The sequence below is a fragment of the Mycobacterium heidelbergense genome (assembly GCF_010730745.1).
GTDB classification, from domain to species: Bacteria; Actinomycetota; Actinomycetes; order Mycobacteriales; family Mycobacteriaceae; genus Mycobacterium; species Mycobacterium heidelbergense.
In genome coordinates, this window is the sequence record NZ_AP022615.1 from 4,974,478 (window position 1) to 5,030,773 (window position 56,296).

Consider the following 56,296-nt stretch of genomic DNA (forward strand, 5'->3'; position numbering starts at 1 on the left):
GCTCGTCGACTTGGATCTCTGGCTGCGCTTGATGCTGCGATCAGCGATCTGTTTTGTGCCCCAAGAACTGTCGGTGCGTACCCACACGGCCGGCACCGCGACCGTACGCAACGTGAGCACCGGACGGAACTGGCTGGACCACCTACGCATTCTCACGTGGCTGATCGTGGATCCGGCGTCGACCACGGCGATTCGGATCGCTGCCACAGCCTGGTGGATGCTGCTGTGGCTGGCGCTGCACATCCGGGTAGCGGTGTTCGGGCCACAGCGGAAATCACGTTTGAGGATCTTGGTCCAAGCACCTGTTCACGAGTTCGCCCGCGCTCGGCGCTTGGCGGCCCGGCTCTCGTGATGCCTTAAGGGACGCGGTCCGGTCCAGGATCTCGTCGACGAGCCGGTCCCTGAGGGTGGCATACCGAGAGGGCCTGACCCAGGCGGGTTCTCCGCAGCCGAGCCTTTCCACGTTCGACTGGATGAGTTCGTAAGGGTAAGGGGTGTGCCGCTCGATGAACCCGCGCAGGTTCGCCATCGAATGATGCCATGGCGTGTTGTAGCGCGGCAGGATCGTCTTGAGGAAAGGGAACCGTAGGTGCTCGATCAGGCCATCCCAGAAGTAGATGGTGTTGTTGAGGGATGGGCCGGAGAACCTGCTGCTCCACTGGTGCTCCGGCGAGCGCCCATAGGTTCCCTTGATGGCGGCCGAGGAGACGAACGGCTTGATGCTCAACCCCGCTTTACGGGCACGCCTGGATAGCCCAATCTCACATCGCCAGATCAGGATCCGTTTGTGCACGATGTACTGGAAGCCATTCCAGAAGTCGTTGAGGAAGGGGCGGGTGCGCGCGTTGAGGTCCCAGGCCAGAAAGAACGACTGAAGATGCGGGCTCAGCAGCTCGGTGCTTTCGATGGCGCCGTACATGTCGGCACCATGGAACGAGCTCCACATCTCCTCGAGGGGAAAGAGCGGACCGTACACACTGTCGTTGGCGAGGACCAGGCGATCGAACTGATCCAGCGACCAGCCACGCTCCCGCAGGAGACACCAGGCCAAGTGCCACGAGCCGAAATCCAGTGACAACGTCTGGCGAGTGAAAACACCGGCGCAGAGATCGCGGATGGGAGCCACCGACTCCGGCGTCAGCGACGGCGAGCCGGAAACGAACACGATCGTCGCCCCCAGCCCATACAGCGCCTTCAGGTAATACACGACGTAAGGGTCGACGATGCCCTGGGGATCGAAGTGCGCGAACAGAACCAGACTGCGCCGCCCCGGCGGGGGCAGTGCGGGAAGCTCCTGATGGGTTTCACATACGAAGCGCAATGCATCACCGCTACGGCGGTAGCGCAGAGCGGCCCTGGTGTGGTCGGACTGAACGTGGAGCGTGTCAAGGAGTTTCACAATGGCCTCGTATGTCATCCCACGCTGTGGAACTCGAGCCACGTTCGTATTCGCAGAGCGGTGGGGCTTGGCTTGATCCACGAAGCCTCGCCAAGGCCGAGCCTGTCCACGTTCGATTGAATGAGGTCATAGGGGTAAGAGGTGTGCTGTTCGATGAACTCGCGCAGATATGCCACGGACTCCTGCCAGGGCGTGTTGTAGCGCGGCAGGCTTGCCTTGAGGAAAGGGAACCGTAGGTGCTCGATAAGGCCATCCCAGAAGTAGATGGTGTTGTTGGCGGTTCGTCTCTTCGCCAACAGCCCGGCCCTCGGATGCTCCGGCGCTTGCCCATAGGTTGCTTTGATGGTGGCGACCGAGGCGAACGGTTTGATGCTAAACCCAGCCTCACGAGCACGAGTTGTCAAGCCAATCTCGTATTTCCGAATAAGAAGCAGCTTGTCCACAACGTACTGGAAGCCATTCCAGAAGTCGTTGAGGAAGGGGCGGGTGCGCGCGTTGAGGTCCCAGGCCAGAAAGAACGACTGAAGATGCGGGCTCAGCAGCTCGGTGCTTTCGATGGCGCCGTACATGTCGGCACCGTGAAACGAGCTCCACATCTCCTCGAGGGGAAAGAGCGGACCGTACACACTGTCGTTGGCGAGGACCAGGCGATCGAACTGATCCAGCGACCAGCCACGCTCCCGCAGGAGACACCAGGCCAAGTGCCACGAGCCGAAATCCAGTGACAACGTCTGGCGAGTGAAAACACCGGCGCAGAGATCGCGGATGGGAGCCACCGACTCCGGCGTCAGCGACGGCGAGCCGGAAACGAACACGATCGTCGCCCCCAGCCCATACAGTGCCCTCAGGTAATACACGACATAGGGATCGACCACGCCATGCGCGTCGAAATGTGCAAACAAAACCAACGTGCGCCGATCGGGCGGAGGCTGTGCCGGCAGCTGCAGATGGGTTTCGCACACGAAACCCATCGCATCACCATCCCGGCGATAACGCGCGGCAACCCGATACGAGTTTCGTTCGGACTCGCTGCGTATCCTGATCAGTAGCGCCCGAGTCAGTTCAGCCGTTCGATACATGATTATTGGGCCGCGGCGCCGTCGCCGACATCACGATTCTTCGTTGCAAGCGCGAAGAAGTCGGTTCTGGTGGTTGTCATATCGATAATCTCAAGCCCCACATATCGCAGGATTTGTTCGATCAGCTGGATGTCAAACACATGGTGATGGAGTGTTCGGTTGTGAAAATTCTTCAGGCTACGCTGTCTAAAATGCTCCAAGTCGCCGGCGGGCGGATCCATCGGCAAGTCGTGGAGCGCCAAGATTTCGTCTAGATGCGTAAGGTCGTCCTCGCCGACGTCTTGCGTGAAATCGTCCAATAAGTGCTCGAACTTCGTGAACGGGCGTCGATGGTCGAAGTTGCTCTGCTTGTTGGGAAGGACGACTATCATAGCTCCGCCCTCCTTGATCACCCGTTTCCATTCCGTGAGCGCCTTGATGGGGTTTGCGACGTGTTCCAAACAGTTCGACGACAGCAGGAAATCGTATCGTGCACCTGCGATTTCGCTTAAATCAGTTGCGTCGGAAATAAATTGGCGGCCAGACCTCTTATAATAATATTTAAAATTCCCCCCCTCCTCAATGTTGCCTTCCCAAACGGTTTCCGTAGAGAAGTTGACACCGTCCAATCCAGCCACGAATCGATAAAGAGGAAGCACTGTTTTAAACAGTGCACTCGGGCCGCCGATTTCGATCCCGTGCTTGTCCTCGACGAATCGGCGGTACTTTTGACGAATAGGCAGCCGAAATGGTGCATACTTGACACTGTAAAACAAGTCAACGGCTGATTTAGATGCCGTTCCCATGGTTACCATCCGCATTTTCTTCCTCGTAAGAGCTGATCAAAGCGCTCATAGGATCTCTTGCTTGCACGACGTTGCGCCCCTCCGGGACGGCCACGATCGTACTCCGCAGCGCCAAAGAGCCTGCAACACCTTGTCTTGCCAGACGGAGCGCGACCTTCCATTTGGCGGCATCGAACGCGAGCGCGTTGGCGGTGATAGCCGCCGACATCGTCGTCAACCCGAGAAGAACTAACAGCGTGAGCCATCGCCTGCCTCGTTCAGAGGGAGAGCGTTCGCCGATCTCACGGCTGCTCACCAGTGGGGCAGCACGGATCATGTTCCGACCGACGCCTCATTGTAGGCACCGCCCCGAACCAAGTAGTTACCGAGAAAGACGTTGCCCTTCCTTGTGTGGGCTGCCGCGGCAGCGGCCACGAGTACACACGCGCAACCAACGCACAGGCAGCAGACGCCAATCAGAGGAAGCCAAAGCCGGGGTGTGACAGATAGCCCCCGCTTAGCATGCCCGGATGATATCGAGACGACGTCGGCAGCCTCCCGAATCGATAGATCTATCTCCAGATGAGATCTCCGGTTACATGTCGTGCCCTTCACTGACGTAGCTCGACCCACCAGCCGCCACTATTGTCGTAAATCGTTTGTCGGCATACTCGCTCGCCGCGGGCCACGCACTGTTGCAGTCCGGCCAAACCGGGACGATAAGGGTATGGCGCAGCAATGAAGTCATACAACATGCCGCCCGCCCCCACGGCTAGCAGCACAATCGCAGCCACTGCCCACCGGCGCGCACCAATCACGGCCACCAGCATCACGATCACAATCGCAGTCGGCACTACGAAATGCCGTTGGCCGTAGCTGGGCGGAGGCATGTAGCCGTAGGCCAACACAGGCGCGGCTAACAGTGCGAAGTGCAGCAGCCACAACGCAACCGCGGTGCGCCTTAGCGCCACGACAGTAACCACTACCACGCCGACACACCAGATCATTGCAGCAACCGACAACACGATCCAGATAGGTGAATTCAGCAGGTCGACATGGCCGAAAAGCCAGCTCACGCCGATGCGCTCAACCCACACCCTCGGGAGGTAGCCCGGGGCTGCGCCCGGCGCCGGCCGATCCGACAACAGGAAGATCGCACCCTGAACCAGCGCCGCAGACACCACCGTGGCCAGCACGACAAGACTGTGGCGCGATCGCGTCCGCCGCCACCGCCAGACGAACCACGGTGCAAACAGTACGATTAACGGGCCACTCAAACCCAGAGCCCCCACGGCCAGGAGTTCACCAACCCTGCCGCGCCCGCTCCGCGGATCATCCGAGAGCATCAGCAAGAGCAGACTTATCCCACCCACGAAAATCAAGTTCGCGACATTGGCCAATGCTTCCGGAAGCGGCGGCATCAGACACAGCAACGTAAACAACACCGCCCGCAACGTCCTGCCGGGAATGATCCAATCGAGCCGCACCGACAGGGCCGGGACCAACATCGCCACATGAACCACAAGCGCAGCCACTGCGTACAAAACCGGGGCCGCAGTAGCTGGGAACGGCTCAAGCAAGGCCGCCAACATTCGGGGAATCAGATGCAGGTATCCGGCATACGGCTTAACGAATGCCCCGAGCCCGTTGTTATGTGCCTCAGCCAGGAAGATCTTGCCGTCTTCCGCGAAGAGTGCTGCATTCCACAGCCGCTGAACGCTGCGCAGAAGCAATAAGCTTGCCGCCAACGCCGCGACGACGTATAGGTAACGGTCTTGCTTATTCCGGGGAACCTCAAGTGAATTCACTGAGCCCTCCGTATACCGCCGTACGCGCCGGCGTAGCTAGGAACGCCGGGATATCTGACCGACACGCAACGCATCGTGCCATCTTGTCGTCCTTGCCGCTGCGTTTCTGCGCTCGACGACAATATCCGGGCCACTACCCAAGACTGACCATGTGGCAGCACACCGGGCTTTGATCGTTTCACAGCCCGCTGGGGTTGCCGCGCACACTCAGCCCGCACGCCTTGGGGAAATCCCGGCCGGTGATGGCGCGCCACGCCACTGACATGATCGCCGCCCTTGCCGGTCGAAACGGGTGCGAGGCGATGGCGGACTTCGCGCGCCTGTACCCCTATGGGGTGTTCATGGACCTCTACGGGCTGCCGCAGGAGGACCGAGACAGAGTGATCGCCTGGAAGGACGCCGCGGTGGACGGCAAGCCCGAAGGCAACGCGCTGCTGGCGTATTTCGCCGACGCTATTCAACGACGCCGGCAGAGCCCGGGCCCTGACATGTTGTCGCAGGTGATGGCCGATCCGGGTGACCTGAGCGACCTCGAGCTGCTCGGCATGAGCCACCTGCTGATCCTGTCCGGTCTGGACACGGTAGCCGCGGCGATCGGTTTCTCGCTCTCCGGCTTGAGCCGTCGGCAGCATGACGCTCCCCCCGGCACACCGGTGCGGTTGTGCACGGTTGAGCCTGCCGCGCTAGGAGAACTCTCAGGAGAAGGTGGTCTGTGCGCAGGTGCTCGGTGAGGTGGTGTTGATCCCGCTGTAGACCACCTGGATGTGGGTGCACACGATGACGTTGACGTCGGTCTTGGGCTGGCCCGTCGACCAATCGGTGGAATCGATGCGCCCGGTCGTCTGATACTTGTCCGGCGGTCCCTCACCGAAGTACACGGTGGTGATCTCATCACTGCCCATGGCCTTGTTCACCCGCTCGAACTGCCCGGCCGCGTGCGCATCAAGATAGGCCATCCGATTCGACGAGCGGACCTCGGTGGTCTGACGCGCCCACAACCCCGCCGGGAATCCGGTCACCCCATCGGGCGTACGCACATCGGCCCCGGCGATGAAGTCACAGTGCCCATCGGCTTTAAAACAATTGAGGAAGGCATGCGTCTCCAACTGATTGGGGCCATCCAACGGAAACAAAGTGGTGGCGGTGTTACTCGCCGCCACACACACCGGGGCCGACTGAAACGCCAACACGCCCCCGACGATCGCAAACCCCGCCACCAGCCTCCTCATCCCGCTCACCCTTCCCGATGCCTACCCGTCGAGCAGACCCCAACGTGAACTGGCTCCGCGACCACTCGTCGGAAGACCTCTACCGAACCAGATTCCGCGCGAGATTGACAGGCCAAAATCAAGTATCTCGTCGAGATCCTGCTGCTCAACCGGGCGCATTGCAACAGCCCCGGGCTCCGGATCGCTTTACAGGCGACGACATTTGGATACCAGGGACGAAAATCCCGATCGTTCGAGTGCCGCGGGCGGCGGGGCTTGCGTGGTGAACCTTACTGTCTCGCACCATGTCCCACCGAAAGGACAACCCGGGCCGCTACTGGCGGGTAGTTTCATCTTCAAATTTACAGGCCGACTCATGCATTTGCCAGTGGCCTAACTACGCTCACTTGACTAGTGATTATCTGGGTTTCGCCGCGTAGCCTGATTCAGGAGGCAAGGGGCGGTTTTGTCGATTTCCTCAAAACGGCATCATCTCTCGACCGGGCCTTCGGTACTGTTCCACACGCGTCAGATCATGGCGATCATCGGAGGACAGTAGATGCGGCTCATGCTTCGTATCTGGATTCGCTGTCCAACAACGTGAAAGGAACCTCGGTTACCGGCGGATGGCCCAATCCCCACCGGTGACTCCAGGGGGCTGCTGCTGGTTGACCAACACTCACCCTAACTGGCGGCAGACGGGCAGCTTTCCTGCAGGCCCCCCCAACCGCCGCAGGAAAGCTGCCCGTACGTCAATCGCGGCAAGGCGTTCGGTTGTCGTCTGCGCGGCCGACAACCGAACTCGGTTGTGCGGCAGGCGCTTGCGGCAGTTGGGTCACTGCCGTTGTATCGCGTTGCGCGATTCGCCTTCGTCGATGGAACTCGTTCTCGGGAAAGGGAATTGAATGAATTCGAGACACGACGATCGTCCATCACATAGCTCGGCGGGGTTTGTTCCGCGAGGTAGTGGCATCACATTTCCGGCTACGCACACCGAATCATTCGACGCGGCGGCCCACATTTTATCGAGCATTTGCTTTTCGATCGTTGCCCACCGCGCGTCGGCCGAGGCGCCGCCGCAAGCCTCTCCGAGTGCGGCACCATCCGAGGCGGCAGACGCGGCTGCCGCTGGCTAGAAAGACACTCGCGGTGAACATGTCGTTCCTTCCGCCGGAGGTCAATTCGGGGCTGATATATGCAGCTCCCGGATCCGGTAAGCTGGGCGCCGCCGCATCAGAGTGGGATTGCCTGGCGATGGGCCTACGTTCGACGGCCGTCTCCTACCAGACGGTGATCGCGGAGCTGATCACAGGGTGGCCCGGGCCGTTAGCAATCGGGATGGCCGGTGCAGCGGCCCACTACGCGTCGCGGATCGCCGAGATGGCCGCGCGGGCGGCCCACGTCGGTTCCAAAGCCAAGGCCGCGGCGAAGACGTTCGAGACGGCGCATGCACTGACCGTGCCGCCCTTGGTGATTGCGGCCAATCGCGCGTGGTTCGCGACGTTGGCGGCCACGAACCTGCTCGGGCAGAACACTCAGGCGATTGCCGCCACCGAGACCCATTACCTCGAGATGTGGGCTCAGGACGCGACGGCGCTGAACGGATACGTCGCGGCTTACCACAACGCGGTCAGGATGTCGGCATCCTCTCGGCCGGCGGCCAGCCCGCGGACCGAGGCACGTTGGGCACTGAGGTCCCTCACCTCGCGGGGTTCACTGCCGAGCACCTTCGGGCAGGTGGCTTCGCCGGACGCCACGCCGGTTGGCACGCACGGCACCGAAGGAACCACCACCGCCAGCGCTCCAGAACGCTTGGCGATGTACCCGATCAGCATGTTGGCGCGGGCGGCCCGCATGTGTCAGACGGGCGCCCGGGACCTGACGGCCAATAGCAGCGGGCTGCTCAACGGATTTGGTCAGCTCGTCGACTGCACCGCACAGTTGGTGGTGGACGGCGTGAGCGATCAGCCTCCCGTATGGGAGGCGAGGGTCTCTGTACAGATGTCGCACGCGATTTTGTTGGGCGGGCTAACGTTACCGCCGGCGTGGCTGGGCGCGGTGCGAGAAGTCGGCCATACCGCTCCGGCATCGCCGGTCGCCGGCGCCCGTAGATGGTCGTCGGCGTCGAGCACGCGCCGCGGGGCGGCGCAACTGACGCTGATCGAGCGCCTGGCCGCCGGGCCTTGGGCCCCGCCACCGGCGGAATGCCCACCGAAATAATTACCCGGGCTGAACGTCGCTGGCGCGTCGGCGCGAATCCCATTCTGCCGCAAGCCTTCCCCGGCTACGACCGGAAGGCAATTTCACCTTGAAACTCGCGAACTTCTTTCCGAGTTTGCCAGGCTTCCGGTGGCGTGCGTAATGGCAAGCAACTACCCGGTTGGTTGCGCTCCGCGTTCCGACCAACCGGTGGGTCATTCGCCGACCAATAGTGTTTCGGTATTGGGTCCGAGAGCATGGTGACCAGCGGTCGTACATCCGCTAAACTGTGTCTTGTGGGCTGCAATCGCTCGTGTGGATGTGTCCGCCGAGAAGTCAGCAAATTTTCGGAGAGTCCTCAATCTCGGGCTCTGGCCATGTCGCCACGGTCCCGCAGCGGCAACCCGTAGCTCTCAGCGAGCTAACGGAAATGTGGATGCCCACTCCCCCATGGCTGCGACCACCGCCGGGCTCCGTCGGTGTCGTACACCGGCCTCGCGCAATGCGGATATCGAATCCCCAACGGCGACTTCGGCTTTGCATCCTGATCATAATTAAAGTGACATTATAAGCAGTGGCACAGTCGATTTCGACTCATCGCGAGACGACCGCCTTTCCAGTCGCTTGGGCTGCGCCGCCCAAATCAGTGGGTCTAGAGGAACTTTCACCTTTCAGCACCGTGCTTAGAAAGCGTCCCGCGCATTGGATCGGCGAGCATCCGGTCATCATCGGCGCCAGACATCAAGTACCGCAATGTGATCCCGCACGTCGACGGCGTGCCACGTTGTGCAGGTGTCCAATAGGCGTTCAGCCGGTAGTGGATGTCCTCAAAGCGATCACCAGATCGAAAGCTCTTTTACCACCGTAAATTTGACGACGAAATGCGCTTTTCCGCTGACCACGTCGGGTCGTTCGCCGCCTCTGCGGATCCCGGCTTCACGTTTAACGCAAACTTTGCGGCCGCGTGGTTTGCGCGAGACTTCGGAAGTTGCGGGGAACGTCCCGCGTAGCTAAATCACACCACCCACATGCGCGGAAACCTGCCACTGCCGCAAAGCCGGAAGGTGACTAGACCTTGTTGCACCATTGACGCACTTAGCTAATTTTAAAATTACCTCTGTACTGCCCGTGAACTGCGCGTTATCCTAGGAGGAGCTGCACGTTGGCTATACGCTCTACGTGTGGAACGCGTTCTAGAATACTACCGATGAGTAATTTTCATCTTGAACCAGATGCTTCAGATTGACAGTTTTCTGGCACAGGGCGGAGGAGCCGTATGACCAGCACAGTATTATTGCCTAAGGGGTTGCCAACGGCCATTCCTCACTGGTGGATCCATGACAATCGCTGAAGTAGCCGTCGTTTCATCTCCTGTTCGGCAATCTTGTTGGATACCGTCCCCCGCCGTGGAGGAAACGGTTCTTGAGCCGCCGAAAAGTTATTTGCCTGGGCTCGGCGATACGGAGCAACGGTGCTGGCAAGCGTTTCTGGAATCGTCGGCACTGCTGCTGGAGACCTTGGACCGGCAGCTCGTCAAGGAGCACAAACTCACGCTGTTCGACTTCTTGGTGCTCTCCATGCTCGCCCGGTCGAACGGCGGCGGCTCGGCTCGGATGGGCGATCTGGCCCAAGCGCTCGCGGTCGGGCCCAGCCGAATGACGCAGCAGATCCGCCGCCTCGAATCAGAGGGCCTCGTTTGTCGTAGCCGCAGCACTAAGGACAAACGCGGGGTAATCGCGACCATTACCCGCGAGGGCCGCACGCGGCTTCAGCCCGCTACCAAAACCTATGCGGGACACATTCGCGAGCACTATCTCGACCAGATGACGCGCCAGCAGATGATCGCCATGGGCGATAGCTGCCGACGCATCAATCATCCGCTGCACAACTCCCAAATCTCGGACAGGTTCAGGCCTCTCTAACCACGGGTGGCGCGTTGGTCGTTTCTCGGGCCTGACCGGCTCGAGAAACGACGACTCGTCGTCGCCGCCGAAAGCCGATTTGCGCGCGGGCACAAGTATTTTCGCATTGAAGCGCCCCAAACATTGGGCGCCGAATGGGCCAACATCACGCGCGCCCAGCCGCTAGTCTCAGCCGCTATGAAAGCAATGCGGCAACCATTGTCGTCGATCTCGTTGGGGATCATCGTCGGCGGGTGCATGGGGCGGCCGGCTCCGCGCACCGGCGGCAGCTCGCTCGCCCCAGCCAGCTCAGGGCCTGCATGACCGACCATTTCGTCTACGTCGTCACCACAGGCCAATCCTCAATAGAATTCGACATCGACTCGGTGTGGACGACACAGTCGGCCGCCGAGGCGCGATTCAAAGAGATCGTGCTCACGAGGTTCCTGTTCTTCGAGCCGGTGACGCTGCAGAAATGGCCGCTCAACGCGCCGGACGGCGGTGCTTTCGTCACCGAGATCTGCAGCCTGTGCTGGTCGACCGTCTCCGACGACTGCGTCATCGAGGAGTTGGTCGACGAGCTGATTGAGCGTAGCCGCGCCAGTAGGTAAGGAATCCCATGGACGGCCCTGTTGCCGGCGTCCGACGCCATCGACCACGCCCTCGTGCGGCGATGGAGCTATTGGGCCAGCGATGGATACTGCGAATTGTCTGGGAGCTTGAGCCCGGCGCCCTGCGATTTTTGGAGCTGCGCCGCCGCATGGGCAACTGCTCATCGAGCATGCTCTCCGAGCGGCTTCGGCAGCTGTCGACCGCAGGCCTGGTGGTCAAGAACCCCGTTGGAACATGGGAGCTGACCGTCGCAGGCGCCCAGCTTGGGTCGGCACTGGCACCGGTGTGGGAATGGGCCGAGGGATGGGGCAGGGTGGCATTCGGCGCCGCGCTGCGGGCGCACTCCGGCACCAACCACGCCTGATCAACCCGAGCATCGACGGCGCCGGCGACTACGCTGTTGTGAAACACGCTGTCACGCCTGGCGTTATTGCTGAGCGCGGCGGTCAGCTCCGGACGGCGGCTACTGCCTTGACGAGCAATTCCACCCCGATCGCGCCGCGCAGCTTGTCTCCGACGAACGCCACCTTCTTGCACCCTTGCCGCGGGCTGTCGAACGGCAGCGGCTGGGATGTCTCTACCGCGATGATGAACAGCTGGCGAGCACGCACACTGACGCGATCGCGAGTACCACCTTCAAGAGGCAGCCATCCCAAGATGGCCTCTGCTGAGCAACCAGCATCCGGCACCACCCCCCGAACAGACCAAACCGGACGTCGCGGGCCCAGCCGAAAACAACTAGCCCCCAAGCTGATTGGCACTGCATGACCCATTACGGGTCAACCCTTAGATGCTGCAGACGGGGCCGGGGGGCCGAGGCCGCCACCTATGTCTGCAGTGCTGCCGCACAAGGTTGTCGGCGGTCTGTGGATGAGGAGCCACTAAGTATCGGCGGATGCCGGTACGCTTCAGGTCATGGATCCGGCGGATCTCGAATCGCGCGTCACCGCTCTCGAACACCAAGTGCGCGACCTGGCCGGGCGAGTACAAACCAGTGAGCAAGACGCCGCGGCGGCTCGTGTGCTCGCCGGAGCCGCCGACCGCGATGTCAGCGAAATCCGCGGCGACCTCCGCGAATTCCGCCAAGCTACGGCGGCAAGTTTCAACGCCCTGCGAGAGGACTTCGTCGATCTGCGGGAGAACTTCGTCGATCTGCGAGAGCACGTCAATCAAGGCTTCACCGAGATGCGCGGCAAATTCGACGCCGCCTCGGCAGGCCAACAACACATCGTCGATCTCCTCCAGGCGATCATCACCGATCAAGGACGTGACGGCCCGACGCGTTGATCGGCAACCCACCCGACGACGGACGCGCGCCGCAGGTTGTGCTCGGGATTATCGACAATGGCCGGCAGGGCATGCACTACACAGTCCTTATGAATTACACAGCCCTTATGAACTACACAGCGGATACCGTTGCCTCCCGAATTGCTTAAGGTTTGTTAAGCGCTGATCTACAGCGCGGAATGTGGCCGGCGCGCCTTCGCGTCTCTGGGTGGGTCTACCACCCCTAGACTGGCGGGATGAGCAATCCTTCGCCGGGGCCGGGTTGGTGGTTAGCTTCAGATGAGAAGTGGTACCCACCGCGGTGGGAGTACACATGTCTCCATGCGAACGGGCGCGATGGACTAAATGAAATCTTGCACAAGGCGGAAGAGCTGGGGCAAGAGGGGTGGGAGATGGTCAACTTCGTCGCCGACTGGCAGCAGGTATTTACAGCTGCGTGTTTCTTCAAACGGCCCTTCGTGCCCCTCGCGAGACAGCCACCTCAGCCGTCGGCGGTGCAATCATTGTGATCAGCGGCGTTCGCCAGGCCCAAGCGCCGGAAATCAACTCCGGATTGCGGCCACGGCCTTTACGAGCAGGTCACGGGCACGTTGAGTATCAATAGGCACGGCCGGCTGGTCGGGGTTCATCGTGGGACTGGCGATCACTACCACCTCGTAGTCGCCAAACTGCGCCGTGTAACGGTAAGCCTCGAGGGAGCGATCGCCCTCGGGTGAGTCGGTCTGCATCACACGCCGCTCCCCGAGCGTCTGCATCCCGTCGATCCTGGGCGCATCGACCGCCTCGATGGATCCCTTCATCTGGGGCCCGGAGAAGACCACCTTACTGCAGTGGTGCCCGGGATCGTTGGACGGCAGCGGCTGGGACGTCTCCATCGCTATAACGGTGAGCCGGTTGCCGTTGCCCTCGGCGGAGAGACCGGCCATGGTGCCACCCAGGCCCATTGGCATCTCGGGTCCGACCGCTACTTTTGCGCATTCGGGGGGAGCGAAGATGAGACCCGGGGGCAGCTTGTGTGCAGAGAAAAACTTGGGATCGATACCGCGTTTGGCGATGTCGTTGACTTTGAACTCGGATCCAAAGCTCGACTTCACCTGGTCGACCTTGCTGATGTCTGCCTTCGTCGAAGAGGCATTCGTACCCGAGCAGCCGGCGAGCGCACACATAGATACGATCGCGAGTACCACCTTCAACATGCCGGCCAATCTACCCAACGCGGATGCTCCGCAAGGCAACGCAAGAAAGTTTTGACGAGCCGATGGTGGCGCAGTGCTGCGACGTCCGTCCGGGAACGACGGCGGCGTCGAAAAACCGATGATGTTCACGACTGCCTATGCGTCAGCGATGAATTGGCGACAGGTCGACCACCAACCACCGGCCGCTTTCCTTCACCAGTCTCACCCGCAACGAGATCACCGAAAACTCCGACGGCACGTCGGGTCTGCTGCGGGTACCGCGCATGACCACCGCCACACTGGCCGCCGACGGCTCAATCGCCTCCACACCGGCCGAAACCGTCGCGGCCTCCGCCGTAACCAGACCCTGCGCCAGCGCGGCTGTGGACTTGTTGAACAGCTCCGTGAACGCGATGACATGATCGGGCACCATCATCGCCGTGGCGCGGGAGAGCGAAGCGGTCGGGTTCTGCGGGGAGAACGTCGACGCGTCCTCGGCCATCGCAGTGGCCACGCGCACCACCTCAACCGAGTCGCGTTTGAGGTCACGCTCTGGCACTGTCCATTGGGTGTAGGCCACCGCAGCCGCTGCCACCACCGCCGCCGTACACACCGTGACCACGAGCAGCCGCAGCCTGGGGCCTTCTTCGTCAGTGCCAATCGTCACCGAATAGCGGCGCACCCGAAACGCAACGTTGCCCACCACGCCGGCGACTACCAGCAGCACCAGCACCGAGCATGCCGACACCCACCACACCGGCCAGCGAAGAGCGACCCCGATCATCAGCAACGCGGCGATCGTGATCGGCGGCGTGGCGATGTCGAACGTGAGCACTTGCCACAGGCTTCTCAGGAACGCACGGTTGCCTAGGCGTCTCAGGAACGCCAGGTTGATCACGTTCGTGAACCTTTTCATCGGAGGGCCCTCAGCCCCGAGATCAGCAAGCTGTCGTCCACATCAGAGACGTCGACCAACAGGTTCCAGTACACCGTTTGCGACTGGGCGCCCGCGTTCCCGGTGACCGACGTGGCCGCCATCTGGATGGTGTCGGTGCGGCTACCGACCTTAGACGGCGGGGATTCGGGCGTTGGGGACGGAAACGCGCCGATCTCGCCCAAATCGTGGTGCACCGATTGGATGACCACCGACTCGATCTGGGTAGCCCGATACGACGGCAACCGCTGTACCGCTTCCCGGAACGGCTGCATGGTGGCGTCGAAACCCGCCTTGAGTTGACCAGCCGTTCCGTCGCGGAGCAGCCGCAGGCTGGCATCGAGGTTGTCGTTGTTCATGTTCATCAGCACCAGCGCCCACTCGGCGGCCGCCTTTTTCGCTCGGGTCTGGTAGTTGCTCTCATCGACGTCCTTGCGATGTGACGACCAGAGGAACACGCACGCGACGATCGCGGCAATCAGTAGCACCCCGAGGACGGCCGACACCATGCCATAGGCCGAGAACATTCGGCCGCCCGCCTCGTCCTCGTCTTCTTCGTCATCGTCGTCTTCTTCGTCATCGTCATCTTCATCATCTTCATCGTCATCGGCGACGTCACCGATGTCATCGTCGATGTCGTCGGATGGCTCGGCCGCTTCGCTGTCGATGTCGTCCGATGGTTCGGGCGGCTCGCTGTCAGACCGTGTATTGGCGGACTCTGTGTCGGGCATGGGCAGTTACGGGCGCGGTGTCCGCGTGGCGGACCCGGTCTCCCAATCCCCTTTCTCTGTCAATCCGTGCGCGCGGTGTCCCGTGGTTGCGCAGCGTGTGGGTAGCGAAACCGGTGCAGGCCTTGCCACTGGAACCATCTTTCGGCATGTTCAGCCACCAAGAGGATAGCGACCGTCGACGAGCGGCAACCATGGATCTCACGTCGATCTGAACCCGGTTGTTGCTCAGCATGTTCTCAGGGATGACACCCCCGATTCAGCCACGGCACATGCGCCGATGGACACCGTCACAAAGCTTTACTTTTTTTAAGCCACGGTGGGCGGCACAACTCGTGTCGGGTCCGCCCCCCAATCGTGTCCTGAAAGCAAACAAGTATCAGCCTTTTTTATCCAAGTAAACACACTATCAAGACTCTTATAGCTAACTATCGACGCGGCCCAACCGCTCGCCAGCTGTAATTTCGTATTGAAATACCAAGGCGAGGCTAAGAGTTTGCTGATACTCTCTATATTCCCTAAATACCAACGCTTTTGAGGGTTTTGGTCGATTGCGAACTACCAACGCTGCGGACCAGATCCACACACGTCTAGGGAAAGCCGTCAGCACTTAAGTTCTTCTCAGGTAGGTTTTGGGGCACATCATCGTCACATTGGTCATCGCAGGAAGGCGTACAGATGAAACGTAAGCAGCCCAGCCTGAGGGGGAATCGCCGGTCGCTCAAGGCCAAGGAGAGCCGTCGCGGCCATGCGGTCGGCCTGGGCACTGCCGCGAGCGCTTTTCTGGCCGCGGCGATGAGCCCGACCGTCACCGCGCCTCCTGCCCATGCCGGCGTGCTCGACACGATCATCGACCCGATTATTGCGCCCGTGATGGGCGCTGTCGGCGCCGCCGCGAACGGGGGCATTAATGCGGGTTCCACGGCGGCCATGGAGGCCATTCGTGCGAGCACCGCTGCCCTCAACGGCATTAGCGCGGGCGCGGGCGCAGCTGCCTTTGAGGGCATTCACTCGGCCGCCCTCCAGGGAATTACAAATAGTATCAATGCGAGCGCCGCCGCCTTCGCGGGCATTGGCAATAACCTTAATGCAAGCGTCGCTGCTTTAAACACCAGCACCCTCGGCATTACTAGCAGCATTAACGCGAGCGCCGCCGCCTTGAACTCCGGCGCCTTGAACACGGCCTTCTTGGAGAGCATCCATGCCAGCGCCGCCGCCATCGATGCGGGCGGTTTCAACGCTGCGGTCTCGGCGGCGAACAATCCCAGTGGCATCCTGAATCAATTTATTTATGGGGTGCTCGGAGGTATGTACAACGGTCTTCACGGGGCCGGCCAGACATGGATAGCCAGCCCGGTCGGCCAGCAGGTGGATGGGGTCATCAACGCGCCATTCGTCACCTTGTTCGGGCGCGACCTGATCGGCAACGGCGTCAACGGCTATAGCGGCACCAACACCTCGCTGATCGGCCAGTTGGGGTTGAACGGCAGCCTCCATGACGGCGGATTCTTGTTCGGCGACGGCGGCACGGGTGCGGCTGGTATCAGCGGTCATACCGCCGGCTTTGCTGGCGGTTCCGCCGGGTTGATCGGCAACGGCGGTGTGGGCGGGGTCGGGTTCACCGCCACAGCTAACGGTGCCGGCGGTCCCGGCGGTGCCGGCGGCTGGCTGATGGGCAACGGCGGCCCCGGCGCTCCCGGTATTAACGGGATTTCCACCGCCGCCTCCGGCGGTTCCGGCGGTTCCGGAGGCAACGCCGGCGGCTGGCTGTACGGTAACGGTGGTACCGGTGGTGCCGGCGGTAACGGCTTTACCCCTGCCAGCGGCAAAGGCGGCGGAGGTGGCGCAGGTGGCGGGGGTGGTGTCGGTGACCTGTTGTTCGGCAATGGAGGCGACGGCGGTGCCGGCGGCAACGCCGGTAACACAACCAGCGCGCTGACGGGAGGCAACGGCGGCAAGGGCGGCGGAGGGGGGTTCGGCGGGATCCTATTCGGCAACGGCGGCAACGGCGCCAACGGCGGCAACGGCGGTACCGGCGGCCCCGGCAAAGCCGGCGGTACTGGCGGTGCTGGCGGTGGGGGCGGTCTCAACGGGTTCCTCGGCCAGGGCGGCGCCGCTGGTATTGCCGGCACCCCAGGTGCGACCGGGTAGCCGAAGCTGGTGGCCGCAGCGCGGCCAGCCACGACCCAACGCTTACTACATGGGAGCGTGGCGACTACACGGGAGCGTGGAGCCTGTGCATGCCTAGACGGTGCACAGGCTCCACGGCTTCCTGGGTTGCGCCGCATAGGCGGCCCAAGTCGGCTTCACCGTCGATACTCCTCGTTGGCGGCTCTTCAACAGATTACTTTCCCGGAAGTCGGCAGTACGGTTTGTGCCACCCCTGTGAATCTATTGGCCGCCGGACCCGGTTGGTGACCCGTCCCTTCTGAATGACGATCGCGAGGGGCCTGGTCGCCACTGGCGACGCCGAGGTTTGGCGTGTGGGACTCGTCGACATCGTCATTGTGCTAACGAACATCGCCTGTGCTGTTGAGGGGCGGGCGGGGTTGTCCACCCGGTCCACCCGTGACCGGCGATGCCGTTAGCAGTCGAGAAGGGTTGTGAACCAAAGAGGAAATTGACCCGTGTCCCGGGGTTCTGCCTGAGCTAGGTGACGCTGGTGAGCGATAACAACCGGCAGCTACCGTGACCGTTGCCCGAAACGGCGGAGCTGGCCGAAGGAGCACCGAAGCTTTGCCGGAACGATGTAACTGCCCCCATTGTGCGGACCGGCTCACCAGTTGGGGATTCGGGGGCCCACGCACCGCCCGCTCATACCGCAACGCCACGGTGAGGGCGACGGCCTCGGCGCCCATGCGTGCACTATGCGGTCCGCTGCGATACCCATATCGTCTTGCCGGCGACGTTTCAGGCGCGCGACGACTCCCGGGGCCCACTTCCCCCGGGAGGATTCCACGGTGGCCGAGCGAAAGGCGCTCGAGTGGCGTGGCGGTCTCCCGGAACCCTGCAGCGAAGGCCAACTATCGGCGCCCACAACTCAGCTGGCCGGACGCCTCATCGTCCGCATGAAAAAAGGGTGGTCGCCGCGATACTCCCGAACCGAGACCTGAGTTAGGACATTTGGCTTAGTGCCCTGGTTTGGGGACGCCGAGGGCGTTCAGGATTTCTTGTTGGGCTGTCGGGATTTCCGGTGGGAAGTTCTGGGTGGCGCCGTTGATGGCGATGGTCGCGCTGCGCAGGGGGCGGAGTTGCTTGATGACTTTGGCGATGGCCAGGCCGCTGCGTTCCTGGATGTTGTGTGCGAGGGCCAGTGCGGTGAACACGATGGTGAGGTGGGCTTCGATGGCGTCGCGGGTGCGGTGGAATATCGGTCGGGCGCGAAGGTCGCTTTTGGACATCCGAAATGAACGCTCGACATGCCAGAGGTCGTGGTACTTCGCGATGATGTCGCCGGCGGGCATGATGGCGGCGTCGATGTTGGTGACATAGCCCTTCAAGCCGACCAGGGATTGGGCGCGGGCCAGGCTGGCCTCGTCGAGAACACGGTCGCCGGCGTGAGTTTTGACGAATCGGGTGGACTTGGCGGCGCGTTCACCGCTGATGACCGCGCGGGCGCGGGTTTCCTGGGCGTAGAGGGTCTTCTGATCGCGGCGTGCGCGTTTGGCCGAGTACGCCCAGACCGCACGCCAGGCCTGCGGATGCGCTTGGGGGTTCCAGGCTGGTTCGGCCCGGTGGGCGGGATCGTTGGCCACGGACTTGGCGTGCCGTGGGGTGACGGTGTCGATGATCTGCCCGTCGGTGAAAACGTCACCGTTCCAATGGAAATGGGAGGCCAGATCGATCGGGGCTTTCACGCTGCGTGAACCGACGATGAACCCTAATCCGGCCTCGTCGAGGGCGGTGAGGTTCGATGCCGCAAGCATGCCGGCATCGGCGGCGATGATCATGGGGGTGTCACCGAGGTCGTGGCGCGACCGAAAGGCGTCGATGATCGGCACGAGCGTGTGCGTTTCAGCGGTGTTGCCCTCGAAGCAGCCGACCTCCAAAGGGAATCCGGTTCGGTCGACCAGCAACCCCACGACGATCTGCGGATCGATGCGGCGTTCCTTGGAGTAGCCGACCTTACGCAGGTCGTCTTCGTTCTCGGCCTCGAAATACAAAGTGGTGACGTCGTAGAGCAGAAAGCTCAGACCGCCCCGGTCCGCGGCATGGGTGAAGCATTTGGCGGCGATCGCACCGCGGTAGTCCGCGGTGTTCACCTTGGCCAGGTGACGTTGAATCGTCTTGTAGGACACTGTGTCTTTGCCGAGGTCGGTCAACACCCGGGCGGCATCGGCCTTGCTGGTCGGTTCGACCAGACGGGCGATGACCAGATCGCGGAACACCGCGTCGTCGACGATATCGAAACCCAGCCAGTCATACACCGCGGCAAGGGTGTCGTAGAGCAGACGCGAACACGTCGAGATGGTCCGTCCCGGCGGAACCGGTTGCCCTTTGGGTACCCCCGCCGACAGCGTCAGCGTGCCGGTACGCCAATCAGCGACTTCATCGACTCGCTGGGGTCGGGCAGCCACCTCGATATCGAGCGCACCTTGATCAGCTACGGCGATCCGCCGGGCCGCTTCGAGCAGGATCCCCAGCTCGGCATCGGTGTGTGCGGAACCGACATGGGCCAGGATCGTGCGTTGACCTCGATGTTTGCGCACTACCTGCACCGCGACGGCTCCTGAGGCGGTGCGCACCTTCCGTACATACGCCACCGCCCGAACCTACCCGTTTAGTGCCCCAAACAGGGCACTAAACCAACCGAACCCGCAGGTCAACGAACCATAGAACGAAAAACGAGCCGACCATGACCTAAGTCAGGTGGCGGTCTCCCGGAACCCTGCAGCGAAGGCCAACTATCGGCGCCCACAACTCAGCTGGCCGGACGCCTCATCGTCCGCATGAAAAAAGGGTGGTCGCCGCGATACTCCCGAACCGAGAGTATCGCGACGACCACCCCGCCTACCAGGTTTCAGAGCGCCGCGAGGATGTGGAGCGCGATTGTGGACAGGTCGACGGACAGCGTTCGCGTTGCCGTTGCCAACGGTCCCGCGACGTTGGCCGCCAACGACGGGCCGAGCGCCGCGGCGATATCGGTCGCGAGCGCTGGCTCGAAGCCCTTGAGCGCGTTGGCGGCCAGGCCGGGCAGCCCAGCCGACAGACCGGCGAGAGCGCTGCCGCCGTTCACGACGTCGGCCGCGGTGGCGGCGCCAGCCCCGCCGAGCGACGGGAAGAGCGACTGAATGAACTGGGTCAACCCGTTGAGCACACCATCAAACGCGACCTGCGGAGCCGGCCAACCAGTGGTCAGCTGGGACAGGAAGGCCGAGGATGCGGCCGCAAGACTGCCGCCATTCACCATGTTCTGAGCACCGGGAGTGACCATGGCCTTCGCGGTCGAGTTCAAAACATTGTCGAGAGCGTAGACGAAGCCGGTACTTCCCGAGGCCGGTGGCGAAAGCAGGCTGATGCTTCCATTAAGGAGGGCGTCCAGCGTAACGGGAGGGGTGTTCAGCAAGTTAGTGATTGCGCCAACCAGATCCCCGCTATTGGCAGAATTAACAGCCGCCTGCAGGCTGTCTCCCATTACGCCCATGAAATATCCCGGTGCCGTGAATACATAAATGCCTAAGTATTGGACATTGGTAGTGCCTATCAGCGTGTTGACGAAATTCGCAAAGTTTGTTGAGATCTCCCTGGGAATGGCGAGAGTATTTTCCATCGGCTGCAAGACTTGAAGAAAGATCTGAGTCCAAAAAGCGCTCGTTAGATTGTTAACAAATCCACTGACATTGCCCGCCTGAAGGTCGGTGAATGCCGTCGTAAGCAGAGGGAAAAAAGCGGTAGGACCTTGTCCGCCGAAGTAGTTAGAAGCGCCGGACGCTCCGCTTTGCATTGTCGTAATGTAGAAATCCCCATAATAGAGCCAGTTCGCCGCTGCCTGCTGCGCGACCGGGAACGGAAGCGCGCCCCACGTCTGCGCAAACGCCTGCAGATTGGCTCCCGTGGTCTGGAAGAGGTCGATCCAGCTTTGGACCGGGTTGACGGCGTCGGCGAGTTCCACCGCGCGGTGCTGGATGTTGACAACGCTGTGCTGGAGGCCGGCAGCGACATCGTTGGAGACCGACGGGGTCAAGGCGATCAGGCTGGCACCTACTGCCGCGGCACCCGCGGTGACGAGGGGTCGGAAGGCTGCGAGCTGTTGCATGCGTTTGTCCTTTGCTGTCTGTAATCCAGGTGTTCGTAGACTAGCTGAGAGCAGCCTAAGAAGAGGCTGTTTCGTAGGCCAGCCCCAACATGCTTCGGTTTGCAGATCTGGTGCAAACTACTTTCAGTGCAATATCACAGCTCACAAGCCACTTCCAATGAACTTGGCAAACCGTTTGGCCTACACCGTTATTTCAACCTGCAAGTGATGTTCGTGGGACTCCGGGACCATTCACGCCGCGCCAAAAGACCCGCCTCGAGCAGGATTGTGCATATCTCTGCAGTTCAGGCCATGTGTTGAGCGGTGTGAACATCGCCATCACCCGAATCGCTTGGCCTTCTCACGTTTCTCAGCTACCACGTTTGCCCCAGTGCGATGTGGCGTCCAGATACGGCGAGTGTCATGCGGTCCGGTCCCTCGCCGGTCGGGAATCATCCCGGGCGTCCCGTGCTTTCCTGTGGGCCCATCAGGTCTGCTGGCCGGCGCAAAGTGCAGCCGCGCCAGCCCTCGCGGTTCTAAGGCGATGATGTCAGTGGACGATCTGCGTCGACGCGAGGACGCTGGGCCCTTCCCCACTCTCCTCGACCTCTTCCCCGTTGTGTGTGGTGCGACGTCGACGTACTGTCACGCGCGGCTGTTCTTCACCGAGCAGCACACGCGCGACCAGTCGACATGGCTCAGTGATTTTTCCAAAGTTATTCTGTCGGTCAGTAATCCGGTCAACGCACCGTCAACGCACCGGTAAGACCGAAAGCGACGTACGGATCCTGATCGGGTGGTTCGTCGGCACCTAAGATGAGTCTGACCACTTGTTCTTGCCAGCCCTGTAGCGCCGCCGCCAAGAGGTCCTTCCTGGTGCTGAAGTACTTATAGACAGTGGCCAGCGCCACTCCCGACCGCTGGGGCACGTCTCACATCTGCACCACGTCGGTGCCGGCCTTGCCGATCAAGGCGCCGACCGTATCGACGGTCTTAGCCCGCCGCTTCAGCTGACCGCTGATCATTTCTGTCAATGGAACCAGCCGAGTTGTCCCGATCCTCCCTCTGTGGGCGTTCACCCGATACATCCTGAAAATAACGTAAGGCTCTTGGGTGGTGATGCGGAAGCACGCCCGGCCCAATGGTAGGGCTACGCTTCAATTTGGCCAGACTGGCGGGCCTTTCTACCGTCGTCACCGACGCGCATGATTCGCCGCCTTTTGACTACGGAAGAATCGCCGAAGCGACGAATCGCATTCACGCACAAAACGAATGCGGGCCTTTCAGTCGCGGTTCGAACCTGACTCGGGGCCACGCCCTCGCCCTGCCCAGAGCGCGTTGACCTGCGACTTTAGTCGTTGAGTGCACTTCGCAGCGACTTGCGGGGCTGCGCCGATTTGTCGCGCGTAGGTGGACATAAAGTGCGCCCTACCTGCGACCGACAACTGCTGTGTCCCCTGTTACCGATGTTGCGCCTAAGCCGCACCCACCCGGTCAGCATGGGCCAATCCTGCGCGATTTTTCGCAGCGGCGTGACGCTCGCGTGAGCACGTCCCCGACGGCGTTCATGGCGCTTTGCCAGGCGCGACCACAGCCATCCCCAGCGCGTCGGCAGCCTCGCCGCCGGCGTCTTGCGATTCCCGACAGCTGCATGTGGCTAACATGCAAGCTATGCTTTAAAGATGCCCCGCATGGTTCAGATCCGAAACGTTCCTGACGAGCTTGTGCATGAGCTAAAGGGCCGGGCGGCGGCGCACCGGATGAGCCTGAGCGATTTCCTGCTTGCCCGGCTGGGCGAGATCGCCGAAGAACCAACGCTCAACGAGGTTGTCGATCGTCTTGCGGCGCTGCCGCGCCGGAACATCGGCGTGAGCGCGGCCGAGCTGGTCGGCGAAGCTCGATCCGAGTGATCGTGGTGGACGCGTCGGCGGCCGTCGAGCTCGTCCTCGCGACGCCGCCGGGGGCGGCGGTGGCCCGGCGCTTGCGCAGCGAGACGGTGCATGTTCCCGCCCACTTCGATGTTGAGGTGATCGGGGCGATACGGCGAGCGGTTGTGCGTCGGCTGATCAGCGATCACGAAGGGCTCGTCGCTGCTGCCGATTTCCGGAGCCTGTCATTGAGACGCTGGCCGATAATGCCTTTCGTCCAGCGCGCCTACCAACTGCGGAACACGCACACGGTGGCCGATGCGGTGTACGTTGCCCTCGCCGAGGGCCTCACGGCACCGCTGATCACCTGCGACGCGCGACTGGCTCAATCCCACGGCCATGATGCACACATCGAGCTTGTTGCCTGACGGCATGGATACGACGTGCGGTTGAGCACGAACTACACGCCGGTTGAGTCAGCCTTATTGCGCGGCGCAACACCGGCAGACTCCCCTACGGCTCGTCGCTAACGTGCTATCGGATGCGCTATCAAATTTCAAAGAGCACCATGGCCCCGCCCGAGTAACCAACGATACGTCTGGTCTAACTGTGGCCCCTGTTGCGTCCAAGGCTGCGCCAGGCCCCGCAAAAATCGCAGTGGCGTTACGCCCGCGGGGGTCGTGACGCTGACGCGGGAGTCGCGGCCTGACGCAATCAGATAAGCGTCAGGTTGCGCGCATCGGCGCGCCGGACAGCGTCGATGGGAATCGTCTGATCCAGAGTCGCGAACCGGCAGCCGTTGGCGGTTGCGAGCGCGAGTAGATATGCGTCGGTCACCTGACGATGTCCGTGCAGCCGCGTGTAGTCGAAAAGCTCGTCGTCGAGCAGACTGACCGAACATGTCCAGTACTCGTGATACTCGGTCGCCGCGGCGCGAGCCAACCTGGCGATTGCCTGTGCAGGTGGCACCGGGCTGGGGTATCGAGGCTGGCTGACGATCCGAGCGAAGCCGTTCTGAGTTATCGCACACGACGCCCAGCCGTGGACGATCTCGGCGTCGATCCACCCACGAACACGCTCGTGATCGACGTGATCGCTGTCAAGCAGCGCAATGAGGACATTGACGTCCAGCAGGGCGCGCGTCACACGGCTTCCTCGTCACGCAGCCGGTCGATGAGAGCGTTGGACACGGCAGCCCCTCGATGCTCGAAGGGTTCGAAACCGTAGAAGCTTTCCCGTGTGGGCGTGCCGGTCTGGCACTGTTGTGTCAGCGCCTGCCGCGCGAGATCGGACAGAACTTCGCCTGCTGTGCGGTTCTCGCGGCGCGCGCGTTCCTTCACCGCGAGCAATACGTCATCATCCAAGGACAGCGTGGTGCGCATGCATCTGATGCTAGCGCATCAAGCCGATCCCCAGACCGGGCCGGGCGGCCGCGTTGCCCGAAGTCACACCCGCCGCACCAGCACCACCAGGACCCCAGTGCGGCTCGTCGCCAATGTGCTATCGGATGCGCTATCACGTTTCAAAGAGCACCATGGCCGCCCGCGAGTAACCAGCGATACCCCTGGTCCTACTGTGGCCAGTGTTGCATTGCGCGCAACGCCGACGCCACCCGCGGGCCGTCGAGCCCCTTACGCCACACCCGCCACGTTACATTCCCCCCGAGCAATGCCCGCCGAAGGCTGGACTGATTGGGCCGATGCGGCGCAGTAGAATTGTGCCGTTCCAACCGTGACATGGACTCAGGATACTCGTGGGACCTCCTGTCGCTGTCCGCGAGCGTGACGTGGCTGCGAAAATCCGGACCGGGCGACACCATGGCGTCACGTTCGGCGACTCACGACCAAGGCCGCATCGTTGCTACCGCGATACTACCTGGGTAGCATCATGGTATGAAACTGAGCGTGAGCCTCTCCGACCAAGACATCGCCGTGTTGGACGCCTACGTCAAGAAAGCCGGCCTGCCCACGCGGTCGGCGGGTTTGCAACGCGCGGTACAAATGCTGCGCCACCCCACGCTCGAGGAGGACTACGCCCAAGCCTGGGCACAGTGGTCCGCTGCCGAGGATGCCGAGGCATGGGAGGCGACCGTCGGGGACGGCGTGAGCGATGCGCCGCGGTGACATCTGGCAGGTCGACCTGGAACCCGCCCGTGGCAGCGAGGCGAACAAGCAGCGCCCCGCCGTCGTCGTCAGCAACGACAGGGCCAATGCCGCAGCGACATCCCTTGGCCGCGGCGTCGTCACCGTGGTGCCGGTAACCAGCAACATCGACAAAATCTATCCATTTCAGGTGCCACTGTCGGCGGCGACAAGTGGACTCGCCGTCGAGTCAAAGGCACAGGCCGAGCAGGTGCGCTCTATTGCGGCACAGCGCTTGCTGCGCCGCATTGGCCAGGTCTCGGCGGCCGAACTTGCCGCGATTGACGATGCGCTGCGGCTCCATCTGACGCTCTAAGCAGCCAGCGCGCATCGGCGCTACCCGAGCGCTTTGGCCGCCGGCAAGCTGGCCGAATGCCGCTGGCCGGTGAGCGCTTTGCCTGCTTTCAGCGACAACTTGACCGCACCGACGTGACCTGAATCCTATTGCACAGCAAGGAAACTCACGTCAAGACGTCGACAGGCTGGCCGGTGACGTCGGCGGTCGGCCGGCCGTCCGCCGCGCTCAGACGACCTGCAGCCCCTCGGGGATGTCCAGCGGGTTGCGCCAAAACGCGTCATTGACAAAACGATTGAACAAATCCGGCGGCAACAACGTCGCCCGCGGCTCAGCCTTGACCGTACCGCGCACCGTGTGCAACCCCGGCGTACCGGCGCGCTCGTCGAACTCGGTGACGTCGTAATCGACGTGGCCAAAATCGTGCTCAAAGGCCGGCTCACCCAAAAACGCGTAGATGGCGTGCATCACCTTGGCCGGATCCGTGCTCAGCGTCTCGTACTGGACCAACAACAGCCGATCCGTCTGCGCGCCATAACACGCCTGCTTCAGCGCATCGTAGGGACCACCGACCATGCCATCCGGCGCCACCACGCCATTGGCGCGGGTGTACACCGTGCCATCGGGCTGATAGTTGAAAATTGACGACGGGCTAAAGATATTGCGCTGGATCAACCGCTCAATGCTGTCGACCACCCACGACAACTCCCGCACACAGGCGATCACCTTCGCCTCCGGGAACAGCCGCTCGATCGCCGGCATCCACGCACACCACGCACGGCTGGTATCAAAGATCACCTCCGCCGGGCAATCGGCATAAAAGTCATCGAACAACCCACGCAGGATCCGCTCCCGCTTAGCGTCATCGATGAACACCGAAAACTCATTGCGCGCACTCATCTGACTCAGCAGCGCACCGAACAGCCCCGCCAACGGACCCGACATCCCAGCCTCAAACCGCGGATTCTGCCGCAACAACGCCGCCAACAACGTCGAACCCGACCGTGGGAGACCCGAGATGAAATGCATAGATGCCATGGGGCTCTCCTTAACCGTCCGTCGGGTGGCCCGCGGACATCGAGTCGTGTAATGCCCACTAGATGGTAATTGATCGCGGCTCGCAACCGCCTCGCCGATGGTGGCCGAATCGTCCGGAGAAGGCGCCTCCGGAAAGCTGCCGGATTGAATCATCTGTTGCAGGATGCAAACAGCATAAAGGAGAGCGGCACTCGCTTTCGGTATAAATCCGAAACTCGCACCTTCATTCCCCAGGCGGTCGATTACGCTCGCAGCGTTACAGCATAGACGTCAGGAGAAGCATCATGACCGACCCCAATGTGGCCGCCGCGCTGCGGAGCATGAAGGTTCCCGAGCAGATGGCCGGCAGTCAGGCCCTGAAGGACTTCCTGATCAGCCAAAGCGAGATCGACCAAAGCTCCACCACCCTCGACGAGCAACTCAATGCCCACCGGCAGCTACTAGCCCTGCTCGTCGGCTCGCACTTGGAGGTCGTTAACATCCTCGGAGCGCTCGAGGAAGGCCTGGTGAAAGCGGCGCAGCGACCCACTTAGCAGGTGGCCAGTCAGCAGTCACTGGACTTCCATGCGACTGCGGGCCAAGTCGAGGCGAAGAGCAATGACCCACAGAGCATTTAATCAGCCGCCAACTGGCGAATGGGGGATGACTTTGCCGGCCGCCGGCATCTTGCTGGCGATGCCGCCGACGCCACGTCCGCTCAGCGCTCCCATCAGCGCCTGGGCGAAGGGGCTGGACGGCATGGCCGAGGCCTGTGATAACGCCGGGGTGGCCACACTGTTTGGCGGCAGCACCGGCGCCGCGCGGACTACCCCCTGAGCCGCCGTCGACCAGCCCGGCGGAATCGACAATCCACCGATTTGCGCCGCATGCGACAACTGGCCCGAGATCGCCGTCCCCCACGACGTGAGCTGATTGGTCACCCCGCCGACCACCAATTGCATTTTGCCGTCCACGAGCTCACCAATGCTCGTGAGCAGGCCATCGCTGCCTGTCAGACCCGTCGCCCCCGTCGCTCCGGCCGTCGAGTTGCTCATGTTCGTGAGCAACGAAATGGGCTGCTGCCCCATGCTCACCATGTAGTACGCAGCCTCCAGGGAATACAGCGACGACTGGCTGAATCCGCCCCCATTCAACAACGAACTCAGACCGGTGGTGCTCAACAGCCAGGCCACCGGGGGCGACGCCGACAGTGAACCTAACGCCGCCTGCGTCTGGACACCCAGAGTCGTCAACGCCGCCAACACACTCGCCCCATCGACGATGCCCTGCGCCGGTGTCGCAGCCGCCGCATTCGTCATCGACGGCGGGGCACTTAGCGCCGGCACCTGCACCGCGCCACTCGCCGAGGTCGCATACCCATTCATCGCCGCCACGTCCTGGGCCCACATTTCCACGTACTGAGCTTCAGTCGCCGCGATCGCCGGAGTGTTTTGACCCAAAATATTGGTGGCCACCAACGCCGCCAACAACGCCCGATTCGTCGCGACCACCGCCGGGGGCACCGTCATCGCAAACGCCGTCTCGTACGCGGAGACCGCCGCGCTCGCCTGGGCACTGGCCTGCGCCGCCGCCGCCGCCGTCGTACCCATCCACGACACATACGGAGCGGCCGCACCGGCCATCGCCATCGCCGACGGACCCGACCACCCACTGCTCAAATTCGCAATCACTGACTGATACGAACTCGCTGTGGCATACAAATCGGTAGCCAACCCATCCCACGCCGCGGCCGCCGCCACCAACGGCCCCGACCCCGGCCCCGCGTACATCAACCCCGAATTAACCTCCGGCGGAAAAAACGCGAAATACACGGCGACCGTCCTTCCTAACCGGCCGCAGCCGCATTTGTCGCCTCGGCCACCGCGTACGACGTCCCACCGGTGGCCATGGCGGCGACAAATGCGTCATGAATCTGGCTAGCCATCGCCGCAACCGTTTGATACGCCAGCCCATGGGCAGCGAACTGCGTGGCCACCAACGCCGACACCTGATCAGCCGCCGGCGCCACCAGCTGCGTCGTCGGACCCTCCACCACCGCATTCTGCGCCGTCATCGACACACCGATGTTAGCCAAATTGCCCGCCGCGGCGGTCAACAATTCCGGTCGCGTGATCACAAAGGACACGCCCCCACCTCCTTCACCACAGCCGCCCAGCTCCCTGCTCGGCGGATATCATTTAATTCCTTGTCGCAGAACATATTCCACACCCGATACATGGCAGCGCGCTTATGATCCACGTAGGACATCCGACTAGGGGTGCCGCCACCGGAATGGTCGACAAGACAACCGAGCTCGACAGCCTCGGGGCCGCTGCCAGCCGCGGCGAACCGACTCATGTGTTGCGTTGGAGCAATGCTGAACCTGCAGGCAAGCCCCCCCTTGCCGCCAATTGACTTCGGCGCCAAGAGAACCGCCGGCTTCCGTCGCATCACCAATAGTGTCGGGACACTCGCCGAAATCCGAATCTTTCCTCATGTTCTTACCCAACCCATTGACCGCAATATCCAGGTCAGCGCAGACGTGTACAGCACACTTTCGGACGCTTGAAGGCCTTTGGCCAACACAACGTCGCCCAGGAGATCGACGCCCGCAACGGCCACGCCGCCGGTGGCTCGGCGACGAAGCGCTAGCCACATTTCCGTCTCCTCCAACGTTTTCCGCCACAATCTGACGTGTGTCCGCACAGTATCGAAGACATCGCCTCTTAATGTGCGGTTCCGAGTTAAAGCCCCAAGCCCGCACCGCTTTCCCGCCTCAGGCAACGCGCTCGTAGACCAGATCTACTGATCATAGCCCTAGCGCAGCCCCGTCGGCAAACATTTACCCGGGTTAGATTGTTTCAAGGTGAAAATAGTTGCCGGTAAGAACCCTGTAAGGAACCAGTGAGTCCTGCGGCGTAGTTTGGTTATGCGGCACTGATATTCGTGAGTTCGGGGGGCGGGCCGGTACGTCTGCTCCAACGGAATTGCCGATTCGCCTTCTCTTGGCATGGTTCGTCGCTTACCATCGGCATCCATGAACGGCCTCATCGGCGGCCGAACCGCCAGCGACATTCCCGGGTTGGATATAGCCGAACAGAAGTCATGGGAGAATTTCCTCGCTGCGGCCATCCACGTGTACGCCGTCCTGAACGGCAGGCTCGACGAGGCCCACCGGTTATCGCTGGGCGACGTCAATTTGCTGCAGATCTTGAGCAACTCCCCCGGCGGCAGCGCCCGCATGGGCGACCTGGCCGCCGCGCTGCCCTCGCCCCCAACGCATGTCACAAGGAAAGTCCGTCGTCTCGAAGGTCAGGATCTGGTGCGACGCTGTGTCAGCCCCACCGATCGGCGCGGGGTGATCGCCACCATCACCGAGAAAGGTCGGGTGGTGGCGGAGCACGCCATGGTCACGTACGCCCGGGAAGTCCGCAAGATCTTCCTCTCCCAGATGTCGCAGGCCCAGGTCGGCGCCATGGAAGACAGGTGCTACCGCATCGCGGAGGCGCTGAAGGACTCCGAAGCGACGGCGAACCTTGTTCATTTGTCGACTCGACGCGCCCGGCACCCCGGTCCGCTGCGAGGGCCAGAAACCTGACGCAAGCGGCGCGGGACCTCACGTCTATCAGCCGACCTGTACTGACTTGATAGTGACGCCGGTGACCGGCGCACCGTCCTGACCGCCGCCAGCGACGCCCGCTCTGGCGACCTTGTCCAGCGTAGCCAGCCCGTCGGCCCGGATGGTGCCGAAGACGGTGTATCCCGGTGGTAGCTGGGAGTCCTTGTACACCAGAAAGAACTGGCTGCCGTTGGTGTCGGCGCCGGTATTGGCCATGGCAAGCGTCCCGCGCGGATAGAGTACGGGCTTACGCAGCGCAGGGTCGTCGGACTTGTACTGATCGGTTGGGTACTCGTTGGCGAACTGGTAACCCGGGCCGCCGGTGCCGTCGCCCTTGGGATCGCCGCACTGCAGTACGCCCAGTTTGGGCGATGTGGTCAACCGGTGGCAGTGGGTGTCGTCGAAGAACTTTTGCTTGGCCAGGCTGGTGAAACTGTTGACCGTGCACGGTGATTCGTTGTTGGCCAGGAGCAGGCCGATGGGGCCCTGGTCGGTCACAATGTTGGCACTCGTCTGAGGCGGGTCAGTGGAAACCTTGCCCGCTCGCGGTGGATCCACCGGTTTGCTGGCGGGTTCGGGCGCTAGCGGGTATTGGCAGTCGGCGCCGACATTCGCCGACCGCGTGAACGGCGGAAGATGCGCTACCCCTCCAGCGGGAGACGCGGAAGTGCTCGTTGCCGCCGCTGCCTTGTGGTGGTCATCGCGGTTGGCGAGGTAAATGCCGCCCGCTATTGCGGCAATGGCGACTACCACCGCCACCGACGAGCCTACAATGGTCAAAATCCGGCGGCGACGCTCCTGTTGGGCTTGACGTTCCAGGTGCCGTTGCAGCTTGCGCTTGGCTTTCGCACGTCGCTCTTCGTTCGTCGACACGCCGCTATCCCTCCGTGATCGGCCTGTAAGCCAGGGCCGGGCATCCTTCCCCACAGGAAGGCTGCGATTCGTTGTTCGGGTCAGGTGCCCTGAATGGCGGCACAGGCTCCCAGGACCGTTGTGGACAGGTAATTGGCCGCATTCGCCAGATGGTTGTCGGCCGGCGAATAGGTCGGCACGGCAAGCGCGAAAGCGCGGCGGTACTGGGCGGAGAGGCTCGCAAAATCCTGCCAAGTGAGGTTGCCGCTGCTGCGGCCCAGCTCCTCCAGCTGGCCGGCGAATGTGTTCATCACCTGTGCGGCGGCATAGTTAGTGGCCTTTTGCTCGTTGCTCCACAGCATGACGGGAATATTTGGGTCGATGTTCCGCCACGCGGCGGTTTGTCGGCCGAACTGATCCAGTGCCGACTTCCATTGGGCGCAGGTGGGATTGGGGCGGGTGAGGAAGGGTGCCGGGTTTGTCAGGTTTCCCACCGGCGCTACCTTTGACGGTGAGTCACCGGGCGGCACCATCGGACCGCGCACCGCCGCTGCCCCATCGGTGATGGCACTGCAGATCGCCCCGAGTGCGGATGCCGCGCTGTTAGCGGTGCCGGCGAAGTTGTCGTCAGCCGGGACGTATTTTGGGATATGCATGGCATAAGCGAACGCGTAAGCGATGAATTGCTCATAGAGTTCGCGCATGATCCGATGAGGCGTCAACTTGACCAGGCCGACGGTCTGCGCGGCCGCATCACGCATCGACTGAGCCGCGGCCGCAAACTGCATACGCTGTTTGTCGTCCCACGCCGAAGCTGGGACCGATCGGTCTCGATCGTTCCAAATGCCCTGCCCGTCGTTGGCCAGCGAATTGTTGATCTGCGTCCAAGCCGCACAGCTGGGATCGTCGGTGATGACAACGGCGGGCCCGACGTCATGGGCGCTGGCGACCGGCGGCCCCGTCTGGGTCGTATTCGTCCCGGACTGAGCTGACGACGAATCGTTTCCGGAATCGCTGTGGTTGAAAAACAACACGACCGCGAGGATGATCGCCAAAGCGGCCACCAAAGTGACCGCGCCCAATGCCCGCTTCAGGTTTTTCTTATCATCCGGCTCGTCGATGTCATCGTCGTCGTCATCATCGTTGTCGAACTCTTGGGTGCGAGACATCACGCTCGGCAGCTTAAATGAGAACCCGCCCACTGTCGACGAATTCGCGATTTGCGTCCACCTTGGACGTAACAGGCGGATGACCGATCTAGTCGTGATACGCCGACCATGAGTATGCGGCGGGCGGGAAGTTCGGCCTTCCCGCCCCGCCGCTGCGTGTTGCTCAGAGAGCGCCGAGCACTGCGGTGACGATCCTCAGCAACGCGCCGGGAATGATCCCAGCCAGATTGCCGCCGAGACCGCTCGCCAGGCCGGTAATGCCGTTGGCGCCCAGCATTGTGGTGAGCTGGGCGGCCGTCGATCCAGCGGCCACAGCCGCTGCGGGCGTCGTAGACTGACCCAGTGCCTGCGCGAGCTGGTTGGGCCAGGTCACCAGCAGCTGCTGAAGCAGGCTGCCGCTATTGAGGAGTCCGGTGAAGGCCTGGCCCGTGGGGTTGTACAGGGCGCTCGGGTTGACGTAGCCGTTGAGAAGGTTGCCGACGAAGTTGGCGGGCATCTTGAGGGCGTCGGTCACCGCGCCCCCGAGGTTCCCGGTGGACAGGTCGCCGCCGATCTTGCCGAGATCCTGTAACGCCCCGAAGGTGACGCTGATCTGCGGAGACAGCAGGGCGCCGCTGAGGGCTTTCAGGTTTGAATAGCTCAAAAACGTGTTGGACACATTGGTCAAGGTTTGCAGCATCTCGCCGGGGATCGTCGGCGTCGGCGTCGCCCCGGCCTTAGCGGTATTGAGGATCGGGCTCAGCAGGGGCTTGAGCGTGTGGTCCATCGCTTCCAGCACCCACTCGTCGTAGTAGCCGAACGCGCCGTAGAAGTTGCCCTGCCCGAGCGAGGTCAGGATCTCTTGCAGGGTGCTTCCGGTCTCCGTAACGCCGGCATGCGTCACGCTTCCCCCGAACAGCCCGAAGACGAAACCGTCGTCGCCGCCGTACCACCCGCCGTAAAGCGCGTTCTGCAAACCCGTTTGGGCGCCCAACAGCCCGGCGTTGATCAGGCCGCCGTAGCCCGACAGGTTGCCGCCGATCTGGTCCAGCAGTCCGGGAATCGCAATCTCGGCCTGGCTACCCAGGATCTGCAGGTTGGCGACCGATTGATTGAAGACATCTTGGTAGTCGGTGACTACATCACCGATCCCGCTGGTGAGTTCCACCGCCCGCTGCTGGATCTCGACCGGGACGGGGGCGGGGGCTATGGGCGTCACGGCGATCAGGCTGGCGCCGACCATGGCGGCACCGGCTACCAGTAATTTGTGCGGACCGGCCCGCAAAATCTGGCCGGTCGAATCGGAACGAAGGGCAAGCTGCACGGCATCTCCTTTAGGTACTCAGCCATTGACGTCCGCCACCACGGGCGCCATGGACGCTACCTGGGGGCCCTCTGCGACACAATAGGTTTGCCTTAGCTAATTGAGGCTAGGCTGGCCTTATCAAGGTCGGCGCACGTCGGGGCCGTGCGATGTGCGTGGGATCACACGTCGACCACCGGGAGGCGCACCGGCCCGCCTGCGGATTCAGCCGGCGACGGCCCCGGGCTCGGGGAACGGCGCGCCGAACTCGGGGACGGGCGCGAGCCCGCGCTTGCGGGCCTTGGCGGCGGCCTGGCGGATCAGCTTGTAGATGCCGACGAACGCGGCATGATCGGTCGCCACGAACGGCGTCAGCAGCCGGTTGTGCACCAGCGCGAACGCGATCCCCTCCGCCGGGTAGGCCCAGCCGACCGAACCGCCCATCCCGACGTGACCGAAGCCCGGCATCACGTTCCCGATCGGCAGGCTGTGGTAGCCCAGGTGGAAAGCCAACGGCACGAACAGGTTCCGGTCGGGCCGCAGGCTCGGCCGGCCCGTCAGGCCCGCCACCAGTTCGCGGGACAAAAACCGGGTGCCGTCGATCTCACCGCCGTTGGCGATGGCCCCGTACATGCGCGCCAGCGCGCGGGCCGTCGCGACCCCGTTGGCCGCCGGAATCTCCGCGTCCAGCAGCGGGACCTCGCCCTGGACGGCGGCAATCATGCCCGGGAAGTACATGGAACGAAACGCGCCCGACAGCTCGTTGGCGACCCTGCGCGTCACGCAGTCGACGACCGGGTTGGCGACGATGCTCTGCGGCATGATGATCTCGGCGACCCGGGTCGGGGACTCGGCCGGCGGGCGACCCAGGTGCATGCCGTCGGTGTCCAGCGGCTCGGCGAGCTCCTCGCGGATCAGCGCGCGCATGCCCTGCCCGGTCACCGCCCGGGCAAGCCCCGACATCAGCCAACCGAAGGTCAGCGCGTGGTACGCGGGTTTGCCGAGCAGCCGTCCCGGAGGCGCGGCGGCCAGCCGGCTTTCCATCACGACGTGATCCAGCAAGTCCTCCCGGGTGGCGCCCCGCAGGCCCGACAGGCCGGCGGCGTGCCTCATCACCTCGCGCACGGTGAGTGCCGCCTTGCCGTTGGCCGCGAACTCCGGCCAGTACTCGGCAACCGGGGCCTCGTAGTCGATCAGCCCGCGATCGGCGAGCCGGTGGATGACCGTGGCGGCCATTCCCTTGGTCGCCGAGAACACCATGGGGGCGGTGTCGGCCGACCACGGCGCGTGACCGCCCCGGTCAGCCCAGCCTTTCCAGACGTCGACGGCGGGTTGCCCGTCGACGTACACCGCCAGTGCTCCGCCACCGAACCGACGCCCGGGGAACATGGTGGAAAAGCTGCGCACGACGCAATCGAAGTGTGGGTCCGCCGCGCCGAACACACCATGGCCCGCGTCAGGGCCATCGTGGGGAGGGACCGCGCGGCGATCGACCCATGATTCCACCGTCACACTTTCGAATTTACGTGGATTTCATACTGCCCGACGGCAAACAAAGATTAATTTACCTTTCCGTTAGCGAGACGCTGCGTCCAGTATTTGCTGGGCCGCCAGCGCGGGGGTCAGCTCCCCCGCCTTGACCCGGCGTTCGACGTCGGCGCGGATCTTGCGCACGTCCGGGTTGGACAGCACCCGGTGCACGACCGTGTCGCGGACCATCTGCCAGGTCCAGTCCACCTGCTGGGCCCGCCGGCGCTCGTCGAACTCGCCGGCCTCGGTGAGCACCTGACGATGGCGCTCGATGGTGTCCCACAGCTCGGTCAGGCCGGTCCCCTCCGTCGCGCTCATCGTGAGAACCGGTGGGCGCCACAGCGTCTCACGCGGGTGGATCAATCTGATCGCGCCGGACAGTTCGCGCGCGGCCTTTCGCGCCTCGGCCAGGTGCTCGCCGTCGGCTTTGTTGACCACCACGACGTCGGCCAGCTCCAGCACGCCCTTCTTGATGCCCTGCAGCTGATCGCCGGCGCGCGCCAGGGTCAACAGCACGAAGGTGTCGACCATGTTGGCCACGGCCACCTCGGACTGGCCGACGCCGACGGTCTCGACGAGGATCACGTCGAACCCGGCCGCCTCCAGCAGCACGATGGTCTCCCGGGTGGCCTTCGCCACCCCGCCCAGCGTGCCCGAGGTCGGCGACGGGCGGACGTAGGCGTCAGGGTGCACCGCCAGGCGCGCCATCCGCGTCTTGTCGCCCAGGATCGAGCCGCCGGTCCGCGTCGACGACGGGTCGACGGCCAGCACCGCGACCCGATGGCCGTGCCCGATCAGCTGCATGCCGAGCGACTCGATGGTGGTGGACTTCCCCACCCCGGGCACACCGGTGATGCCGACGCGGTGCGCGTTTCCCGAGTGCGGCATCAGCTCCAGCAGCAGCCGCTGGGCCTTTTCCTGGTGGTCGGCGCGGGTGGACTCCAGCAGGGTGATGGCGCGCGGCAGGGCCGCGCGATCGCCGCCGCGGATGGCCTTGGCCAAACGTTCCGGCGTCATCTGGCCCCCCACCACGCGAGGCTGCAACTAGCGACGCATTCCTCGAGTAGCGGCGTCGTGGAATACAGTTTCGCGGCAACCATTAGTCCAGGTCGTACCCAAGCCGGTCGGCGAGCTTGTGCAGTAGGCCGATCGCGGCGTCGGCGATCACCGTCCCGGGCGGGAAGATGGCGGCGGCCCCGGCGGCGTACAGCTCCTCGAAGTCGCCGGGCGGGATGACGCCGCCGACCACGATCATGATGTCGGGCCGCCCCACCTCGGCCAGCGCGTCGCGCAGCGCCGGCACCAGGGTCAGGTGCCCGGCGGCCAGCGACGACACCCCGACGACGTGCACGTCGTTGTCGGCGGCCTGGCGGGCCACCTCCTCGGGCGTGGAGAACAGCGACCCGACGTCGACGTCGAACCCGAGGTCGGCGAACGCCGTCGCGATCACCTTTTGGCCGCGGTCGTGGCCGTCCTGGCCCATCTTGGCCACCAGGATCCTGGGCCGGCGGCCGTCGGCCTCGGCGAACTTCTCGACTAACTCGATGGCGCTGGCGATGTTGGTGGCCTTTCCGGCTTCGTCACGGTAGACCCCGGCGATGGTACGGATCTCCGCCTGGTGGCGGCCATACACCTTCTCCAGCGCATCGGAGATCTCCCCCACCGTGGCCTTGTGCCGGGCCGCGTCGATGGCCAGCGCCATCAGGTTGTTGCCCAGCCCGTCCGCACCCGCGCGGCCGTGCGCGGCGGCCGCGCGGGTCAGCTCGGCCAACGCGGCCTCGACGGCCGCCTGGTCGCGGCTCGCCCGCAGCTCGCGCAGTTTGGCGAGTTGCTCGGCGCGCACCCGGCTGTTCTCGACCTTGAGGACCTCGACCTCCTGGTCCTCCTCGACCTGGTACTTGTTGACGCCGATCACCGGCTGGATCCCGGAGTCGATGCGGGCCTGGGTGCGCGCCGCGGCCTCCTCGATCCGCAGCTTGGGGATGCCGTCGCTGATGGCCGCGGCCATGCCGCCGTGCTCGGCGACCTCGGCGATGTGCGCGCGGGCCCGCTGCGCGAGCCGATGGGTCAGCCACTCCACGTAGTAGGAGCCGCCCCAGGGGTCGATGGGCCTGGTGGTGCCCGACTCCTGTTGCAGCACCAGCTGGGTGTTGCGGGCGATGCGGGCGGAGAAGTCGGTGGGCAGCGCCAGCGCCTCGTCGAGCGCGTTGGTGTGCAGCGACTGGGTGTGGCCCTGGGTGGCGGCCATCGCCTCGATGCAGGTGCGCGCGACGTTGTTGAAGGCGTCCTGGGCGGTCAGCGACCAGCCGGAGGTCTGCGAATGTGTGCGCAGCGACAGCGATTTCGCGCTCTTCGGGCTGAACTGGCCGACCAGTTCGCTCCACAGCAGCCGGCCGGCCCGCAGCTTGGCGACCTCCATGAAGAAGTTCATCCCGATGCCCCAGAAGAACGACAGTCGCGGCGCGAACTTGTCGATGTCCAGCTCGGCGTCCAGGCCCGCCTTGATGTAGTCGACCCCGTCGGCCAGGGTGTAGGCGAGCTCCAAATCCGCTGTGGCGCCGGCCTCCTGGATGTGATAGCCGGAGATCGAGATGGAGTTGAACTTCGGCATCTTGGCGCTGGTGTAGGCGAAGATGTCGGAGATGATGCGCATCGACGGCTTGGGCGGGTAGATGTAGGTGTTGCGCACCATGAATTCTTTGAGGATGTCGTTCTGGATGGTGCCGGCCAGCTTCTCCGGCGGCACGCCCTGCTCCTCGGCGGCCACCACGTACAGCGCCAGGATCGGCAGCACCGCGCCGTTCATGGTCATCGACACGCTCACCGCCGACAGGTCGATGCCGTCGAACAGCTGCCGCATGTCCAGGATGGAATCGATTGCCACGCCGGCCATTCCGACGTCACCCTGGACGCGGGGATGGTCGGAGTCGTAACCGCGGTGGGTGGCCAGGTCGAAGGCCACCGACAGGCCCTTCTGGCCGGCGGCCAGGTTGCGGCGGTAGAACGCGTTGGACTCCGCGGCGGTGGAGAATCCGGCGTACTGCCGGATCGTCCACGGCTGGTTGACATACATCGTGGGGTACGGGCCGCGCACGAAGGGCGGTTCGCCGGGGAAGCTGTTCAGGGGGTAGCCGTCGGCCGCCGCGGCGGCCCGGTCGGCGCCGATGTACACCGGCTTGACGTCGATGTCCTCCGGCGTGTGCCACCGCAGCTGGTCGGGGGTGTACCAGTGCGCCGCCGCGGCCGCGGCGACGTGGTGTTCCACTGCGGCTTCGGTGGGCGGCCGCGGTGGACGCTCGCCGTTCAGCGGGACCTCGGCGAAGTTGCCGATCACGGATGCGGTGGTGGTCACTGCGGCTACGCTCCCAACCGGGCGAGAAGATTCGAAAGGGCTTGGACCGCATCAATTTTCGCGGTCAGGAACTCGTCCGGCCGGTGCTCGGCATCCGCCACCGCCTTTTCCGGTCCGGCCAGGTACACCCTCGACACACCGGCCCCACGGGCCGCCGCGACGACGCCCGCGGCCTCGTCCCGGTAGCGCTGGTCGGTGCCGCAGATGACCGCCACGCCCGGCGACCCGGCGTCCCCGACGGCCGCCGCGACAGCGGCGGAGTCGACGGTGCCCGGATTGACCGCCTCGACGCCGCCCGACGCCAGCAGGTTCGTCGCGAACGTGGCCCGGATGTTGTGCTCGGCCAGCGGGCCCAACGGAAGCAACAGCGCCCGCGGGCGTGAACCGGTGCGGGCCAGAAAGGCATCGGAGCGGTCGCGCAGCGCTTCGAACGCGGCGGCGTAGCGCGCCAGGTTGCCGGCGGCCAGCGGCGAGGCCGACGAATCACCGTGTGGCAGCGCCGGTTCGGACAGGTTCGGGAATTCATTGACACCGGTGATCGCGGTGCGGCGGTGCGCGATGTCGTCGGCGCGTCGCGCGGCGATCTCGGCGATCCGCTCGGCGATGTACGCGCGTGCGCCGACGAATCCGCCGTGCGCCTCGATGGACTGGAAATGCTCCCAGGCCCGCTGCGCCAGCCGCTGGGTGAGGTCCTCGACGAACCACGATCCGCCGGCGGGGTCCAGCACCCGGCCGACGTGCGACTCTTCCAGGAGCAGCAGCTGGGTGTTGCGGGCGATCCGGCGCGCGAAGCTGCGCGCCGTGCCGGGAAAGCCGCCCGGGATCGCCGCGTCGAACGGCAGCACCAGCACGGTGGCGGCGCCGCCGACGCCCGCGCCGAACGCGGCCAGCGTGCAGCGCAGCATGTTCACCCACGGGTCGCGCTGGGTCATCATCGGCAGCGACGTTTCCGCGTGCACGGTGACGGCGCCGCCCTGCGGGTCGCCGAGCACCTCGGCGACCCGCGCCCACAGTTGGCGCGCGGCCCGCATCTTGGCGAGCGTCATGAACTGGTCGTCGTCGGCGGCCAGCCGGAAACTGATCTGCCGCAACGCCTCGCCGACCGTCAGCCCGGATTCGGTGAGCAGCCGAAGGTAGGCCACCCCGGCGGCGACCGTGCCGGCCAGCTCCCATGTCGCGTTGGCGCCCAGGTTGTGGAAGGCGGGCCCGTCGACGGTGATCGCCCGCACGCCGCAATGACGCGACGCCCGCTCGGCGGCCGTGACGACCTCGCCGAGCGCGGGCGCGGGACGGTCGCTCAGCGACGCGGTGAGCGGGTCGCCGCCCAGGTCGATCGAGAGCGTGGCGCGCTGTTCGGGTTCCACCCGGGCCGCCAGCGCCAGCATGACGTCGCCGGCGGCGGCGTAGTCGGCGCCGGCGACGAGGAGGACCGGCGCCATGCTCAGGTACACGCCGTCGAGGGCGCCCTCGAGCTGGTCGGGGGTGACGCCGGACTCCCCTATCCGGAGCACCAGCGCGCTGGCCCCGTTGGCCAGCGCGTCGAGCACGGCCGAATTGACGTCCTTGGCCGCGACCCCGGCGACCCGGTCGGCCGGAAAGGCCTCGGCCACCTTCCATCCGGACTTGACGTCGCGCAGCGCGTCGCCCCCACGCACGTACGGCCACTCGCCGGGCAGCGGCGGTTCCGGCAGCTCGTCGAGCGCGGTGTAGAGCGCCCGGATGGCGATCCCGTCGTAGGTCGGGGTCTCCAGCAGCCGCTCGGGCCGGTCGCCCAGCTCCGTGGGGTCCTTCCGGGTGCTTTTGGACAGCACCCCGGCGACCGCCGTGCGCCAGCGCCCGCGAACCTGTTCTAGGTCGGCGAGCTCGGGTACATCAATGGACACCGATTTGCTCCCTATTTCCCAGCACATGGCAGTGTTGTGTGGGGTTGCTCGGGGTCTGCCACGTACTAATGAGGCTAATTGATCGGGGCTCGTCGCTAAAAACGGCGGGGTCGGCTCGGGGCGCCGATGAAACGCCAGCCTCGGGATACGAGTTATTCATCTGGGCCCCGTACCCTTGACAGGCGTGACGGCCTCCGCCACCAGCAAAATCACCCGGGCGCTGCGCGATCTCGGCGGCGCGATGGGCGCGGCCGCGCGCCGGCTGTCCTGGCCCCGGGCGATCGCGACAGTGGTCGGCATCACAGTCGTGATCGCGGCGGCGACGTGGCTTCCGCTGCCCACGCCGGTGCAGATGCGGGACTGGGCGGAATCGGTGGGCCCCTGGTTCCCGCTGGCGTTCCTCGGCGCGCACGTCGTGGCCACGGTGGTGCCGGTCCCCCGGACGGCGTTCACCCTGGCCGCCGGGCTGCTGTTCGGCCCGATGTCGGGCGTGGCGATCGCAGTGGTCGCCAGCACCACGAGCGCGGTGATCGCGATGCTGCTGGTGCGCGCGGCCGGCTGGCGGCTCAACCGCCTGGTTCGCCACCGATCGATCGACACGGTCGACGAGCGCCTGCGGCAACGGGGCTGGCTGGCCATCCTGTCGCTGCGATTGATTCCCGCCGTGCCGTTTTCGGCGATCAACTATGCCGCCGGCGCGTCCACCGTGCGCCTGCTGCCGTACACGTTGGCCACGCTCGGCGGCCTGCTGCCCGGCACCACCGCCGTGGTGATCCTCGGCGACGCGCTCGCCGGCCACCCCAGCTCGCTGCTGTTTCTCGTGTCGCTGTGCACGGCCAGTCTGGGGCTGACGGGCCTGGTCATCGAGATTCGCCACTATCGGCGGCACCACCGCCGCGCGACACAGGGCGCCTCGCGCGGCGAAGAGCCGTCCCCCGAACCGGCCGTCGTCGGCTAGGTTCACGGGAACGCGAGTCTGAACGATTGGCGAATGCGTGCCATCGAAAGGGCAACCCGTCATTGCCTGCACTATGCCTGTGATGCTGCTATTATGCAGGCATGGTTGCCATCACGGTCCGTGAAGTCCCCGACCAGGTTCGCGACGAACTGGCTGCACGTGCGGCGCGATCTGGGCAGTCATTGCAGGAGTACCTGCGCGGCCTGCTCGTCGCGATGGTCGACAAGCCGACGGCGCGCGACGTCGTCGCCCGCGCCCGCGCCCGCGTGAACACGACAGGAGTGCGCCTGGACGCGTCCACAATCCTTGCCGCCAAAGACGCCGATCGTCGGTGAGCGAGCGTGTCGTCTGTGACGCATCGGCGGTGGTAGCCGTCCTACTGGATTCCGGCGGTGATGGTCAATGGGCAACAGCACAATTGACGGAAGCGGATCTCTTCGCACCGACGTTGTTGCCGTACGAATGCACCAACGTCATCCGACGTGCAGAACTCAGTGGAGCAATCGGGGCCGACCAGGCCGTACAAGCGCACGCCGATCTACTCGACCTAACGATTGATCTTTGGCCATACGACGTGCTGGCAACCCGCGCCTGGGAGCTCAGGGCCAATCTGTCCAGCTACGACAGCGCCTACGTCGCGCTCGCCGAGATCTTGGCTGCTCCGTTGGTGACGTTGGACCGCCGGATTCTGCGAGCGCCGGGCATTGCCTGTTCGGTGTTGGTTCCCAGCGGAAAATTCGGGCGGTAGCGTCCTCAGGTACCGCGCGTCAATAGGTCGGTTGCACTATCCGTACCTGCCGCCTAGCGGGTGGGTGCGCCACCTCGATACCGGCCTGAGCGCACGCCTGGGTACCGCTGAGCGCATGAGGGTCGGTGGGCCAATTGCGTTGCCCCGCATCATCGAACAACGCGACCGCGTTGGGCGCCGGCCCGGTGGTGAACCGCGTCTGATACCGGATGCCGGCGTGCCGGCCCGTGCCGAAGAAGGCGGCCGCCCATGCCTGCGGCAGGTCGTAAGCCGGGCATGTCCCGATTTCACGGGTCATGCCGAAGTCGACGGCGTTCCGCGCGCAGGCGTTGGCAAGCCACCGTGGTACCGGTATCCGAAGTTCCGAAACCTGTGTGCCCGCGGCGGCGTCGAACGTGACCAGCCCCTGGCGCACCAGGTCGTGACCGAACCGCTCCCGCAGGGCCGTCGCCAAATCTGTTGATAAATAACAGGTTCCGTTGGGTTGTAACAGATCGAATCGGCCCGAGAGGTCGGAAGAAAACCACCACGGGGACTTGTTGACGGTGTGCGCCCGGTACAGCGGCACGTCCACCGCCAGGCGCGACCGGGGGAAGCCCGACAACGCGGGCGGCGGTAGGCCAAGCGCGGGCCGCTGTCGTGAACCGCTCACGCGCGCCAGCCGGCCGCCACCTCGCGCGCCATCGCGACCACCCGCTCGGCGTCGCGGCCCTCGCGCAACCACTCACTCGGGCACGCGCCGTCGAGCCGATCGCTGGGGGCGCGCATCCACAGCGCCATCATCCAGGCATCGTCGGTGCCTTCCGCAAGGGCCGTCAGCACCGCGCGCAGCGACGGAATCGTGGCGCCGCTATCGAGGAACTGCCACACGGGATACACCACTCCGCCGTCGGCTAGCGGGCAGCCCAGCATCGCGTGCTGGGCAATTCTCTGGTGCAGGGCCTGCCGCGATATCCCGAGCCAACGGGCGAGCCCCGAGGTGTCGTAGAAGGGTCCGGACAGCTCGTCGAACACATGGCCCAACGGCAGCGCCGCCACCATGGCTTCGGCGATGGCTTCGGGATCGCCGAACGCTTCCGGGCTCAACTGTGCGTCGGCGGCTTTGCGAAGCCGGTCGTGCACCTTGCGGCTGACCGATCGCATGATCTCCCGTTCCAGCACCGCCAGATCCGTCATCGTCACTCCCCGGTCCAAAATTACGTCAAGCACGTCAAGTATATCCCGTCAAGCGCATCAAGCGCGCGTCGTTCGCCGCTGCCGCATGGCCTCCCCGGTTCGCCGGCCGACAGCGCGGCGGCTTACCGGCCACGTCGGGGGCGAAGATCAGAGTCCGGCGCCGGCACCCGCCCGCCCAAGATGGAAGGATGGGAGAGATGCCGGAACCTTCGCTGTTGGCCAGGATGGGCGCGCGGCTGCTGCGGTCGCGCCCGCTGATGCGCGCGCCGACCTGGATCTACAAGAGCCGCGCGGGCGCGCTGTTCGGCTCGCGCATCCTGATGCTCGAACACGTCGGCCGCAAGTCCGGCGCACCGCGCTACGCCGTGTTGGAGGTCGTCGACCACCCCACCCCCGACGCCTACGTCGTGGCCTCGGGCTTCGGCCGAAAAGCCCAGTGGTTCCGCAACATTCGGGCCAACCCGCGGGTCCGTGTGTACGTCGGCAGCCGCGCGCCGAGGCCGGCGACCGCGCGCGTCCTCGACCGGCAAGAGGTCGACCGCACGCTGGCCTCCTACCGCGGCCGTCATCCCCGCGCCTGGGAGCGGTTCCGGCCGGTGCTCGAGGAGACGCTCGGCGAGCGCATCACCGACACCGACAGTCCACTGCCGATGGTCGAATTACGGCTGGGCTAGCGGCCTCTGGGCGTCGCTAGCCAAAATCGGGCGTCAACTCCCATGCGTCGCATCGGTAGCTCGCCGGCCGGCACATGACGCGGAGCCCGTCCGCGAATTTCAATTCGGCGGTGGAAACGTGACGTCGACGCCCGGCGACGTCGACGACTCGTGCAACTCCAACGCCCCGCGCAGCGGCGTGTCCGCCGGCACGTCGAACGACCACACCGCCGACACGCAGGCCCCGGGCACGACGACGAGCTCGGTCGCCCGCGTCCGTAACGCGGCGGCGCCATCGACCCTATAGACGGTGTCGTTGACCTTCAGCTTCTGATCGACCGCGAAGATCACTCGCCGTTGCGTGCCGGTATTGGTCATCCTCAGGTGGGCGGTGAGGAAGACGCCCTGCGCGGTGGCCTGCGTGCAGGAGTTGACGGGGTCGCCGGCGATCTTGGAACGGTCGACCGACGTCACGAGGAAGATCAGGTCACCGTCGATGGCCAGCTGGCCCACGCGCACCACCGGCGGCCCCGCCGGCCGCACGGGATGCGTCGCCGTCACGTCCCCGTCACCGTCGGCGGCCGGCGCAACGCCATACACAAATCCTCGCGCGGAATCCCGGAAACCGATGGGGCCTGGTCATAGCCAGTCCACAGTACCTAACTGCAATGGATTATTACGTTAATTCGCAAGCGAAATCGGCACGAGCCGCGCCGTCAACCGCTAGGGCCCTTCACCGTCATCACGGCGAACGTGGCCAGAAACACCGCGGCCGGAACGGCGTTGACGACCTTGTCCCGTACCCGCACGTGCGCGCCCACGGCCAGGACGAAATACAGCGTCAGCATCGCCGTCGTCAGCCTCGCCAGGGCGGGGAACCGGGTGACCGACAGCAGGCCGACCGCGGCGGCCGCCTTCACCACGGGCAGCACGGGTCGAACGTTGTCGGGAACCCCCAGCTGGTCCAAGGTTTTCTTGATGGGAGCCAGCTGGACGCCGCACGCCACCGCGTCGACGGCGTGGAAGGCGGCCAGCGCCGCATAGGTTTTCGGTGAAGTCAGGACGCTCATACCGACCAGCTTATGGGGTCAGCTCCGGCGGCGCTCCCGGCCGGCCGTCCACCGGCTGGCGGGCGATCGCCTCGGCCTTGGCCACCGCCTGGGCGATGGTGGGGTCGGTCTCGGTGTTGAACCAGTCGGCGACCTCGGCGTCGTCGTCCGATTCCTTGGGCACGTCCTCGACCGGGGACGGCTGGAACCGGAACACCCCGTCCTCGCCCGGGGCGCCCAGCAGTTTGGTGAACCCCTGCAACGCCGCGCTGAAGTCGCTGGGCACCACCCACACCTTGTTGGCGTCGCCGCGCGCCATCTCCGGCAGCGTCTGCAGGTACTGGTAGGCCAGCATCTCCGGGGTGGGCCTGCCGGCCTTGATCGCCGCGAACGTCTTCTCGATGGCCTTGGCCTGCCCCTGCGCCTGCAGGTAGGCGGCGGCCCGCTCGCCCTGGGCGCGCAGCATCCGCGACTGCCGGTCGGCCTCGGCGGCCAGGATCGCGGCCTGCTTGGCGCCCTCGGCGGCCAGGATCTGGGCCTGCTTCTGGCCCTCGGCCTCCTTGATCGCCGCCTCGCGCATGCCTTCGGCGGTCAGGATCATCGCCCGCTTCTCGCGGTCGGCCTTCATCTGCTTTTCCATCGAGGCCTGGATCGACGGCGGCGGGTCGATGCTGCGCAGCTCGACCCGCGCCACCCGCAGGCCCCAGCGGCCGGTGGCCTCGTCGAGCACCCCGCGCAGCTGCCCGTTGATCTGGTCGCGGGAGGTCAGCGTCTGCTCCAGGGTCATGCCGCCGACGACGTTGCGCAGCGTGGTGGTGGTCAGCTGCTCGACGCCGACGATGTAGTTGCTGATCTCGTAGACGGCCGCCTGCGGAACGGTGACCTGGAAGTAGACCACGGTGTCGATGTTCAGCGTCAGGTTGTCCTCGGTGATCACCGGCTGCGGCGGGAACGACACCACCCGCTCGCGCAGGTCCACCCGGGCGCGGACCCGGTCGATGAATGGCACCAGCAGGGTCAGCTGCCCGCTGACCGTGCGGCTGTACCGGCCCAGGCGCTCGATCACCGCGGCCTCGGCCTGCGGGATCAGCGCAACGGATTTGGCCACCACGATGATCGCAAAGATCACCAGGATGAGCGCCACGACCAGCAACGCGACTGCACCGTGCATCACGCTTCCTCCTATCTCTCCGCCAGGGGATTACAGGTCCTTGAACACCACCGCGGTGGCGCCGTCGATCTGCATCACGGTCACCCGTTCGCCGGGCTCGAACACGTCGTCCTCGTTGAGCGGCCGCGCCGTCCACACCTGGCCGTCCAGCTTCACCTGGCCCTCGTCGCGGGCGACCCGGTCGAGCACCACCGCGCTCCGGCCCTCCAGCGCCTTGATGCCGGTCGGCAGTCCCGTTGCCGGGGCGAGCCGGCGCCGCAGCGCCGGCCTCACCAGAACCAGCAGCAGAATCGAGACGACCAGGAACACCGCCGCGTCGGCCCACACCGGCCAGCTCAACAACCAGGTGCTCCCCGCGGCGGCCAGCGCCCCGCCCGCCAGCATCAACAGGGACATATCGCCGGTCAGCGCCTCCGCACCGGCGAGTACCAGCCCGAATACGAGCCAAATCACCGCGACGGGCATGCGGCCAGGATACGCGTGATCGGCCTTTGCGGGACCGAACAACTACACTCCGAGACCATGTGGTGCCCGAGTGTTTCGCTGTCCCTGTGGGCCAACGCCTGGCTCGCGGGCAAGGCCGCGCCCGACGACGTCTTGGACGCGTTATCCCTTTGGGCGCCACGGCAATCGGTCACCGCGTATGATGCCGTCGCCGCCGGGCACACCGGGCTGCCGTGGCCCGACGTCCACGACGCCGGGACGGTGACGCTGCTCCAGACGCTGCGCGCGGCGGTCGGCCGGCCGCCTTCGCTCGCCGGCCCGCACCGGCTGCGGGGGACGATCAACGTCGCCTTGCCCGCGCCCGGCGACGTGCGCGGGCTCGCCCCGGGAACGCAATTCGAGCGCGACGCCCTGGCCGCGGGTGAGGCCGTCATCGTCGCCAACCCCGACGATCCCGGCACCGCCGTCGGGCTGGTCCCCGAGTTCGCCTACGCCGATTCGGACGACACCGACGAGGCGACGGAATCGGGTGCGCTGTCCTGGACGGTGTATTCACTGCCCGAGGCGCCCGCGTTCGACCACCACGAGCTGGGCGACGCCGAATACGCGCTGCGGTCGGCCGTGCGCTCGGCCGCCGACGCGCTCGGCGCCATCGGGTTGGGGGCCGCCTCCGACGTCGAGGATCCGCGCGGGCTCGTCGAGCAGCTGCTGGAATCCACACGGCAGCACCGCATTCCGGTTCACGCGCCGTCGCGGGCGGTGCGGGTGCTGGAGAATGCCGCGCACGTCGACGCGATCATCACGGTCAGTGCCGGCATGGGAACGCAATCGTCGTCGCAGGCCCAGATCGCCACCGATGCGCTGCGGCCGCTGACCACGGTGGTGCGCTCGGCACGCATCGCCGCGGTGAACGCGATCCTGCACTCGGCCTGGGCCGACTAACCGGTCTCCCTTGCGACGCAGTGCGGCGGACCGCAGGGCGCGCCGTTGACGCTGGCGAGGCAGCCCGGCACCGGGTCCGGGCCGCTGACCCTGACCGGCTCACGGCCCCAGCGGAGTTCGTCGATCAGGCCCGCGGCCAGCCGGGCGAAGCGCCGGTCGGCGTTGGGCGTCGCGGCCCGGGCGAACGCCATCCCGGCCGCCCCGGCCTGCGATCGCAGCTCGTGGTCGAGGTCCCACACCACCTCGATGTGGTCGGCGACGAACCCGATGGGGCAGACGATGACGGCCGTGGCGTCCAGCGCCGCCAGGTGGTCCTCGACGTCGGGCTCCAGCCAGGGAACCTGCGGCGGGCCCGACCGCGACTGCCAGACCAGGTCGTAGTCGTCGTACCCCGCGGCCGCCGCGACAAGCCTTGCGGCGTAGGCGACTTGGCGGCTGTACAGTCGCGGACCGACGCGCTGGTCGGCGGCGACCGGAACCGAGTGCGCGGTGAACACCAAGCGCGCGTCGGCGGGCACGGTCCGCGCGGCCGCCGTCACGGCGTCGGCGAACATCTCGACAAAGAGCGGATGGTCGAAGTAGGGCCGCAGCTTGACCAACTCGGGCGCGTCGGCGCCGGCCGCCCTGCGCGCCCGGGCGATGTCCTCGACATACTGCGAACAGCTGGAGTACCCGCTCCACGCCGACGTGGCGAACACCGCGGCGCGGCGAATGCCGTTGTCGCGCATCGCCGCGACGGTGTCTTCCACGTACGGCTCCCAGTTGCGGTTGCCGAAGTACACCGGCAGGTCCTGTTCGGCTTCCAGCTGAGCGATCAGCGCGCGGTTGATGCCGTTGATCGGCGACACCCCGCCGAAGTGCAGATAGTGCTCGGCGACGGCGTCGAGGCGCTCGGGCGGCACGTCGCGGCCCCGGGTGACGTTCTCCAGGAACGGCCGCACCTGCTCGGGCCCTTCCGGCCCGCCGAAGGACAAGAGCAGGACCGCGTCAAAAGCACGGGAATCCATGCCTTTTAGAGCAACTGGGTGCTAGCGCCGCCGTCGGCGTAGATGACGGTGCCGGTGGTGGCCGGCAGCCAGTCCGAGAGCAGCGCGCACACCGTCTTGGCGACCGGCGTCGCGTCCTTCATATTCCAGCCCAGCGGCGCGCGCTGGTCCCAGCCCTCCTCGAGCAGGTGGATCTGGGCGCCCGCCTCCTCGCCGAGCGCGCCGCCGACGATCGCGCTCATCGCCAGCGTCCGGATCGGACCCGCCGCAACAAGATTCGAGCGCACGCCGTACTTGCCCGCCTCGCGGGCCACGAACCGGTTCACCGACTCCAGCGCGCTCTTGGCGACCGTCATCCAGTTGTAGGCCGGCATCGCACGCGTCGGGTCGAAGTCCATGCCGACGATGCCGCCGCCGGGGTTCATGATCGGCAGCAGCGCCTTGGCCAGCGAGGCGTAGGAGTACGCCGAGATGTGGATGCCCTTGGCGACGTCCTCGTAGGGCGCATCGAAGAACGGGTTGATGCCCATCCCGCTCTGCGGCATGAAGCCGATCGAATGCACCACGCCGTCAAGCCTGTTGCCCTCGCCGATGACCTCGGTCACCCGCTCGCCGAGGGTGTCGAGGTGCTTCTCGTTTTGCACGTCGAGTTCGATCAGCGGGGCCTGCCGCGGCAGCCGGTCGGCGATGCGCTGGATCAGCCGCAGCCGGTCGAACCCGGTCAGCACCAGTTCGGCCCCCTGCTCCTGGGCCACCCGCGCGATGTGGAACGCGATCGACGAGTCGGTGATGATCCCGGTGACCAGAATCCGTTTGCCGTCGAGCAGTCCTGCCATGTCCATCCTCTCAGTGGCCCATGCCGGCGCCGCCGTCGACCGGGATGACCGCGCCCGAGATGTACGAGGCGTCCTCGGACGCCAGGAAGCTGACGACCCCGGCGATCTCCTCGACTTTGCCGATGCGGCCCAACGGAATTGCCTGCTGCGCCATTTCCACGTACTTGGGTTCCATGGCGCGGGTCATGTCGGTGTCGATGAAACCGGGGGCCACCACGTTGGCGGTGATCGAGCGCGATCCCAGCTCGCGGGTCAGCGACCGGGCCATCCCGACCAGCCCCGCCTTGGACGCGGCGTAGTTCGCCTGCCCGGGCAGGCCGGTCAACCCGACGACGGACCCCATGAAGATGTAGCGCCCGAACCGGTGCTTGATCATGTTGCGCGACGCCCGCTTGGCGACCCGGAAGACACCGGTCAGGTTGGCGTCGATGACCTTCTGGAATTGCTCCTCGCTCATCCGCATGATCAGCATGTCGGACGTGAGGCCGGCGTTGGCGACCAGCACCTCCACCGGGCCCTGCCGCTCCTCGACGGCCTTGAACGCGGCGTCGATGGCGTCGGAGTCGGTGACGTCGCACTCCACGCCGGACAACCCGTCGGGGGCGCCGGACGACCGGTGGGTCACCGTCACCCGGTGCCCGTCGGCGGCCAGCCGGCGCGCCACCGCCAGCCCGATCCCCCGGTTTCCCCCGGTGACGAGGACCGAACGCGATACGAATGGGGGCCTGCCCTCGGTGGCTGTGTCAGTCACCCCGTCAACCTAGCGCCTCGCCGCGGCCACGCCGCAATCGGCTCGTCGCGAGTGTCGGCACCTCGGTCACGCTAGCGTGACGCTCGACGCCCGCCGCCACGCTAGCGTGACGCTCGGCGTCGCAGGTTTAGCCGGGCCGGCGCCGAAGGTTAGCCGGGCAGGCGGCGGTTGATCAGCAGCGCCGCCAGCGCCGCCAGCGCCAGCACCACCGCACCCAGCCGCAGCCAGCCCGCGCTGGCGTCGCCCTTGATCGTCTCGTAGCCGATCTGCTGCTGCAGCGACGCGTAAACGGCCTTCAGCTCGGCCAGGCTCGCGGCGCTGTAGGCATTCCCGCCGGAGAGCTGGGCGACCTTCTTCATGGTGGTGTCGTCGACCGGAACCGGCTGGCGCTGGTCGTTGATCTCGACGAACCCGTAGGGGGTGCCGAAGGAGATCGTCGAGATCGGCACGCCCTGGTCCTTGGCGGTGCGCGCGGCCGTGAAGGCGCCCTTCGGGTTGTCCGGGTTGGTCGGCATCGTCTCCTTGCCGTCGGAGAACAACACGATGCGCGCCGGCGGCGGCGTGTCGCCGCCACCGATCACCGCGCCGACGGTGGCGATGGCCTGCAAAGCGGTGAAGATGCCCTCGCCGGTGGCGGTGCGGTCGGCGTACTGCAGCTTGTCCAGCGCGTTCTTGGTCGCCTCCCGATTGGTCGTCGGCGACACCAGCACCGTCGCGGTCCCGGCGTAGGCGATCAGGCCCAGGTTGATGCCCGGGGTGAGCTCGTCGGCGAACTGCTTGGCCGCCTCCTGCGCGGCCGCCATCCGGGTGGGCGGCACGTCGGTGGCCCGCATCGACTGCGACACGTCGATCACCAGCATCACCACCGCGCGATTGCGCGGAATCCGCACGTCGTTCGTCGGCCCCGCCATCGCGATGGTGAACAGCACCAGCGACGCCACCAGCAGGATCGCCGGCACATGCCGCCACCGCGTGGGCCGCTTCGGGGCGACGCTCTCCAACAGCTCCATGTTGGCGAACCGCAGCATCCGCCGGTGGCGTGCCAGCTGCAGCACGACATACAGCGCGGCCACCCCGACGACGACAAAGAGGAAGAGGAAGAACCACGAGTGTTCGAAGCCGGACAGCGACATCGGGCCGAGCAGCGGCAGCGTCACTGCCGCCCCGCCAGTGCCCCGCGCCGGCGGGACTCGACGAACCGCACGATGTCGGCGATCCAGTCGCGGTCGGTGCGCAGCGTCATCATCGGGGCCCCGCAGCTGCGGATCGTGCAGGCCACCTCGGCCCGGTGCGCCGCGGCGGCCTTGGCGAAGTCGTCACGCAGCTGCGCGTCGATGGTGAACTCGCGGGTGACGCCGGATTCGGCGTCCTGCAGCACGACGTCGCCGACGTCGGGCAGCTCGACGTCGCGGGGGTCGAGCACCTCGATGGCCAGCACCTCGTGGCGCGCGGCGATCGCCCGCAGCGGGCGCATCCAGTTGATCGGGCCCAGGAAGTCGCTGATGATGACGGCCATTCCGCGGCGGCGCTCCGGTCGGCGCAGCGCGTCGATGGCCGTCGCCAGGTCCCCGCGCACCCCGACCGGCGCCCTGGGCGTGGTCGCGATGGTGCGCAACAGCGTCTGCTCGTGCTGGCGCCCGGAGCGGGCCGGCACCCGGGTGATGGTGGCGCCGGTGGAGACGATCGCGCCCAGCCGGTTGCCGCCGCCGCTGTTGAGGTAGGTGATCGCCGCCGCGGCCGCGACCGCCAGGTCCCGCTTCTCGCACACCGTCGTGCCGAAGTCCAGGCTGGCCGACATGTCGACCACCAGCCAGGTCTCCAGCTCGCGGTCGGCGATCATCTGCCGCACGTGCGGGTGGGCGGTGCGCGCGGTGACGGCCCAGTCCATCCGCCGCACGTCGTCGCCGGGCTGATACTCGCGCGACTCCCCCGGCTCGGTGCCCGGCCCCGGGATCAGGCCCAGGTGGTCGCCGTGCAGGACGCCGTCGAGCTTGCGCTTGACGGTGAGCTCGAGCGTGCGCAGCGCCGCCGACAGCTTCGGGTCGTCGATCTGCCCGCGGTTGAACGACGGCGGACGAATGGCCGCGGGCTTCGCGGCGGGCCCGGTGTCGGTCACCGACCGCCGGCCGCCGCGGCCTGCATCACCGGGGGAACCGAATGACCTTGCTGCGGAACGGCATTCACCTGCGGAAGGGCGACCGTCTGCAGGACCCGGTTGATGACGATCTCCGGCGAGATCTCGTCGGCGAGCGCGTCGTAGGTGAGCACCAGCCGGTGCCGCAGCACGTCTGGGATGACGTCGACGACGTCCTGCGGGATCGCATAGTCGCGGCCCCGCACCAGCGCCAGCGAACGCGCGGCGGCGACGATGCCCAGCGAGGCGCGCGGCGACGCGCCGAACGAGATCCAGGCCTTGACGTCGTTCATCCCGAGCTGTTCGGGGTGCCGGGTGGCGGTGACGACGCGCACCACGTAGTCGAGCAGCGCGTGGTGGACGAAGACGTTGGCCGCGATGTCCTGCAGCCGCAGCAGGTCGCCGGTGTTCAGGATCTGCTTGGGCACCGGGGGCTTGACGCCCATCCGGTAGATGATCTCCCGCTCCTCCTCCGGCGACGGGTAGCCGACGTTGATCTTGAACAGGAAGCGGTCCCGCTGGGCCTCGGGCAGCGGGTAGACGCCCTCGTGCTCGATCGGGTTCTGGGTGGCCATCACCAGGAACGGGTTGGGCAGCGGGAAGGTCTTGCCGCCGATCGACACGTGGCGTTCCTGCATGACCTCCAGCAGCGCCGACTGCACCTTCGCCGGCGCGCGGTTGATCTCGTCGGCGAGCAGGAAGTTGACCACCACCGGGCCAAGCTCGGTGTCGAACTCCTCCTTGCCCTGCCGGTAGATGCGGGTGCCGATGATGTCGGTGGGCACCAGGTCGGGCGTGAACTGGATGCGGGCGAACGTCCCGCCGACCACCCGGGCGAACGTCTCCACGGCCAGCGTCTTGGCCACGCCGGGCACACCCTCGAGCAGGACGTGGCCCTTGGACAGCAGGCCGACCAGCATCCGCTCCACGAGCTGGTCCTGGCCGACGATGATCCGTTTGACCTCGAAGATGGCCCTCTCCAGCGTGTGGACCTCGGCGGCCAGGCCATTGCCGCCACCGGAGGGCGCTTCATGGGCCGGGGAGCCGGAATGCCCACCCTGGCCCGGGTAACTGCTGGCGCCCGGGGGCGGCCCACCTGCTGATGTCATCAAGAATCCTCCACAGCTCAATCGGACACGACTGCCGGGCAGCGACGTGCCCGCGTCCAACTATTCCAGGCCTGCCGAAATCCGTCGACGCTCGCCCAGCTGATGGGTCGCCGGCCCCGCGCTCAGTACTCGATGATCCTCGTCAGGAACGGCGTCATGCCGGGCCTGCGGACCGGGCTGACGGTGACCTTGCCGGCGCTGCCGGACGCCTCCAGCATCTGACCGTTGCCCAGGTACATGGTGACGTGCTGGCCTCCGCCCGGGCCGTAGAAGATCAGGTCGCCGCGCCTGGCCTGATCCTGGGGGATGTGCCGGCCGGCGTTGTACTGGTCACCGGAGAACCGCGGGATCAGCACCCCGACCCCGGCGAACGCGTACCGCATCAGGCCCGAGCAGTCGAAGCCGACGGTGTTGGCGCCGGAGTCGATCCCCTTGCTGGGACCCTGCAGCGAGCCGCCGCCCCAGGAATACGGCACGCCCATCTGGGAGCCGCCCCGCTTGATCACGTACTCGATGGCCTGGCGGCCGTAGACGCGCGGGATCTTGCCGCCGGGGTTGGTGGTGGCCGCGGCGGGGGCGTCATTGCCGCCGAGGTTGATCCCGAGCCCGCCGAGGAACTGCTTGCCCAGGTCCAGCGTGGTCTGGGTGGCCTGGGCGGTGGCCTGCAGCGAGGCGTTGGCGACCGCCAGCGGGTCGCCCGGGGCGCCGGCGCTGACCGTGGCCGGCAGCGTGGGATCCCACTGGCCGGGGTCGGCCACGGCCACAGGAGCCGGGCCGGCCACGGACAACGTCAGCCCGGCCACCAGCGCGACCAGGCCCATCAGCCGAAAACCCTTGTGCCGCATAGCTCCTCGTCTAGTACTCGATGTAACGAACCACGTACGGCGTCATGCCGCTGGTGCGCACCGGCGCGACACGGACCTTCAAACCGACGTCGGGGGCCTCGAGCATCTGGCCGTTGCCGAGATAGATCGTCACGTGCTGGCTGCCGCCCGGGCCGTAGAAGATGACGTCGCCGCGGCGCATCTGCGAGGACGGGATCTTGCGGCCCAGGTTGTACTGCGAACCCGAGTAGTGCGGCAGCTTGATGCCCACCCCGGCAAACGAATACAGGACCAGGCCCGAACAGTCGAAGCCAGTGGTGCCGGCCCCGGAGTCGATTCCCTTGCTCGGGCCGGCCGCGTTCCCGCCGCCCCAGGAGTAGGGCACACCGATCTGCGACATGCCGCGGCGGATCACGTACTCGGATGCCTGCCGCCCGTAGACCCGCGGGATCCGTCCCCCGGGCGAGGCGTTGGTGATGCCGGTGTCGTCGGGCTTGAGGATGCCCAGCTGCTGCAGGAAGTTGCGCCCCATGCTGGCGGTGACCTGCGTCGACGTCGCCGAGATGCCCAGCACCTGGTTGATCACCGCGATCGGGTCGCCGGGGACGTTGGCGCTGGGCACCATCGGCAGCGTCGGGTCCCAACCGTCCCACCGGCGGCCGCCGGCCGGCGGCTGGGCGGCCGGCGCCCCCGGATCCCACCGATCGCCCGAGGTCGGCGCGGCGGGCCCGCCGGCCCCGGTCGACCATTGGCGCGCCGCCTGGAGCTTGGCCGCCTCGAGTTTGGCCTGAGCCTCGTCGCGCTCGGCGACCAGGCGAACGATCTGCTCGCGCTGTTCGTCGAACGTGCGCCTGGAGTCGGTGAGCGCCGCCACCGCGGCGTCCTGGCTGGCCTTCGCGTCGGCGGCGGCCTTGTCGGCCTTCTGCTTGGCCAGCCGCGCCGCCGACTCCTTGTTCACCTGCTCGGTGCGGGCCCGCTGCAGCTTGTCCATCACCGCCTGGGAGCTGGCGGTCAGGGTCCGGGCGGCGGTTTCGGTGGCGATGATGTCTTCGGGGCTGGTCGCCATCAGGTAGCTGCCCGACGGGCCGTTCATATAGGTGGCGGCCGCGAACGTGTCGAAGCGTCGCTGGGCCGCGGCGATCGCCGCGTCGGAGTCCTTGACCGCCTGCCGGCTGGACTCGAGGTCGTGTTCGGCGGCCGCCGCGTTGTCCCGGGCGGTCTCCACGTCGACGAGCGCCTTGTTGACGCTTTCCTGTTCGGTCTGGATCTGGGCGCTCAGGTCCTCCAGGCGCTGGTTGGCCTTGGCGACGTTCGCGATCAGCGCGGCCAGGCTATCGGCGGCGGGGTCGGCGCCCGCCATACCCGGGGTGCACGCCAGCATGGCCACGCTCACGACCGACGGAATGACCAGCCGCAGCAGCCCGGCGGCCGGTCGCGCGGCAGGGCCCCTGCGGGTGCGTCTCATTCGACTCAGGTCTCCTACGGCTCAACGCGGGCGGCCGGCACCGGGCACGGAATTCTCTGAAGGCGCCATAAACAACACGAGCATCATTTGCACCGTACGTCACAGGGGACGCCGGGGAAACGCTCGTCACAAACTGCACTCTGGACGTGCGTTTAATGTGACCGAACGGTGACCTAGGGTGTTTGCCATGCATGGCCACCAAGGCTCGCCCGGCGGGGCGGGCTAGGCCGGATGTGCGTGCTTAGGCGCCGTCGCCCGGCGCTTCGGCGGTCGGCTCGGCGGCGTCTGCCGATGTTGCTGTACGCCGGCCGCGCAGCTGCAGGAATCGGGTGCCGACGGCGGCCGCGAGCACGCCGATCAGCAGGACGAGGGTCAGGCCGGTCCAGGGAAACTCGGGGCCCTCCAGCTCGTGCAGGAAATGCTGCGCCGACACCACCGGGTTGCCCGTCTTGGCGATGTCCTCGCCGGCCTCGAGCGTGACCCGCGGGAATTGCGTGCTGTAGCTGCCGACGTAATTCGGGCTGAGGGTCAGGACCGTGGCGTCGTGGTAGTCGGCGCCGACCACGGTGGAGATGTCGCGCAGGGGCGTGTCGTTCGGGGGGTTGTGATCCAGCAGCACGATCTTGAGGTTGATGCCCTTGGCGTGCGCCTCGTTGACGATGTCGAGCAGCCCGGGCGCGGCGGCCGGCGGCGCGCTGACCCCGTCGGCGGCG

Annotated in this window: 56 protein-coding genes and 3 pseudogenes (2 of these 59 running past the window's edge); 20 read left to right on the forward strand and 39 right to left on the reverse strand. The window is 65.4% G+C overall.

The features are described 5' to 3' along the window. Positions 1-352, forward strand: the 3' portion of a protein-coding gene (locus G6N25_RS23070; protein WP_083075137.1) for a glycosyltransferase family 2 protein. Its footprint begins 599 nt before the window's first position; the window shows 352 of its 951 coding nt (coding positions 600-951); its start codon lies off the left edge, out of view; its stop codon occupies positions 350-352. On the opposite strand, the gene G6N25_RS23075 is transcribed toward G6N25_RS23070, so the two are convergent. The 5 genes from G6N25_RS23075 to G6N25_RS23095 all read right to left on the reverse strand — a co-directional run bounded on the left by G6N25_RS23075 (position 275) and on the right by G6N25_RS23095 (position 5,050). Beyond that, a complete protein-coding gene (locus tag G6N25_RS23075; RefSeq protein ID WP_083075138.1) occupies positions 275-1,417 on the reverse strand; it encodes a rhamnan synthesis F family protein in 1,143 nt (380 codons plus the stop codon). The genes G6N25_RS23070 and G6N25_RS23075 overlap by 78 nt on opposite strands. Next, positions 1,414-2,370: a rhamnan synthesis F family protein gene (locus G6N25_RS23080; protein ID WP_158084902.1), complete on the reverse strand. Its 957-nt coding sequence runs from the start codon at positions 2,368-2,370 to the stop codon at positions 1,414-1,416. Before G6N25_RS23080 ends, G6N25_RS23075 begins: the two co-directional genes overlap by 4 nt. Positions 2,371-2,480: 110 nt before the next feature. Next, positions 2,481-3,272, reverse strand: coding sequence for a methyltransferase domain-containing protein (locus G6N25_RS23085; RefSeq protein WP_158084903.1), 792 nt, complete (start codon positions 3,270-3,272; stop codon positions 2,481-2,483). Next, positions 3,247-3,579, reverse strand: coding sequence for a hypothetical protein (locus G6N25_RS23090; protein WP_142272732.1), 333 nt, complete (start codon positions 3,577-3,579; stop codon positions 3,247-3,249). Before G6N25_RS23090 ends, G6N25_RS23085 begins: the two co-directional genes overlap by 26 nt. Before the next feature lie 274 nt (positions 3,580-3,853). Then, positions 3,854-5,050 (reverse strand): hypothetical protein, encoded by a 1,197-nt coding sequence (locus G6N25_RS23095; protein WP_142272733.1) that lies wholly within the window; start codon positions 5,048-5,050, stop codon positions 3,854-3,856. Positions 5,051-5,259: 209 nt separating this feature from the next. On the opposite strand from G6N25_RS23095, the pseudogene G6N25_RS23100 reads away from it, so the two are divergent. After that, a pseudogene (locus tag G6N25_RS23100) lies at positions 5,260-5,676 on the forward strand (cytochrome P450); the annotation flags it as partial. 69 nt (positions 5,677-5,745) lie between these two features. Here G6N25_RS23100 and G6N25_RS23105 read toward each other — a convergent pair. Beyond that, positions 5,746-6,279 carry a hypothetical protein gene (locus tag G6N25_RS23105; RefSeq protein ID WP_083075146.1) on the reverse strand — a complete coding sequence of 178 codons (534 nt, stop codon included), beginning with the start codon at positions 6,277-6,279 and terminating at the stop codon, positions 5,746-5,748. Between the two features lie 1,134 nt (positions 6,280-7,413). On the opposite strand from G6N25_RS23105, the gene G6N25_RS23110 reads away from it, so the two are divergent. From G6N25_RS23110 to G6N25_RS23125, 4 genes are all read left to right on the forward strand, one after another. Then, positions 7,414-8,478, forward strand: coding sequence for a PPE family protein (locus G6N25_RS23110; protein ID WP_142272734.1), 1,065 nt, complete (start codon positions 7,414-7,416; stop codon positions 8,476-8,478). 1,385 nt (positions 8,479-9,863) lie between these two features. Further along, positions 9,864-10,379, forward strand: a complete 516-nt coding sequence (locus G6N25_RS23115) for a MarR family winged helix-turn-helix transcriptional regulator (protein ID WP_232065892.1) — start codon at positions 9,864-9,866, stop codon at positions 10,377-10,379. Positions 10,380-10,513: 134 nt separating this feature from the next. Next, the gene (locus tag G6N25_RS23120; protein WP_163672549.1) at positions 10,514-10,969 is read left to right on the forward strand and encodes a hypothetical protein; all 456 of its coding nucleotides are present in this window, start codon (positions 10,514-10,516) and stop codon (positions 10,967-10,969) included. Positions 10,970-11,031: 62 nt separating this feature from the next. Continuing rightward, complete coding sequence (locus G6N25_RS23125; RefSeq protein ID WP_083075153.1) at positions 11,032-11,334, forward strand: winged helix-turn-helix transcriptional regulator; 303 nt, start codon at positions 11,032-11,034, stop codon at positions 11,332-11,334. 82 nt (positions 11,335-11,416) lie between these two features. Here G6N25_RS23125 and G6N25_RS23130 read toward each other — a convergent pair whose 3' ends face one another. After that, complete coding sequence (locus tag G6N25_RS23130; RefSeq protein WP_158084904.1) at positions 11,417-11,581, reverse strand: hypothetical protein; 165 nt, start codon at positions 11,579-11,581, stop codon at positions 11,417-11,419. Between the two features lie 304 nt (positions 11,582-11,885). Here G6N25_RS23130 and G6N25_RS23135 point away from each other — a divergent pair, with 304 nt between their 5' ends. Continuing rightward, a complete protein-coding gene (locus tag G6N25_RS23135) occupies positions 11,886-12,257 on the forward strand; it encodes a hypothetical protein (RefSeq protein WP_083075154.1) in 372 nt (123 codons plus the stop codon). A gap of 542 nt (positions 12,258-12,799) precedes the next feature. Here the strand turns inward: G6N25_RS23135 and G6N25_RS23140 are convergent. From G6N25_RS23140 to G6N25_RS23150, 3 genes are all read right to left on the reverse strand, one after another. Beyond that, positions 12,800-13,453, reverse strand: a complete 654-nt coding sequence (locus G6N25_RS23140) for a DUF5642 family protein (protein WP_083075155.1) — start codon at positions 13,451-13,453, stop codon at positions 12,800-12,802. A 142-nt stretch (positions 13,454-13,595) separates the two neighbouring features. Further along, entirely contained in the window at positions 13,596-14,285 is a 690-nt protein-coding gene (locus G6N25_RS23145) for a hypothetical protein (RefSeq protein WP_083075241.1), read from the reverse strand. Between the two features lie 59 nt (positions 14,286-14,344). Continuing rightward, a complete protein-coding gene (locus tag G6N25_RS23150) occupies positions 14,345-15,097 on the reverse strand; it encodes a hypothetical protein (RefSeq protein ID WP_142272735.1) in 753 nt (250 codons plus the stop codon). 1,305 nt (positions 15,098-16,402) lie between these two features. Here G6N25_RS23150 and G6N25_RS24540 point away from each other — a divergent pair. After that, a pseudogene (locus G6N25_RS24540) lies at positions 16,403-17,242 on the forward strand (hypothetical protein); the annotation flags it as partial. Between the two features lie 980 nt (positions 17,243-18,222). Here the strand turns inward: G6N25_RS24540 and G6N25_RS23160 are convergent. Both G6N25_RS23160 and G6N25_RS23165 read right to left on the reverse strand, forming a co-directional pair. Next, the gene (locus tag G6N25_RS23160; RefSeq protein WP_083075160.1) at positions 18,223-19,857 is read right to left on the reverse strand and encodes an IS1634 family transposase; all 1,635 of its coding nucleotides are present in this window, start codon (positions 19,855-19,857) and stop codon (positions 18,223-18,225) included. Positions 19,858-20,114: 257 nt separating this feature from the next. Further along, positions 20,115-21,350, reverse strand: coding sequence for a hypothetical protein (locus tag G6N25_RS23165; protein ID WP_083075161.1), 1,236 nt, complete (start codon positions 21,348-21,350; stop codon positions 20,115-20,117). 1,661 nt (positions 21,351-23,011) lie between these two features. Between G6N25_RS23165 and G6N25_RS23175 the strand changes: the two genes are divergently transcribed. Together G6N25_RS23175 and G6N25_RS23180 are read left to right on the forward strand one after the other, a co-directional pair. Beyond that, complete coding sequence (locus G6N25_RS23175; protein ID WP_083075162.1) at positions 23,012-23,239, forward strand: FitA-like ribbon-helix-helix domain-containing protein; 228 nt, start codon at positions 23,012-23,014, stop codon at positions 23,237-23,239. Continuing rightward, positions 23,236-23,625 (forward strand): type II toxin-antitoxin system VapC family toxin, encoded by a 390-nt coding sequence (locus G6N25_RS23180; RefSeq protein WP_083075164.1) that lies wholly within the window; start codon positions 23,236-23,238, stop codon positions 23,623-23,625. Before G6N25_RS23175 ends, G6N25_RS23180 begins: the two co-directional genes overlap by 4 nt. Before the next feature lie 286 nt (positions 23,626-23,911). On the opposite strand, the gene G6N25_RS23185 is transcribed toward G6N25_RS23180, so the two are convergent. Next, on the reverse strand, positions 23,912-24,343 hold the full coding sequence (locus G6N25_RS23185) for a TA system VapC family ribonuclease toxin (protein ID WP_083075166.1): 432 nt from the start codon (positions 24,341-24,343) through the stop codon (positions 23,912-23,914). Further along, entirely contained in the window at positions 24,340-24,579 is a 240-nt protein-coding gene (locus G6N25_RS23190) for a ribbon-helix-helix domain-containing protein (protein WP_083075168.1), read from the reverse strand. The genes G6N25_RS23185 and G6N25_RS23190 overlap by 4 nt, the downstream gene beginning before the upstream one ends. Positions 24,580-25,089: 510 nt before the next feature. On the opposite strand from G6N25_RS23190, the gene G6N25_RS23195 reads away from it, so the two are divergent. Then, positions 25,090-25,320, forward strand: a complete 231-nt coding sequence (locus G6N25_RS23195; protein ID WP_083075170.1) for a ribbon-helix-helix domain-containing protein — start codon at positions 25,090-25,092, stop codon at positions 25,318-25,320. Next, positions 25,307-25,654: a type II toxin-antitoxin system PemK/MazF family toxin gene (locus tag G6N25_RS23200; RefSeq protein WP_083075171.1), complete on the forward strand. Its 348-nt coding sequence runs from the start codon at positions 25,307-25,309 to the stop codon at positions 25,652-25,654. Before G6N25_RS23195 ends, G6N25_RS23200 begins: the two co-directional genes overlap by 14 nt. Before the next feature lie 207 nt (positions 25,655-25,861). Here G6N25_RS23200 and G6N25_RS23205 read toward each other — a convergent pair whose 3' ends face one another. Continuing rightward, positions 25,862-26,662 (reverse strand): sulfotransferase family protein, encoded by an 801-nt coding sequence (locus G6N25_RS23205; RefSeq protein WP_232065893.1) that lies wholly within the window; start codon positions 26,660-26,662, stop codon positions 25,862-25,864. A gap of 293 nt (positions 26,663-26,955) precedes the next feature. Between G6N25_RS23205 and G6N25_RS23210 the strand changes: the two genes are divergently transcribed. Further along, the gene (locus G6N25_RS23210) at positions 26,956-27,204 is read left to right on the forward strand and encodes a hypothetical protein (RefSeq protein ID WP_083075175.1); all 249 of its coding nucleotides are present in this window, start codon (positions 26,956-26,958) and stop codon (positions 27,202-27,204) included. A gap of 84 nt (positions 27,205-27,288) precedes the next feature. Here the strand turns inward: G6N25_RS23210 and G6N25_RS23215 are convergent, their stop codons facing one another. Both G6N25_RS23215 and G6N25_RS23220 read right to left on the reverse strand, forming a co-directional pair. Next, entirely contained in the window at positions 27,289-28,440 is a 1,152-nt protein-coding gene (locus G6N25_RS23215; RefSeq protein ID WP_232065991.1) for a PPE family protein, read from the reverse strand. A 56-nt stretch (positions 28,441-28,496) separates the two neighbouring features. After that, positions 28,497-28,796, reverse strand: a complete 300-nt coding sequence (locus G6N25_RS23220) for a PE family protein (protein ID WP_083075178.1) — start codon at positions 28,794-28,796, stop codon at positions 28,497-28,499. 228 nt (positions 28,797-29,024) lie between these two features. Here G6N25_RS23220 and G6N25_RS23225 point away from each other — a divergent pair, with 228 nt between their 5' ends. Both G6N25_RS23225 and G6N25_RS23230 read left to right on the forward strand, forming a co-directional pair. After that, positions 29,025-29,219 carry a hypothetical protein gene (locus tag G6N25_RS23225; RefSeq protein WP_142272736.1) on the forward strand — a complete coding sequence of 65 codons (195 nt, stop codon included), beginning with the start codon at positions 29,025-29,027 and terminating at the stop codon, positions 29,217-29,219. A 468-nt stretch (positions 29,220-29,687) separates the two neighbouring features. Next, positions 29,688-30,248 (forward strand): MarR family winged helix-turn-helix transcriptional regulator, encoded by a 561-nt coding sequence (locus G6N25_RS23230; protein WP_083075180.1) that lies wholly within the window; start codon positions 29,688-29,690, stop codon positions 30,246-30,248. Between the two features lie 27 nt (positions 30,249-30,275). On the opposite strand, the gene G6N25_RS23235 is transcribed toward G6N25_RS23230, so the two are convergent. From G6N25_RS23235 to mutA, 7 genes are all read right to left on the reverse strand, one after another. Next, positions 30,276-31,142 (reverse strand): peptidylprolyl isomerase, encoded by an 867-nt coding sequence (locus G6N25_RS23235; RefSeq protein ID WP_083075182.1) that lies wholly within the window; start codon positions 31,140-31,142, stop codon positions 30,276-30,278. 80 nt (positions 31,143-31,222) lie between these two features. Further along, positions 31,223-32,290, reverse strand: a complete 1,068-nt coding sequence (locus G6N25_RS23240; protein ID WP_083075243.1) for a hypothetical protein — start codon at positions 32,288-32,290, stop codon at positions 31,223-31,225. Between the two features lie 163 nt (positions 32,291-32,453). Next, positions 32,454-33,593, reverse strand: a complete 1,140-nt coding sequence (locus tag G6N25_RS23245) for a hypothetical protein (RefSeq protein WP_083075184.1) — start codon at positions 33,591-33,593, stop codon at positions 32,454-32,456. A gap of 204 nt (positions 33,594-33,797) precedes the next feature. Beyond that, positions 33,798-35,084 carry an esterase/beta-lactamase LipL gene (gene lipL, locus G6N25_RS23250; RefSeq protein WP_083075186.1) on the reverse strand — a complete coding sequence of 429 codons (1,287 nt, stop codon included), beginning with the start codon at positions 35,082-35,084 and terminating at the stop codon, positions 33,798-33,800. A gap of 63 nt (positions 35,085-35,147) precedes the next feature. Beyond that, positions 35,148-36,119: a methylmalonyl Co-A mutase-associated GTPase MeaB gene (gene meaB, locus G6N25_RS23255; protein ID WP_083075188.1), complete on the reverse strand. Its 972-nt coding sequence runs from the start codon at positions 36,117-36,119 to the stop codon at positions 35,148-35,150. Positions 36,120-36,201: 82 nt separating this feature from the next. Next, positions 36,202-38,454, reverse strand: a complete 2,253-nt coding sequence (scpA, locus tag G6N25_RS23260; protein WP_083075190.1) for a methylmalonyl-CoA mutase — start codon at positions 38,452-38,454, stop codon at positions 36,202-36,204. A 5-nt stretch (positions 38,455-38,459) separates the two neighbouring features. Further along, positions 38,460-40,337 carry a methylmalonyl-CoA mutase small subunit gene (mutA, locus tag G6N25_RS23265; protein WP_083075192.1) on the reverse strand — a complete coding sequence of 626 codons (1,878 nt, stop codon included), beginning with the start codon at positions 40,335-40,337 and terminating at the stop codon, positions 38,460-38,462. A 184-nt stretch (positions 40,338-40,521) separates the two neighbouring features. Between mutA and G6N25_RS23270 the strand changes: the two genes are divergently transcribed. The 3 genes from G6N25_RS23270 (at position 40,522) to G6N25_RS23280 (ending at position 42,043) form a co-directional block, all read left to right on the forward strand. Then, entirely contained in the window at positions 40,522-41,295 is a 774-nt protein-coding gene (locus G6N25_RS23270) for a TVP38/TMEM64 family protein (protein WP_083075194.1), read from the forward strand. 101 nt (positions 41,296-41,396) lie between these two features. After that, positions 41,397-41,630: a FitA-like ribbon-helix-helix domain-containing protein gene (locus G6N25_RS23275; RefSeq protein WP_083075196.1), complete on the forward strand. Its 234-nt coding sequence runs from the start codon at positions 41,397-41,399 to the stop codon at positions 41,628-41,630. Next, the gene (locus tag G6N25_RS23280) at positions 41,627-42,043 is read left to right on the forward strand and encodes a type II toxin-antitoxin system VapC family toxin (RefSeq protein WP_083075198.1); all 417 of its coding nucleotides are present in this window, start codon (positions 41,627-41,629) and stop codon (positions 42,041-42,043) included. The genes G6N25_RS23275 and G6N25_RS23280 overlap by 4 nt, the downstream gene beginning before the upstream one ends. A gap of 19 nt (positions 42,044-42,062) precedes the next feature. On the opposite strand, the gene G6N25_RS23285 is transcribed toward G6N25_RS23280, so the two are convergent. Both G6N25_RS23285 and G6N25_RS23290 read right to left on the reverse strand, forming a co-directional pair. Further along, positions 42,063-42,695, reverse strand: coding sequence for an RES family NAD+ phosphorylase (locus G6N25_RS23285; protein WP_232065894.1), 633 nt, complete (start codon positions 42,693-42,695; stop codon positions 42,063-42,065). After that, positions 42,692-43,219, reverse strand: a complete 528-nt coding sequence (locus G6N25_RS23290) for an antitoxin Xre/MbcA/ParS toxin-binding domain-containing protein (protein ID WP_083075202.1) — start codon at positions 43,217-43,219, stop codon at positions 42,692-42,694. The genes G6N25_RS23285 and G6N25_RS23290 overlap by 4 nt, the downstream gene beginning before the upstream one ends. Positions 43,220-43,416: 197 nt before the next feature. Here G6N25_RS23290 and G6N25_RS23295 point away from each other — a divergent pair, with 197 nt between their 5' ends. After that, positions 43,417-43,893 (forward strand): nitroreductase family deazaflavin-dependent oxidoreductase, encoded by a 477-nt coding sequence (locus tag G6N25_RS23295; protein ID WP_232065895.1) that lies wholly within the window; start codon positions 43,417-43,419, stop codon positions 43,891-43,893. A 99-nt stretch (positions 43,894-43,992) separates the two neighbouring features. Here the strand turns inward: G6N25_RS23295 and G6N25_RS23300 are convergent, their stop codons facing one another. From G6N25_RS23300 to G6N25_RS23315, 4 genes are all read right to left on the reverse strand, one after another. Then, positions 43,993-44,433: a DUF4352 domain-containing protein gene (locus G6N25_RS23300; protein WP_232065896.1), complete on the reverse strand. Its 441-nt coding sequence runs from the start codon at positions 44,431-44,433 to the stop codon at positions 43,993-43,995. 155 nt (positions 44,434-44,588) lie between these two features. Next, entirely contained in the window at positions 44,589-44,942 is a 354-nt protein-coding gene (locus G6N25_RS23305; protein ID WP_083075206.1) for a DoxX family protein, read from the reverse strand. A 10-nt stretch (positions 44,943-44,952) separates the two neighbouring features. After that, positions 44,953-46,092, reverse strand: coding sequence for an SPFH domain-containing protein (locus G6N25_RS23310; RefSeq protein WP_083075207.1), 1,140 nt, complete (start codon positions 46,090-46,092; stop codon positions 44,953-44,955). Between the two features lie 30 nt (positions 46,093-46,122). Continuing rightward, positions 46,123-46,557, reverse strand: coding sequence for an NfeD family protein (locus G6N25_RS23315; RefSeq protein ID WP_083075208.1), 435 nt, complete (start codon positions 46,555-46,557; stop codon positions 46,123-46,125). Between the two features lie 57 nt (positions 46,558-46,614). On the opposite strand from G6N25_RS23315, the gene G6N25_RS23320 reads away from it, so the two are divergent. Then, a complete protein-coding gene (locus tag G6N25_RS23320) occupies positions 46,615-47,478 on the forward strand; it encodes a hypothetical protein (RefSeq protein WP_083075210.1) in 864 nt (287 codons plus the stop codon). On the opposite strand, the pseudogene G6N25_RS23325 reads toward G6N25_RS23320, so the two are convergent. From G6N25_RS23325 to G6N25_RS23365, 9 genes and pseudogenes are all read right to left on the reverse strand, one after another. Further along, positions 47,447-48,485, reverse strand: a pseudogene (locus G6N25_RS23325) (ferrochelatase); the annotation flags it as partial. The gene G6N25_RS23320 and the pseudogene G6N25_RS23325 sit on opposite strands and share 32 nt — an antisense overlap. Positions 48,486-48,490: 5 nt before the next feature. Continuing rightward, positions 48,491-49,300, reverse strand: a complete 810-nt coding sequence (gene inhA / locus G6N25_RS23330) for an NADH-dependent enoyl-ACP reductase InhA (protein ID WP_083075247.1) — start codon at positions 49,298-49,300, stop codon at positions 48,491-48,493. Positions 49,301-49,310: 10 nt separating this feature from the next. Beyond that, on the reverse strand, positions 49,311-50,051 hold the full coding sequence (gene fabG1, locus G6N25_RS23335; RefSeq protein WP_083075213.1) for a 3-oxoacyl-ACP reductase FabG1: 741 nt from the start codon (positions 50,049-50,051) through the stop codon (positions 49,311-49,313). Positions 50,052-50,200: 149 nt separating this feature from the next. Next, positions 50,201-51,208 carry a VWA domain-containing protein gene (locus G6N25_RS23340; protein ID WP_083075215.1) on the reverse strand — a complete coding sequence of 336 codons (1,008 nt, stop codon included), beginning with the start codon at positions 51,206-51,208 and terminating at the stop codon, positions 50,201-50,203. Next, positions 51,205-52,167 (reverse strand): DUF58 domain-containing protein, encoded by a 963-nt coding sequence (locus G6N25_RS23345; RefSeq protein WP_083075217.1) that lies wholly within the window; start codon positions 52,165-52,167, stop codon positions 51,205-51,207. The genes G6N25_RS23340 and G6N25_RS23345 overlap by 4 nt, the downstream gene beginning before the upstream one ends. Further along, positions 52,164-53,294: a chaperone MoxR1 gene (moxR1, locus tag G6N25_RS23350; RefSeq protein WP_083075219.1), complete on the reverse strand. Its 1,131-nt coding sequence runs from the start codon at positions 53,292-53,294 to the stop codon at positions 52,164-52,166. The genes G6N25_RS23345 and moxR1 overlap by 4 nt, the downstream gene beginning before the upstream one ends. A 122-nt stretch (positions 53,295-53,416) precedes the next feature. Then, positions 53,417-54,139, reverse strand: coding sequence for an NlpC/P60 family peptidoglycan endopeptidase RipB (gene ripB, locus G6N25_RS23355; RefSeq protein WP_083075221.1), 723 nt, complete (start codon positions 54,137-54,139; stop codon positions 53,417-53,419). 10 nt (positions 54,140-54,149) lie between these two features. Beyond that, entirely contained in the window at positions 54,150-55,583 is a 1,434-nt protein-coding gene (gene ripA / locus G6N25_RS23360) for an NlpC/P60 family peptidoglycan endopeptidase RipA (protein ID WP_083075223.1), read from the reverse strand. A 241-nt stretch (positions 55,584-55,824) separates the two neighbouring features. Beyond that, positions 55,825-56,296 carry the 3' portion of an Rv1476 family membrane protein gene (locus tag G6N25_RS23365; protein ID WP_083075225.1) on the reverse strand. The gene runs 68 nt beyond the window's last position, so 472 of the gene's 540 nt are visible here — the last part of the coding sequence; its start codon lies beyond the right edge, outside the window; its stop codon occupies positions 55,825-55,827.

Coding starts and splice junctions, on each gene's coding strand:
- G6N25_RS23075 (WP_083075138.1), bottom strand. CDS start 1,417: ATGACATACGAGGCCATTGTGAAACTCCTTGACACGCTCCACGTTCAG.
- G6N25_RS23080 (WP_158084902.1), bottom strand. CDS start 2,370: ATGGGTTTCGTGTGCGAAACCCATCTGCAGCTGCCGGCACAGCCTCCG.
- G6N25_RS23085 (WP_158084903.1), bottom strand. CDS start 3,272: ATGGTAACCATGGGAACGGCATCTAAATCAGCCGTTGACTTGTTTTAC.
- G6N25_RS23090 (WP_142272732.1), bottom strand. CDS start 3,579: ATGATCCGTGCTGCCCCACTGGTGAGCAGCCGTGAGATCGGCGAACGC.
- G6N25_RS23105 (WP_083075146.1), bottom strand. CDS start 6,279: ATGAGGAGGCTGGTGGCGGGGTTTGCGATCGTCGGGGGCGTGTTGGCG.
- G6N25_RS23110 (WP_142272734.1), top strand. CDS start 7,414: ATGTCGTTCCTTCCGCCGGAGGTCAATTCGGGGCTGATATATGCAGCT.
- G6N25_RS23120 (WP_163672549.1), top strand. CDS start 10,514: ATGGGCCAACATCACGCGCGCCCAGCCGCTAGTCTCAGCCGCTATGAA.
- G6N25_RS23125 (WP_083075153.1), top strand. CDS start 11,032: ATGGAGCTATTGGGCCAGCGATGGATACTGCGAATTGTCTGGGAGCTT.
- G6N25_RS23135 (WP_083075154.1), top strand. CDS start 11,886: ATGGATCCGGCGGATCTCGAATCGCGCGTCACCGCTCTCGAACACCAA.
- G6N25_RS23140 (WP_083075155.1), bottom strand. CDS start 13,453: ATGTTGAAGGTGGTACTCGCGATCGTATCTATGTGTGCGCTCGCCGGC.
- G6N25_RS23150 (WP_142272735.1), bottom strand. CDS start 15,097: ATGCCCGACACAGAGTCCGCCAATACACGGTCTGACAGCGAGCCGCCC.
- G6N25_RS23165 (WP_083075161.1), bottom strand. CDS start 21,350: ATGCAACAGCTCGCAGCCTTCCGACCCCTCGTCACCGCGGGTGCCGCG.
- G6N25_RS23175 (WP_083075162.1), top strand. CDS start 23,012: ATGCCCCGCATGGTTCAGATCCGAAACGTTCCTGACGAGCTTGTGCAT.
- G6N25_RS23190 (WP_083075168.1), bottom strand. CDS start 24,579: ATGCGCACCACGCTGTCCTTGGATGATGACGTATTGCTCGCGGTGAAG.
- G6N25_RS23195 (WP_083075170.1), top strand. CDS start 25,090: ATGAAACTGAGCGTGAGCCTCTCCGACCAAGACATCGCCGTGTTGGAC.
- G6N25_RS23200 (WP_083075171.1), top strand. CDS start 25,307: ATGCGCCGCGGTGACATCTGGCAGGTCGACCTGGAACCCGCCCGTGGC.
- G6N25_RS23205 (WP_232065893.1), bottom strand. CDS start 26,662: ATGCATTTCATCTCGGGTCTCCCACGGTCGGGTTCGACGTTGTTGGCG.
- G6N25_RS23210 (WP_083075175.1), top strand. CDS start 26,956: ATGACCGACCCCAATGTGGCCGCCGCGCTGCGGAGCATGAAGGTTCCC.
- G6N25_RS23215 (WP_232065991.1), bottom strand. CDS start 28,440: ATGTACGCGGGGCCGGGGTCGGGGCCGTTGGTGGCGGCGGCCGCGGCG.
- G6N25_RS23225 (WP_142272736.1), top strand. CDS start 29,025: ATGCTGAACCTGCAGGCAAGCCCCCCCTTGCCGCCAATTGACTTCGGC.
- G6N25_RS23230 (WP_083075180.1), top strand. CDS start 29,688: ATGAACGGCCTCATCGGCGGCCGAACCGCCAGCGACATTCCCGGGTTG.
- G6N25_RS23240 (WP_083075243.1), bottom strand. CDS start 32,290: ATGTCTCGCACCCAAGAGTTCGACAACGATGATGACGACGACGATGAC.
- meaB (WP_083075188.1), bottom strand. CDS start 36,119: ATGACGCCGGAACGTTTGGCCAAGGCCATCCGCGGCGGCGATCGCGCG.
- G6N25_RS23275 (WP_083075196.1), top strand. CDS start 41,397: ATGGTTGCCATCACGGTCCGTGAAGTCCCCGACCAGGTTCGCGACGAA.
- G6N25_RS23290 (WP_083075202.1), bottom strand. CDS start 43,219: ATGACGGATCTGGCGGTGCTGGAACGGGAGATCATGCGATCGGTCAGC.
- G6N25_RS23295 (WP_232065895.1), top strand. CDS start 43,417: ATGCCGGAACCTTCGCTGTTGGCCAGGATGGGCGCGCGGCTGCTGCGG.
- G6N25_RS23305 (WP_083075206.1), bottom strand. CDS start 44,942: ATGAGCGTCCTGACTTCACCGAAAACCTATGCGGCGCTGGCCGCCTTC.
- G6N25_RS23310 (WP_083075207.1), bottom strand. CDS start 46,092: ATGCACGGTGCAGTCGCGTTGCTGGTCGTGGCGCTCATCCTGGTGATC.
- G6N25_RS23315 (WP_083075208.1), bottom strand. CDS start 46,557: ATGCCCGTCGCGGTGATTTGGCTCGTATTCGGGCTGGTACTCGCCGGT.
- G6N25_RS23320 (WP_083075210.1), top strand. CDS start 46,615: ATGTGGTGCCCGAGTGTTTCGCTGTCCCTGTGGGCCAACGCCTGGCTC.
- inhA (WP_083075247.1), bottom strand. CDS start 49,300: ATGGCAGGACTGCTCGACGGCAAACGGATTCTGGTCACCGGGATCATC.
- moxR1 (WP_083075219.1), bottom strand. CDS start 53,294: ATGACATCAGCAGGTGGGCCGCCCCCGGGCGCCAGCAGTTACCCGGGC.
- ripB (WP_083075221.1), bottom strand. CDS start 54,139: ATGCGGCACAAGGGTTTTCGGCTGATGGGCCTGGTCGCGCTGGTGGCC.
- ripA (WP_083075223.1), bottom strand. CDS start 55,583: ATGAGACGCACCCGCAGGGGCCCTGCCGCGCGACCGGCCGCCGGGCTG.